General features: G+C 62.6%; 48 protein-coding genes and 1 pseudogene (2 of these 49 only partly in view). 28 read left to right on the top strand and 21 right to left on the bottom strand.

Going from position 1 to position 57671, the window contains the following annotated elements; translation table 11 throughout:
• A protein-coding gene (locus BUS42_RS05240; protein WP_143206249.1) for a hypothetical protein crosses the window boundary here: on the bottom strand, window positions 1–30 show its start. 474 nt of this gene lie to the left of the window's left edge; 30 of the gene's 504 nt are visible here — the first part of the coding sequence; its start codon is at window positions 28–30; its stop codon lies beyond the left edge, outside the window.
• A 221-nt stretch (window positions 31–251) separates the two neighbouring features.
• Here BUS42_RS05240 and BUS42_RS05235 point away from each other — a divergent pair, with 221 nt between their 5' ends.
• Window positions 252–767 carry a hypothetical protein gene (locus tag BUS42_RS05235; protein ID WP_074310720.1) on the top strand — a complete coding sequence of 172 codons (516 nt, stop codon included), beginning with the start codon at window positions 252–254 and terminating at the stop codon, window positions 765–767.
• Here the strand turns inward: BUS42_RS05235 and BUS42_RS05230 are convergent.
• A complete protein-coding gene (locus tag BUS42_RS05230; protein WP_074305850.1) occupies window positions 740–1114 on the bottom strand; it encodes an ATP-dependent Clp protease adaptor ClpS in 375 nt (124 codons plus the stop codon). The two genes, BUS42_RS05235 and BUS42_RS05230, sit on opposite strands and share 28 nt — an antisense overlap.
• Window positions 1115–1229: 115 nt before the next feature.
• On the opposite strand from BUS42_RS05230, the gene BUS42_RS05225 reads away from it, so the two are divergent.
• From BUS42_RS05225 to crcB, 4 genes are all read left to right on the top strand, one after another.
• Window positions 1230–1553, top strand: coding sequence for a hypothetical protein (locus BUS42_RS05225; protein ID WP_074305848.1), 324 nt, complete (start codon window positions 1230–1232; stop codon window positions 1551–1553).
• A gap of 133 nt (window positions 1554–1686) precedes the next feature.
• On the top strand, window positions 1687–2991 hold the full coding sequence (locus BUS42_RS05220) for a class I SAM-dependent rRNA methyltransferase (RefSeq protein WP_074305846.1): 1305 nt from the start codon (window positions 1687–1689) through the stop codon (window positions 2989–2991).
• A 139-nt stretch (window positions 2992–3130) separates the two neighbouring features.
• Window positions 3131–3802 (top strand): metal-dependent transcriptional regulator, encoded by a 672-nt coding sequence (locus tag BUS42_RS05215; protein ID WP_074305844.1) that lies wholly within the window; start codon window positions 3131–3133, stop codon window positions 3800–3802.
• An 81-nt stretch (window positions 3803–3883) separates the two neighbouring features.
• Window positions 3884–4267, top strand: a complete 384-nt coding sequence (gene crcB / locus BUS42_RS05210; RefSeq protein WP_074305842.1) for a fluoride efflux transporter CrcB — start codon at window positions 3884–3886, stop codon at window positions 4265–4267.
• Window positions 4268–4321: 54 nt separating this feature from the next.
• On the opposite strand, the gene BUS42_RS05205 is transcribed toward crcB, so the two are convergent.
• Window positions 4322–5059, bottom strand: a complete 738-nt coding sequence (locus tag BUS42_RS05205; protein ID WP_074305840.1) for a hypothetical protein — start codon at window positions 5057–5059, stop codon at window positions 4322–4324.
• A 98-nt stretch (window positions 5060–5157) separates the two neighbouring features.
• Window positions 5158–6774, bottom strand: a complete 1617-nt coding sequence (locus BUS42_RS05200) for an OprO/OprP family phosphate-selective porin (RefSeq protein ID WP_074305838.1) — start codon at window positions 6772–6774, stop codon at window positions 5158–5160.
• An 853-nt stretch (window positions 6775–7627) separates the two neighbouring features.
• Between BUS42_RS05200 and BUS42_RS05195 the strand changes: the two genes are divergently transcribed.
• Window positions 7628–7813, top strand: a complete 186-nt coding sequence (locus tag BUS42_RS05195) for a hypothetical protein (protein ID WP_074305836.1) — start codon at window positions 7628–7630, stop codon at window positions 7811–7813.
• A gap of 211 nt (window positions 7814–8024) precedes the next feature.
• On the top strand, window positions 8025–9083 hold the full coding sequence (locus BUS42_RS05190) for a DUF1559 domain-containing protein (protein ID WP_074305834.1): 1059 nt from the start codon (window positions 8025–8027) through the stop codon (window positions 9081–9083).
• A 102-nt stretch (window positions 9084–9185) separates the two neighbouring features.
• On the opposite strand, the gene BUS42_RS44765 is transcribed toward BUS42_RS05190, so the two are convergent.
• The gene (locus tag BUS42_RS44765) at window positions 9186–10259 is read right to left on the bottom strand and encodes a carbohydrate kinase family protein (RefSeq protein ID WP_254053320.1); all 1074 of its coding nucleotides are present in this window, start codon (window positions 10257–10259) and stop codon (window positions 9186–9188) included.
• On the bottom strand, window positions 10193–11233 hold the full coding sequence (locus BUS42_RS44760; protein ID WP_254053319.1) for an alpha/beta hydrolase family protein: 1041 nt from the start codon (window positions 11231–11233) through the stop codon (window positions 10193–10195). Before BUS42_RS44760 ends, BUS42_RS44765 begins: the two co-directional genes overlap by 67 nt.
• Before the next feature lie 339 nt (window positions 11234–11572).
• Between BUS42_RS44760 and BUS42_RS05180 the strand changes: the two genes are divergently transcribed.
• The 4 genes from BUS42_RS05180 to BUS42_RS05165 are packed head-to-tail and all read left to right on the top strand — an operon-like array spanning window position 11573 to window position 14168.
• A complete protein-coding gene (locus BUS42_RS05180; protein WP_074305832.1) occupies window positions 11573–12394 on the top strand; it encodes a MotA/TolQ/ExbB proton channel family protein in 822 nt (273 codons plus the stop codon).
• Between the two features lie 36 nt (window positions 12395–12430).
• Window positions 12431–12901 (top strand): ExbD/TolR family protein, encoded by a 471-nt coding sequence (locus BUS42_RS05175; RefSeq protein WP_074305830.1) that lies wholly within the window; start codon window positions 12431–12433, stop codon window positions 12899–12901.
• Window positions 12898–13446, top strand: coding sequence for an ExbD/TolR family protein (locus BUS42_RS05170; RefSeq protein ID WP_074305828.1), 549 nt, complete (start codon window positions 12898–12900; stop codon window positions 13444–13446). The genes BUS42_RS05175 and BUS42_RS05170 overlap by 4 nt, the downstream gene beginning before the upstream one ends.
• A complete protein-coding gene (locus tag BUS42_RS05165) occupies window positions 13443–14168 on the top strand; it encodes a hypothetical protein (protein WP_074305826.1) in 726 nt (241 codons plus the stop codon). The genes BUS42_RS05170 and BUS42_RS05165 overlap by 4 nt, the downstream gene beginning before the upstream one ends.
• On the opposite strand, the gene BUS42_RS05160 is transcribed toward BUS42_RS05165, so the two are convergent.
• The 4 genes from BUS42_RS05160 to BUS42_RS05145 form a co-directional block, all read right to left on the bottom strand.
• The gene (locus BUS42_RS05160; protein WP_074305824.1) at window positions 14169–15392 is read right to left on the bottom strand and encodes a GtrA family protein; all 1224 of its coding nucleotides are present in this window, start codon (window positions 15390–15392) and stop codon (window positions 14169–14171) included.
• 201 nt (window positions 15393–15593) lie between these two features.
• A complete protein-coding gene (locus tag BUS42_RS05155; protein WP_074305822.1) occupies window positions 15594–15902 on the bottom strand; it encodes an antibiotic biosynthesis monooxygenase family protein in 309 nt (102 codons plus the stop codon).
• A 71-nt stretch (window positions 15903–15973) separates the two neighbouring features.
• A complete protein-coding gene (mnmA, locus tag BUS42_RS05150; protein ID WP_074305820.1) occupies window positions 15974–17071 on the bottom strand; it encodes a tRNA 2-thiouridine(34) synthase MnmA in 1098 nt (365 codons plus the stop codon).
• A gap of 107 nt (window positions 17072–17178) precedes the next feature.
• Window positions 17179–17535 carry a phosphoribosyl-ATP diphosphatase gene (locus tag BUS42_RS05145; RefSeq protein ID WP_074305818.1) on the bottom strand — a complete coding sequence of 119 codons (357 nt, stop codon included), beginning with the start codon at window positions 17533–17535 and terminating at the stop codon, window positions 17179–17181.
• Window positions 17536–17805: 270 nt separating this feature from the next.
• Between BUS42_RS05145 and BUS42_RS05140 the strand changes: the two genes are divergently transcribed.
• Together BUS42_RS05140 and BUS42_RS05135 are read left to right on the top strand one after the other, a co-directional pair.
• On the top strand, window positions 17806–19233 hold the full coding sequence (locus tag BUS42_RS05140; protein ID WP_074305816.1) for a DUF7133 domain-containing protein: 1428 nt from the start codon (window positions 17806–17808) through the stop codon (window positions 19231–19233).
• 68 nt (window positions 19234–19301) lie between these two features.
• Entirely contained in the window at window positions 19302–20075 is a 774-nt protein-coding gene (locus BUS42_RS05135) for a tRNA (guanine(46)-N(7))-methyltransferase TrmB (protein ID WP_074305814.1), read from the top strand.
• A gap of 241 nt (window positions 20076–20316) precedes the next feature.
• Here the strand turns inward: BUS42_RS05135 and BUS42_RS05130 are convergent, their stop codons facing one another.
• From BUS42_RS05130 to BUS42_RS05115, 4 genes are all read right to left on the bottom strand, one after another.
• Window positions 20317–21201 (bottom strand): hypothetical protein, encoded by an 885-nt coding sequence (locus BUS42_RS05130; RefSeq protein WP_074305813.1) that lies wholly within the window; start codon window positions 21199–21201, stop codon window positions 20317–20319.
• 73 nt (window positions 21202–21274) lie between these two features.
• Window positions 21275–21784, bottom strand: coding sequence for an ExbD/TolR family protein (locus tag BUS42_RS05125; protein ID WP_074305811.1), 510 nt, complete (start codon window positions 21782–21784; stop codon window positions 21275–21277).
• Between the two features lie 48 nt (window positions 21785–21832).
• The gene (locus BUS42_RS05120; protein WP_074305809.1) at window positions 21833–22294 is read right to left on the bottom strand and encodes an ExbD/TolR family protein; all 462 of its coding nucleotides are present in this window, start codon (window positions 22292–22294) and stop codon (window positions 21833–21835) included.
• 28 nt (window positions 22295–22322) lie between these two features.
• Entirely contained in the window at window positions 22323–23180 is an 858-nt protein-coding gene (locus BUS42_RS05115; protein ID WP_074305807.1) for a MotA/TolQ/ExbB proton channel family protein, read from the bottom strand.
• Between the two features lie 593 nt (window positions 23181–23773).
• On the opposite strand from BUS42_RS05115, the gene BUS42_RS05110 reads away from it, so the two are divergent.
• The 4 genes from BUS42_RS05110 (at window position 23774) to BUS42_RS05090 (ending at window position 31158) form a co-directional block, all read left to right on the top strand.
• A complete protein-coding gene (locus tag BUS42_RS05110) occupies window positions 23774–25246 on the top strand; it encodes a trypsin-like peptidase domain-containing protein (RefSeq protein WP_074305805.1) in 1473 nt (490 codons plus the stop codon).
• Window positions 25247–25425: 179 nt separating this feature from the next.
• A complete protein-coding gene (alaS, locus tag BUS42_RS05105; protein ID WP_074305803.1) occupies window positions 25426–28044 on the top strand; it encodes an alanine--tRNA ligase in 2619 nt (872 codons plus the stop codon).
• Window positions 28045–29030: 986 nt separating this feature from the next.
• On the top strand, window positions 29031–30452 hold the full coding sequence (locus tag BUS42_RS05095) for an enolase C-terminal domain-like protein (protein ID WP_074305799.1): 1422 nt from the start codon (window positions 29031–29033) through the stop codon (window positions 30450–30452).
• Window positions 30453–30966: 514 nt separating this feature from the next.
• Window positions 30967–31158 (top strand): hypothetical protein, encoded by a 192-nt coding sequence (locus BUS42_RS05090; RefSeq protein ID WP_074305797.1) that lies wholly within the window; start codon window positions 30967–30969, stop codon window positions 31156–31158.
• A 155-nt stretch (window positions 31159–31313) separates the two neighbouring features.
• Here BUS42_RS05090 and BUS42_RS05085 read toward each other — a convergent pair whose 3' ends face one another.
• Window positions 31314–32387, bottom strand: a complete 1074-nt coding sequence (locus BUS42_RS05085; RefSeq protein ID WP_074310718.1) for a DUF1559 domain-containing protein — start codon at window positions 32385–32387, stop codon at window positions 31314–31316.
• 1415 nt (window positions 32388–33802) lie between these two features.
• Window positions 33803–34897, bottom strand: a complete 1095-nt coding sequence (locus BUS42_RS05080; RefSeq protein ID WP_074305795.1) for a DUF1559 domain-containing protein — start codon at window positions 34895–34897, stop codon at window positions 33803–33805.
• An 844-nt stretch (window positions 34898–35741) separates the two neighbouring features.
• On the opposite strand from BUS42_RS05080, the gene BUS42_RS05075 reads away from it, so the two are divergent.
• The 3 genes from BUS42_RS05075 to BUS42_RS05065 all read left to right on the top strand — a co-directional run bounded on the left by BUS42_RS05075 (window position 35742) and on the right by BUS42_RS05065 (window position 38337).
• Window positions 35742–37289, top strand: coding sequence for an MFS transporter (locus BUS42_RS05075; protein ID WP_074305793.1), 1548 nt, complete (start codon window positions 35742–35744; stop codon window positions 37287–37289).
• 140 nt (window positions 37290–37429) lie between these two features.
• Entirely contained in the window at window positions 37430–37909 is a 480-nt protein-coding gene (locus BUS42_RS05070) for an EVE domain-containing protein (RefSeq protein ID WP_074305791.1), read from the top strand.
• Between the two features lie 47 nt (window positions 37910–37956).
• Window positions 37957–38337 (top strand): VOC family protein, encoded by a 381-nt coding sequence (locus BUS42_RS05065; RefSeq protein WP_074305790.1) that lies wholly within the window; start codon window positions 37957–37959, stop codon window positions 38335–38337.
• A 105-nt stretch (window positions 38338–38442) separates the two neighbouring features.
• On the opposite strand, the gene BUS42_RS05060 is transcribed toward BUS42_RS05065, so the two are convergent.
• Together BUS42_RS05060 and BUS42_RS05055 are read right to left on the bottom strand one after the other, a co-directional pair.
• On the bottom strand, window positions 38443–38646 hold the full coding sequence (locus tag BUS42_RS05060; protein ID WP_074305788.1) for a hypothetical protein: 204 nt from the start codon (window positions 38644–38646) through the stop codon (window positions 38443–38445).
• Window positions 38647–38758: 112 nt separating this feature from the next.
• Window positions 38759–41620 (bottom strand): ATP-dependent DNA helicase RecQ, encoded by a 2862-nt coding sequence (locus BUS42_RS05055; protein WP_074305786.1) that lies wholly within the window; start codon window positions 41618–41620, stop codon window positions 38759–38761.
• Between the two features lie 359 nt (window positions 41621–41979).
• Here BUS42_RS05055 and BUS42_RS05050 point away from each other — a divergent pair, with 359 nt between their 5' ends.
• Window positions 41980–43122, top strand: a complete 1143-nt coding sequence (locus tag BUS42_RS05050; RefSeq protein WP_143206248.1) for a DUF1574 family protein — start codon at window positions 41980–41982, stop codon at window positions 43120–43122.
• 382 nt (window positions 43123–43504) lie between these two features.
• Here the strand turns inward: BUS42_RS05050 and BUS42_RS05045 are convergent, their stop codons facing one another.
• Together BUS42_RS05045 and uvrA are read right to left on the bottom strand one after the other, a co-directional pair.
• Window positions 43505–44974: an RtcB family protein gene (locus BUS42_RS05045; RefSeq protein WP_074305784.1), complete on the bottom strand. Its 1470-nt coding sequence runs from the start codon at window positions 44972–44974 to the stop codon at window positions 43505–43507.
• Window positions 44967–47785 (bottom strand): annotated as a pseudogene (uvrA, locus tag BUS42_RS46300) (excinuclease ABC subunit UvrA). Before uvrA ends, BUS42_RS05045 begins: the two are co-directional and overlap by 8 nt.
• Before the next feature lie 269 nt (window positions 47786–48054).
• Here uvrA and BUS42_RS05035 point away from each other — a divergent pair.
• The 3 genes from BUS42_RS05035 (at window position 48055) to BUS42_RS05025 (ending at window position 51265) form a co-directional block, all read left to right on the top strand.
• Window positions 48055–49113, top strand: a complete 1059-nt coding sequence (locus tag BUS42_RS05035; RefSeq protein ID WP_074305783.1) for a substrate-binding domain-containing protein — start codon at window positions 48055–48057, stop codon at window positions 49111–49113.
• On the top strand, window positions 49110–50132 hold the full coding sequence (locus BUS42_RS05030; protein WP_254053316.1) for an ABC transporter permease: 1023 nt from the start codon (window positions 49110–49112) through the stop codon (window positions 50130–50132). Before BUS42_RS05035 ends, BUS42_RS05030 begins: the two co-directional genes overlap by 4 nt.
• 86 nt (window positions 50133–50218) lie before the next feature.
• The gene (locus BUS42_RS05025) at window positions 50219–51265 is read left to right on the top strand and encodes a potassium channel family protein (RefSeq protein WP_074305779.1); all 1047 of its coding nucleotides are present in this window, start codon (window positions 50219–50221) and stop codon (window positions 51263–51265) included.
• A gap of 37 nt (window positions 51266–51302) precedes the next feature.
• Here BUS42_RS05025 and BUS42_RS43500 read toward each other — a convergent pair whose 3' ends face one another.
• Window positions 51303–51440, bottom strand: a complete 138-nt coding sequence (locus tag BUS42_RS43500; protein ID WP_159452169.1) for a hypothetical protein — start codon at window positions 51438–51440, stop codon at window positions 51303–51305.
• 464 nt (window positions 51441–51904) lie between these two features.
• Here BUS42_RS43500 and BUS42_RS43495 point away from each other — a divergent pair, with 464 nt between their 5' ends.
• From BUS42_RS43495 to BUS42_RS05005, 4 genes are all read left to right on the top strand, one after another.
• Window positions 51905–52054, top strand: a complete 150-nt coding sequence (locus tag BUS42_RS43495) for a hypothetical protein (RefSeq protein ID WP_159452168.1) — start codon at window positions 51905–51907, stop codon at window positions 52052–52054.
• 145 nt (window positions 52055–52199) lie between these two features.
• Complete coding sequence (locus BUS42_RS05015; RefSeq protein ID WP_074305775.1) at window positions 52200–52769, top strand: TIGR03067 domain-containing protein; 570 nt, start codon at window positions 52200–52202, stop codon at window positions 52767–52769.
• A 599-nt stretch (window positions 52770–53368) separates the two neighbouring features.
• A complete protein-coding gene (locus tag BUS42_RS05010; protein ID WP_083670062.1) occupies window positions 53369–56587 on the top strand; it encodes a DUF1553 domain-containing protein in 3219 nt (1072 codons plus the stop codon).
• A 4-nt stretch (window positions 56588–56591) separates the two neighbouring features.
• Window positions 56592–57671: the 5' portion of a DUF1501 domain-containing protein gene (locus tag BUS42_RS05005; protein ID WP_074305773.1), read on the top strand. The gene runs 366 nt beyond the window's last position; 1080 of the gene's 1446 nt are visible here — the first part of the coding sequence; the start codon lies at window positions 56592–56594; its stop codon lies beyond the right edge, outside the window.

Genomic DNA, 57671 nt, shown 5'->3' with positions numbered 1-57671 from the left:
GTCACCCGTTGAACCAAGTTCGCTCATCATGAACCCTCGCAATGCGCGCAAATCAATCAAGCGTAGGTAAACTCGGTATCAGATCAGGTTTCGACAAGTGTCCGAGACAGAAACCTCCGAGAATTTCGGCCGACGGCCTACCGCTTGCATGTCGAGCCTTATCAATCGTCGGAGTGCGAGACGATGACCAGGTTCATCGGCCGTCGCGCAATCGGCTTGGGTCTTTCGGGTCGAATTGGGAGGAAGCCATCATGACGGCCTCGTTTGAGAAGGCGATGAAGTTGGCGGTGCTGAGCGGACTGAAGGCGGCGCTTGGGCCCGCTCTTTTGAAGACGGCTCAACGCAAGCCGGACGCCAGCCAATGGGTCGCCGCGGCCATGGGTGAGATGGTATTCGACAAGCTCGGGTTCGTTCCGAGCCGGAGAAGCCTTCCCTTGTTGATCCCGCATGCCGTATCGGGGGCCTGGGTCGCGATGGAGAGTATGCGCGAGGATGGCGTCGACGATCCGTGGGCCGCGCCCATGGGCGCGGTCGTGGCCGCCGGGGTGGCCACCCTCGCCCCGATGCTCCGGGTCTCGGCGTCCACCGTCCTCAGAATTCCCGACGCGGTGCTCGGGGTCGCTGAAGATTACTTTGCCCTCAAGTTGGGTACCGAGGCGCTTGGCCTGACGATGAACGAGGTCAGCGACGCGGCCAAGCAGTCCGTTGAGGAGATGAAGGAACGGGTGATGCCCGCCGTTCAATCGATTGGCGCGGGCTCGATGTAGCAGCCGAGCGGCCCTTTGGAGATGGCCATCCTCGGATCGGCGCCGGAGCCGAGGACCTGTTCGCACTTGAGTTCGGCCTTCTCCCGATGCGTGGTATAAACGATGGCCCGACCCGAGTTGTGGATTTGCCAGGTCAGCTCATTCGCCGTTTTCAGAGGATGGGCAAAGAGCCTCATCAGCAGCTCGATGACGTACTCGAAGCTATGCTCCTCGTCGTTCAAAATGATCACGTGATACGGGGGCTGACGACGCGTCTTGGTCGTCGTGTCCGTTTTTGACTTGGGTGCGGTCTCCGTCGTGACGACCGGTTCTTCGAAGTTCATGTCGTTTTCTTGGGTGTCGCTCATCGGGCGGCTCCCGGACTGTGATTGAAGCGAAGGGGACGATCTGACTACTATATCCTGAGCGCCGTCTACTTCGTATGGCAACGCTTTATCGTCTGGCGGCGTTTGAGGAGAATCGATGTCCGAGATGAGTGCTGGTACGGCCCTGCGGCAACTTCACCAAGCCCAGGCCGGTTTGAAGAAAGCCCGACACGCGCTCCGCATGGTCCGAGGCAATCCCGACAAAGCGCCGAGCGTCCTCAAAATCGGCTGGGAAAGTTTGGTCCAGTGCCATCGGCTGGTGGGCGCCATTCCGCTCGCGGCGGCCGACGATGCGGTGATGACCAAGCAGCTTGCAGTCCAACGCTACGCCACAGCCCTGCTGGTCCGGCTCAGGCGGGTGGCCCGCAACGACTTCACGGGCACGGATGATGACGACGCTGGCGACGACGACGAGTCGTGAATCCTTTGCCTTGAGCCTCACCTCCCTCGCCCGGGCCTCGCGTCTCCACGCGAACGAAGAGGCCCGGCGATGATTATTGAAGCCCATTCTTGACGATTTGATCGCAGCGCCCTTTTCCCTTGAGCCTTTGAGAATGATCCGTCCGCAACGCCCGCCTGCCGAGGCCCCGACTCTCGTTCCGATGCCCGACCGGAGCCTGGACACCTCGGGGGATCTCCCCGTCGTGGCGGTTCGGTCCCCGGGATACCATCCGTTCGTCTATCGAAAAATGGTGATCGGGCCCGTCGGTGGCAGCCGTCCCATGGACGGCGACATCGTCCGCGTCGTCGATCGCGAAAACTTGCCCTTGGGTTTCGGCCTCTGGAACGGTCGCTCGCAGATCAGCCTCCGACTGCTCTCCCAAGGGGTCGACCCACCGACCCTCGAGTTCTGGACCCACCGGATCGACCGTGCGATTGCGTTACGGCGCGAAACCCTCGGCCTTGATGCGGTGACCAATGCGTACCGGGTGCTTCATGCCGAGGGAGACGGCCTTTCCGGCCTGATCGTCGACCGGTTCGATGACGTGCTCTCGGCCGAAATCTTCAGCCTCGGCATGTACCAGCGCATCGGGCCCATCCTCGCGCTGATCGCCGAACGGCTCGGAACGAAACACGTTCGGGTCAACGTCGACGAGCGGATTGCCATGGCCGAGGACTTCTCGGGCCGGCCCGTCGTCAGCCCGAAACTGCCGCCCCGCGTGACGATCCAGGAGAACGGAGTCCGATACCGGGTCGTCTTCGAGGGGAGTCACAAGACCGGCTTCTTCTGCGACCAGCGCGACAACCGCCAAGCCCTGCTCCGCTACACTCCCGGGCGGTCGATGCTCGACGTCTGCTGCTACACGGGTGGGTTTGGCATCTCCGCCCTCACCAAAGGGGGGGCCACCGAGGTCACCGGGGTCGACCTTGATGAGAAGGCGATCGCGCGGGCCCGGGACAACGGCAACCTCAACCAGGTGCGCCCCACGTACGTCCATGCCGATGCGTTTGGCTACCTGAGGCAGATGCGAGTCAATGAGCGCGCGTTCGGCGTCGTGGTCCTCGACCCGCCCAAGCTCATTCCAGGACGACTCGACATCGCGACAGGCAAGCAGAAGTACTTCGACATGAACTTCCTGGCGATGAGCGTGGTCGAGCCCGGCGGCTTCCTGCTGACCTGCTCGTGCTCCGGCTTGCTCTCTCCCGAAGAATTCCTCCACCTGCTCCGGGCCGCGGCCCGCAAGGCCGGTCGCTCCGCGCAAGTCCTGGCCGTCACAGGCGCCTCACCGGACCACCCGGTCGGGCTCGACGCCCTCGAAGGCGCCTACCTCAAGGGGGTCTGGCTGCGGATGGGTGAGAAAACCGGGGTTGTCGGATCGTCGACCTTCGAAGACGATGACCGAATCGAAGAGGATTGACGGACGCCAGGATTCGGAAGGGGCCAACATCCCTTCCGGATCTCGGCCTGCCTGGCGTAGGATAGAAGTCCCCAACGATTGGGGATGTTCCGATTCGGAGAGTTTACGTGTCGCTCCGCGCTGTGAACGAGGGCTCGTCGTGCCCAGCTTGACCGTCGAGAATTACGTCAAGGCGATCGCCCAGATTTCCGCCCGCGACCGCGCCGACGCCGCCGTCGCGACCGGTGAGCTGGCCCATGCCCTGAGCGTCTCGCCAGGGACGGTGACGGGGATGCTGAAAACCCTCTCCGAGGCGAGCCTGGCCACATACACGCCCTACGAAGGGGCGCGGCTCACACCGGCGGGGCAGCGGCTCGCGATGAAGGTCATCCGCCGCCATCGCCTGCTCGAACTGTTCCTCGTCGAAACCTTGAAAATGCCCTGGGACGAGGTTCACGAGGAGGCCGAGCATATGGAGCACGCCGCCTCCGAACGCCTCATCGACCGCATCGACGCCTTCCTCGGGCACCCGAGCGTCGACCCCCACGGCGACCCGATTCCGAGCGCCGATGGCTCGCTCAAGGAACCGGAGGGGATCCCATTGGCCCGTCTCCCCCGCGGCCAGCAGTTCCGGGTCGTCCGGGTCGTCGATCAGGATCCCGCCTTCCTCCGCTACCTGACCGAGTGTGGCCTGGACCTGCACGCCCTCGGCGAGTTGGCCGAGAACCGGCCCGAGGCGGGTGCTTTGGTCATTCGCCTCGAGAATCGCTCGGTGGCCCTGGGCCACGACGCCGCCGCGAAGGTCCTGGTCGCCCCCCAAGCCGCCCTTTAAGTGGTGAGTCACGCACGCGATCGCCGGACTCCACCGAGCCAAGCAAAAGCAAGCCGCGTATTGAATAAAGGAGCGTGCCTGTTGGAACGCTGGGCGACCATTCTGGTCCTGACGGTGGGGGGCGCCCTCGGGGTCAATGCCCGTCATTTTGTCGGAATCTGGGTCCGGAATTGGGCCGGCCACCACTTCCCTTGGGGGACATTCGTGATCAACGTCAGCGGTTCGTTCGCCATCGGCTTCCTGGCGATGGCGCTCGAACGCTGGCTCCCCTCCCCTCGCCTCCGTCTCCTCATCGTGACCGGATTCCTCGGCGGTTACACAACCTTTTCCTCATACATGATGGAATCGATGCTCCTCTGGGAGCGGGGGGAACTGCTCCGTGCCTGCTCCTACTTCTTAGGGAGCGCCGTGGCCGGCCTCGTGGCCGTGATCGCAGGCATGGCCCTGGGCCGAAGCGTCGGCTGAACGGGTCGTTCTAACGGCCGTAGGAAAATGAACCAGGCGAGCCACCACTCGACCTCATTCCTCGACGTTATCCTTGCGGATTTCCGCAATGACGGGGGCGAGCAACGTCAGGAGTGCCGTGACGATCCCCTCGGTCAAGCCGGTCCGGATCTCCTCGGGAGGCCGAGCGATCAAGGCGCCGACGCACTCCGGGTTTTCCGGATCGATCGGCATCAACTGGCGACACTCCGTCTCCGTCAGACTGTAATTGCGCCGCAACAGAAGCGTGCCCGCAGTCATCAGGTGGGAGAGTACCGTGCTCGGGTCGGAGATCCCGTGGTCGATCCAGATCAACTCGGTGAGGAGATCGATGCCGTCCGGGTCCTGGATCCAGGGATATTGAAGGTCGATGCTGCCATCGGCCAGGATTCGCGGCGCCTTCTCGAGGTCGAGCCGGGGGAAGGTCCAGGCTTCACCATCGGCCAGCAGGATCGGCTCGCCCTCAACGCGATCGGTGATCCGGCGAAGCGGCTCCGCAAAGTCATCCGGCCAGGGTTCGGCCAGAGCGTCCTCAAGCGCCCGCTCAATCCAGGAAATCAGCCGCTCCCGATCGCGCTCGAATGCGCTGATCCCGGATGCCCGATCGAGGGCGAAAGCCAGGACAGCACTCTGAATCGCCTCGTCGTCGAGGCCCTCTGATCGAAGCTGTCGCACCTTGGCCACGACCAGGGAGCCCACCATCCGGCGAAGGAACTCTTCGGCCTCTTGGCGATTGTCCCCGTCGGGCCCGGGAATGCCCGGCCGGTCTGTCATGTCGTCCTCTTCGATTTGTGATGTCCGCGACGATGGGCTCAGCTTCAATTCCTCACGCGAACCGCGGTCGCACGATCTTTGGTCGTATCGACTTTTCCTCAGAAGTAGACCTGTCCGCGAAGCCAGAACAGGTCCATATCACTCCCAAAGGTATTCTTCGCTTCGTTGATCAGAACGGGTGACCCGAACATCGCGTGCTGCCAGGTGAGGTAGAACTTAACCCAGCGGTTCGGATACCAGTTCATCCCCAGGTCGATCATGCCCGCGTCGTTGGACCAGAGGTTGCCCTCGGCCAGTCCCTCGGTGAAGAGGTTCGCGCCCAGGTTCAAGTGACTGTAGCGAAGAAACGGCTCGAAAGCACCAAGCCCCCACTCGCCCTTGAGGGGCTGAAACGGCCTGAGCGGTTGAACGGCCGACCGCCGTTCGATCTGCTCGCCGGTCAGAAAATAGGAGACGGCCGCGTGAAAGCCGCCGACCGGGATCTCCGGCTTACTCCCCAGGCCAGGTCGAGTCATCTGGAACCGGCCGATATTCCACTCCGACTCGAACGAGAGACTGCGGTAGTAATAAGCCAGGTGGATGGCCGCGAATTGGCGGGCTCCCTGGTAGACGGCCCCCTCGTTGAAAACGAGGAAGACGGCCGTGGCGTCTTCGGCCGCCTCGTCGTTATCGGACGACTGCACGGAGGTCCTCATTGGCAGAGGGGTCTCGCTTCGTGTGATCTCGCCGATCGAGCCCGATGCGCCGACGTTCAGGTGGTGGAGGGCGGGGAACCGTTCCGAGTTCAGGAATGGCCGGAAGTTCAGGTAGCCGACCCCCTCGAGATTCGGGTTGTTGTCGGCCAGCCCGGTGAGGTGCCCATTGAACACGCCAAGGGCCCAATCGAGCTTCCCTTCCCGAGCATGTCCCCAGCCCATCAAGCCGGCCTGACGCGAGAGGCCGAAGTTGAGTGGAAAGAGCGCGCGCTCGGGTGTGATGAAGTATTGCTCGAGGTGGTCAAACCAGTCGTAGCTGTACGGGACCAGTTGTCGGCCAAACTTCACCTGAAACGCGTCCGACGGGTGGAAGTTCAGGTTGCCGTCGAGGAGGTCCCAAGACCCCTCGAGGCTACGCTGGAGCGAGACCTCGTAGTCCCAGAGCCGGGTCAGCCGGCCCTCGAGATAAAGCCGGACCCGAGGAATGTACAGCCCGCTCTTGCCGAACGTGCGGTCATTGGGAGCGAAAATCTCGGAGTCGGTCTGGTTGAGGACGTGGAACCGGAGGTCGAATTCCTCGTCCTTCGACGCGAGCTGGAACCCATCGGCAAATCGTGCTTTCAAGGGGAGTTCGCGGCCTTCCGAAGCCTTGCCCAACTCACCGGGCCGGCCAAGGTGCGACCGCCGGGCCGTCGCTTCGCCCACCGCCGCCGGAACGCCAGCCTCGGGGCTGGGAGTAGGAGTGGGGAGTGGCTCCCCCATCCTGCGTTGGAGCTCAAGGTAGCGGTTCTCCAGCGCACGATACCGTTGGGCCGACTCATCGCGGTCGCGGTCGAGCCGCTCGAGCAGGCGGGCGTTGACCTCCTCGAGTCGTCGGAGTCGCTCCTCAACCGCGGATGTCGGGGAGCCCGGTGCGGGGGACGCGGGCAGTTCGGCGCGAACCGAGCCCCCGACCCATTGCGTCCCTCCCAGAACGGTGAGCCAAAAGCCTATCGAGCAGCGGGCGAGCATCCGACGCATCCGGAACCGTCCTCGGAGAACCGGGCGCCTCGCGTCCCAAGTACAGATCCGTCTGTCATCTCCAGGATCGGCACACCGACGTTCCGTTCATGACGAATTTCAGGAAGACTTCCGGTGTCGATCGATGTGTGGAGCCTCGCTGCGTGTCACAGCGAGGCCGTCCTTAAGCCCGGCTCTGGGATTTTGCCACGTGCCCAGGTCGCTCCACAACGGTGTGACACAGGGTGGTCTCGAACTTCGACCCCGCTCAGGTGGACGCACCTAGTGCTTTAGGAGTGAGCATCGGATCCCGGCTCACCAACAATTCCGGATTCGATTTTGAGTACGCCACGACCACCGCCCTTTCTCGGCACGCCCCATGTTGAGGCCAGTGGCACCCGACCTTCCGGCCACGTCGTCGCCCGAACGCGTGGGGAAACGCGCGATGGAACGCGTCGGGCCGCTCGCAACAATTACGGTCCGGCATTGCATTTGCTTTCTCCCCATTCCACTTGCCCACCCCCCCCCACTGCAAGTTAAATCATCGATTCGACACAAATTCATTAATCGCAATGCAATTAAATTCATTCATTTCTCAATAAATTTACTGATAATTCAAAATTAGTCCACAGAATTATTAACATCAATCGCCCCCACAAACCCAACTTAAGCAAAAATACGTGTAGCAGAATTTCCGACTGCGATCGACTCATTCTTCCTTGCCTTCCAGGACTTTCCGGGGGGATTCCGAACGCCCCTCGCAACGCAATCGAGCTGAACCGATCGAGGACGGAGTGTCTTTGCATCGGATGATTTCGGTTCGATGAAGTGATAACGGCCGCAGTGCTACGCACGCATCAGAGGAATCAAATTCATGCATCACCGCTCGTTCGTTCCCGTGCTGCTCCTGTCGATGCTGGTACTGAGCACGTTCGTGGGATGCGATTCGGCACCCGCGACGACCATGGCGCCCAAAGGCCACGACGGGAACGCCCACGGCAAAATCGACACCCCCGTCGGCCGCTCCCCCACACCACCATATACCGGCCCCAGGCGTTAGGGTTTGCAGCGGCCGGTAACGCCCTGAGGCCCCCCACCTGCCCACCGACCTTCATTCACCATGACTTATACCTTCTCCGCTTCTTGAGTGAGATCAACGGTCCCACTACGCCGTAGCACGACGCTCTCGAATTCCAAAGTCATACGGACCGTGATCAAGCTCCTCGCGACCTCACGTCTGACTCATCCCTAGTAATCTGAGGAAATCGTCGATGCGTCTCAAGCAACCTCGTGGATTCACTTTGATCGAATTGCTGGTGGTGATCGCAATCATCGCCGTGCTGATCGCGTTGTTGTTGCCGGCGGTTCAAGCCGCTCGCGAGGCCGCCCGGCGGTCGCAGTGCACGAACAACCTGAAACAGATCGGGCTGGCCTTTCACAATTACGAAAGCACCCACAGCGCCTTCCCGCCGAGCGTCATGTATCCGTCCCCCGTGGACAATTGGGGATGGGGTCCCAGCGGCCACCTCAGCCTCTTGCCGTTCATCGAGCAGGTGTCCTTGTGGAACGCCTACAATGTTGGCCCGGTCCAGTGCAATGGCAGTGGTTGTGGCCAATACAACATGAACACAACGGTGTTCAATACCCAGGTCGGCTCGTGGCTCTGTCCGAGCGACGCCCCCATGCGCATGGTCTCCATGAGCAGCTACGTCGGAAATATGGGGGGTCCGTACCATTTCACGGGCTATTCCGGAACCTTCGTCCCTGCCACGGGCGTGACCGGGGCAGCCCTCCCCTCGGGAACCCCGGCAAGCGTCGTGAAACTTGCGTCGATCGTTGATGGAACGAGCAACACGGCTCTCTTCAGCGAGGTGGTCACCGGCCACTCCAATGCCGCCACAGTCACGGCTGGAAGCTCCAACCCGAACGGATGGAAGCGAGTGATGTTCCAGACGACGTCGGCGGCGAATAGCCCGACCATGGCCTCGGCCCAGGCGATGATCGCCAATTGCGCCTCGCTGCCCCCCACCACGGCAGGGCTGTCCACCAGCCGAGGCGACTGGTTTTACGGCTACCCAAGCTACGTCAGCTACGGCATGTACAACCACCTCTCGGGTCCGAACACACGGTCCTGCACCAACGCCGGCTGGAACACCTATTCGGTCGACCAATTCGGCACGGCTCCTCCCTCGAGCATGCACTCGGGCGGCGTGAACATGACCATGGCGGACGGCTCGGTTCGATTCATGAAGGATTCGGTGAATCAGCAAGCATGGTGGGCGGTTGGCACCCGCAACGGCGGCGAAGTCGTGAGCTCCGACGCACTCTGAGCCAGGGCATCTCCGGGTCGCTGGATCTCGCCTTCAAGATCCAGCGACTCAAGGTCCCAGGGACGACGGGCCTCCCAGGCTTCCGAATCGGACACTCTCCCGTCAATGAACCGGTTCCCAGTCCGCTCCCCAGGTTTTGTACCACGCTCCGAGCCCCCCCAGTTCCGTCCTGGCGCGCTCGTTCGGTTCACGGATCGTCAGCTTCCGAGGGACGATGAGGGCGGCGAGCTGGGCCACGTCAAACTCCTCGAGCAGCCCAAAGCAGAAGAGCTCGGGAGAAAGTCGGTATTCCTGCTTCGTCTCGATCAGCTCCTTGAGACTTCCCAACGGAGCGCGGAGCTCGACGGCATCGATCGCGGCCTCTTCCAGGCCCGCGACAACCAGGGCCATCATGCCGGTTCGTGGGCCCGACGCGGCCAGCGACAATGACTCGGCCGGACGTTCGGATTTCGCCCAGCGGGCAATCGCCGCGATCTGGCCAGCCTGTACGCCCAACGGGCGATGGCCCACGGCCGAGAGCATGAGGGCGAACAGATCGTCGCGCTCGGCGACCCGCGCTTCCCCGACAGCGAACGGGTCGACCGCAAGCACACGATAGCCCGCGTGCAGCCATTTTCTTGCCTCAGCCGCCGACGCCTTACGGCCGTCATCGGCGAGCAGAACGACGGTCTTGCCGGGATCGCCCTTCGTCAGCTCAACGACCGGTACCGACCATTCACCGACCTCGACGCGCCAGGAGGTCGCCTTGAACCCATCGCCTTGCTCACGCGCGATCGACCACGCTTTCGTTTCGTATCGCCGCGCTCGAACGACGTCGCGAAGCCGGTTTCGGCCCTCATCACGCCACGCGCGGGCCACCCCTTGAGCGTCTGTCACGGGAAGCTCAGCCCGGTTGGGGAGGGGCTTGCTCAGACGAAGAGCCAGGCTCTGCAAACTCAAATTACCGTCCGGCAGCGGCACGTTGAGGGTCTCGGCCGACTTGACTTCCGCGTCGGAGGGGATCTCTTTGGCGCGGAAAGTAGGGTCCCCCTTGAAGAAAGTATCCCCCACCATCCCGTAGAAGGCCTCACGATTCTCGCGCAGGTAGTTGTGCGTGCCCGGATCGGTGTTTATGTGAGAACGAAGTTTCGACTCCTGCCCGTAGAGTCGGAAGATCGGGGTGGCGGCATCCAACAAGGGGGGAGCGCATGCCCCGAGGCGAAGCAGCAGTTATCCATGGCATTGAACGTGAGCAGGGTGGCGCGCGGGGCCATCATCGCCGTCATCTGGGCGTAGTCGGTCACGGTGGCCAGGTCGCAGGGTGTCTGCTCCGAGTCGCCCAGATCGGAGAAGTGCTCGGTTCTCGTGAGGAAGCTCGAATAACCGGCCACCGGGTTGGTCAACGTGACGCGTTTGTCAAAGGCGCTGATGAAAATCGTCTGCCAGCCCCCGCCCGACAGGCCAGTGACGGCGACCCGTTGCGGATCTGCGTGCTCGAGCGAAAGCAGGAGGTCGATCCCTCGGCTCATGGCCAGGTAGTGAGTGGCGATCCCCCCTGCCCCGCACAGGTCGATGTGGTTGATCAGGTCGTGACGATAGTTGCCGTCACGAAACTGGCCCATTCCGAACCATTCGAGGTTCAAGGCGAGCATCCCCCGCTTGGCCAGGTTGATGCAGCGGACCTGCTTGTAGTCGGCCGCCTTCCCCTGAGCGTCGTGGCCATTGACGTTGAGGACCACCGGGACCTTCCCCGCCAGGTTTTCGGGCTCATAGAGCAAACCGGGGATCCAGAGTCCCGGGACTGCTTCGTAACGAACTTTCTTGATCCGATAACCAGGGCCGCCTTCGATGGTGCCGAGCCACTCCACCTTCGCTTTGGCCTTACGCCAGGCCGCGGCCTCGCCCCGGAAGATGACATGCGCCAGGGCATCCGACCGCATCCGCTCGGCGGCTTTTTCCCACTCGCCCACGCTCTTGACCGCAGGCATCCGCGGAATCGCCGACTCGCATTCGCGGATCGTTTCGACCAGCGTCTGGCGCGGGCCGATGATCTCACGAGCGAGCGCCTTGGACACAAAATCCGTTATCGGTGGCTTCGGCTCGTCAGCCAACACCGCGACCGCGGTACAGAGCAGACCCGCAAGGATGAGAGCGCCAAGCGATCGTGACATCGGGGTTCTCGATGAGGGCGGGGTGAGAATGAGGGTGGAGAGCTGTCCCGGATTAGATCAGGGCCACTTCCCCGTCGCAAGGGTGGGGAACCGTACCGGCGACCACCGCCGCGTTCATGCCCAACGGCCGGACTGGCCAGGGTGATCCCGCGGATGCGGGCCTCCCTTGTGGACTCGTATGCGAAGGGTCGCCGGTCCGAAATGGGCCGAGCTCTACGAGTCGCGGAGTTGTCCGATCTCGCTCGATCGGCTAAGCTTGGGTCAAGCCTGGATGATTCCGGCCGAGGCTCGAGTGCCAAGGGAAGGCCGGTGCGAGACGGGCGGGGAGATCCGCGTTCTATGTCAACGCCCTGCCGTCGCTGGGTCACCGCCCTCGTTCTTGCTTGTCTACTGGTTTTCACGTCCCCCCTGATCGCCTGGGCTCAAGAGGCCGGGGCGGTTGATGGAGCCGTGGCACAACCGGCCGACGGCAGCGAATCCTTCCTCTCCTGGATGGTCCGGGCCTCGGGGCCGATCGGCCTCGTGATCATGGTCATGTCGTTTTATATGATCGCCCTGATCGCCTGGATGGCGAAACAGTATCGTCGACCCGTCGCCTTGCCCGACCGCCTGATCCGCGAGGTCGGCGACCTGCTCGCCCAGAAGCAGTACACCGAGGCCTATCAGAGGCTCGCGGTCGATGCCTCGTTCCTGGCTCGAGTGCTCGCCGCCGGGGTTCGCAAGCTTCCCGCGGGCCTCGCCCCCGCGCAAAAGGCCATGGAAATGGCCAACGACGACGTCACGATGGAGATGGAGCATCGCACCACCTACCTGGCGACCGTCGGCACACTCGGGCCGATGATCGGCCTGGTCGGTACGGTTTACGGCATGATCATCAGCTTCCAGGTCATCGCCACGGCCGGGTCGTCTCCGCAGGCCAGCGCTTTGGCCGCCGGAATCTCGACCGCCCTGTTCGCGACCCTCGAAGGGATTGCCCTCTCGATTCCGGCGATCTACTTTTACGCGATCTTTCGGAACCGGATCGCTCGACTCTCGCTTGAGGTGGCGATGGCGGCCGACTCGTTGCTCGAACAATTCTCGCCAGGCATCCGGGCGCCGCACCCGTTGGCCACCGCGGTCATGCCCGTCACCCGCTCGGCCCTCCCTGTTGCGGACAAGTAAGTCGCCCGTCGAGCTCGAGCGCCCAAGGAGGCCTCCATGTCGTACAAGATCCGGCACCGAGGCGGGGACATGTTCAATTTGAACCTGACCCCGCTGCTCGACGTGGTCCTCCAGCTCATCACCTTCTTCATGATGCTGATTCACTTCGGCACCAAGCTCGAAGGCACGACCAAGTTGATCCGACTACCGGTCGCCCCCGCGGCGCTGCCGGGTGCGGATCTCGGCATCGATCGACTCGTGGTCGGGCTCGACCGGAACGGCCAACTGTTGGTTGAAGGCGAACCGTTGGCGGGAAACGCCAGCCAACACTGGTGGGCCGACCAGGCCAAACGACGGATCGAGGGTCAAGAGACGCTGGGGGGCCCCGCCCAAGACCTGGCCACCAACGTCGTGATCAGGGCCGACAAAGACGCAAGCTACGGCATGGTGCGGCGGACCTTGGCCGAGGCCCAGGAACGCGGATTCGCCCATTTTAGCCTGGTCGTCCTCCGGAGCAAGGAACGATGAGCGCGACCGCAACCGGGAGGAACCGCTCGAAATCGCGTCGCCCGCAACCCCCCGAGGAAGTGGCCTTCCCGGTCACGCCGATGCTCGACATGGCGTTCCAGCTCCTTGCCTTCTTCGTGCTCACCTTCCAGGTCCCCTCGGCGGAGACCCACCTCGATCTCGACCTCCCCGCCTCCCCCCTGGCACTCCCCAGCGAGTCGAAGGGAAGAGGGCAAGCCCCCGCCTCGCGGCGGGTCGACACCGACCTCGAGAACGACCTCTGGATCCGCGCGGAAACCGACGACCTGGGAGACTTGAAGTCACTTCGACTCGGGGAATCAGTCCTGCCCGACCTGACCACTCTCGGTGAACGCCTCGGTCGCTACGTCCAGCTCATGGAGAACCGGCCGCTGCGAGTCCGGCTCGTCGCTGACGATGCGCTGCGATATGAAGAGGCCGCTCGGATCATCGCAGTCTGCGGCGCCGCCGGAGTGGCCACGGTTCGGCTCACCGATCCCGCGATCCAGCCCTCCCCCGCGTCCTCAACGCCTCGGGGCATTCCATGACGCGTCCGATCGCTCGTCGCCCCGACCCGCAACGTCGACGATGGTTCGGGACGCCACGTCAAGCACGGCTCGTAACCGGGCTCTTGCTCGGTTCCGTAATTCCCTGGGCTCGGGCCGACGATGCGCCGCTCGCGGTGGCCGATCTTGCGGCCTATCGCCGCGCCCTCATCGCCCGCGACGCGGAACCCGCTCCGGCATTGATCCGCTTCCGGGAACTCTGGGACCATCCCGCAAGATATGAAGGGGCTCGCGTCCAGGTCGAGGGGCGGATCGTCCGTCGATTCCGCCAGGGAGCGTTCGGCACGTTTCCCCCGCTGGTGGAAGCGTGGGCCGTCACGGCCTCGGGGGATCCCTTCTGCTGGGTCTACCCCGCGCCGAACCCCAAGGCCGAATCCCCGACGGTTCGAGAGAACGTCCGGTTCGTCGGGACATTCCTGAAACGGATTCGCTACCAAGGGGCCGATGTGGAACGGCTGGCCCCGTTGATCGTCGGCCCACGGCCCCCGGCTTCGCCTCCCCGAACGGCGCGGCCACCCGTCCTGCGATCCGGCAACGCCGTCAACGACTGGATTCTCGGGATCGCCGGCGCGGCGGTCGTCATCGCCGTCCTCGCGTGGCAACACCTCAGGAAACCCGTTTCTAGAACGACGAGTTTCGAACCGGGACCGGCCCCTCAGTTCGACTCGCCACTCTCCGAGGCTCCCGTTCCCGACCGGGATTAATTAGGACGGATCGAACGACGAGACGTGCGCCGGCCCGGCATGTTGAGACAGTTCGCTGCCCACCCCGTCGACGGCGACGACGACGAGCGCCACCTCGTCAAGGCTCTCGCCGTCCTCGAGTTGCGGCTCAGCGGAACCCGCAGGACGCCGGCCGAAGACGAACCAGCGTGCCATCGTAAAGCTGATCCCGGTGGCCGCCACGATTCCCACCAGGGCCGCCGCGAGCCGGTGGCGGTTGAAAAAGGTGAACTGCCTCGGCAGGATCAGTCGGAGCGAGAAGCTCAAGGCAACGCCGAGAGCATTGCTCAGGACATAGCCCACGAACTGATGAAGGAGCGAGCCACGCCGGGCGTAGCTGAACGTCAGCCGGCGGTTGAGCGAAAAATTCCAGATCAGAGCCAACGCGATCGAACCGGCTCCGGCCACCGCCAGGGCCAGCGATCCCCCGACCACCGGCGCGGTCATGGCCGCCAGGCCCGTTCGAGAGAGGAGCCACTGGAATAAGGCGTAACAGGACAGGTCGACGACCATGCCCGACGCGCCCACCACGCAAAATTGGATCAGTCGAGAAATATTCCCGAACTTATGATCACCCAGGCGTTTGAGGTGTCGGAGATCGTCGAGTTGAACCCGCCGGCTCGTCGCCCTCCGCCCTTGGCCTCGGGCCACCGCCAGGTCCTGGCGCTGGCCCCCCGCCCGCGCGAGCAATTCCAGCGTGAAGTGGGATCCTAGCGGTTCCAAATTGGCGGATCGAGCCAGTTCGCGCGTCAGTGCCACCAGTCCCGAGAACGGGTCGGTCGACCCGATGACCCGCCGCGCCGCCAGACCGGCCCAAGCGGCGACTCGACCGGGCCGGACCTCCGCTCCACGCGATGCATTTCGGCTCGCGACGACCAGGTCGGCGTCACGACGCTCGATCGGCTCGATCATGCCCGCCAGCTCTTCGAGCGAGTAGCCCCGGTCGTGGTCGAGCACCACGAGGACGTCCCCCTTGGCACGGCGGAGTCCGGCAACCGAGGCGGAAGCCAACCCAGGCTCAGGTGCGACGAACGAGCGCCACCAGGAGCCGGCCACAAGCGGGAGATAGGGAGAGCTCGGGTCGGCAATGCCGAGAACCTCCACCGTGTGTCCCGCATCCTCGAGACACACGCGGAATTTCTCGATCACTTCGGCGGACAGCAAAGAGCCGGGGGCCAGAGGCAGGATCAGGCTGACGCTCGCCATAGAATCTCAAAACTCCGTTTGTGATTCAAACATACCGGCGTTTGGCGGGTCAGGGCCAGGCTGGAGATCGCCGGGGGATGCAACGCACCGAGGTGCAGATCAGACCGAGGGGAGCCGTCGACGCATCATGCGCGGACGCTCCCTCCGGGCGAGGGAGTCGAGAAAATCGTAGTGTATCCCGGTATCGAAGGCAATCCGAGTTCAGGAGGGACGGCCGAGATCTTCCGACCGCGGATAAATCTTGTGCTTGGGCATCGACCGGAGGATTTGCTCACGGCCCCAGGTCGTGACCTGGCGAAACGTGTCGGAGCGAATGAAGTCGAGAAACGCTTGCTGATCGCTCCACTCGCTGAGAACCGCGAAGGAATGGGGATCATCGACGCGCTGATAGAGGAAACTCGACTTATGCCCTTCAATCGTCTTCATGAGCTCGATGACTTCTTGAAACTTGGCGGTAAAGAGCGTCGTCTTCTCAGGGATGACGTCGTAGTACATGCCCACGGTGACCATTAGCGCAGACTCCTAGCGATCGTTCGAAACGAAGAGGAACGTGTCAAGCCGCGGGAACGCGATCCATCCCGTCAGGATTCTTCTTCGGAAGGGAGGTCGAAACTCTGATCGATCCAGCCGCCACCCAGCACCAGTTCGTCCTGGTAGACCGTCACCACCTGCCCCGGTGTGATGGCCAGTTGCGGCGTCTCGAACACCACCCGGGCGCGATCGCCGGGAAGCAACTCGACCGTGGCGGGGACGGCCGTATGATGGGCCCGGATCTGGGCAAGGCAGGGCGCGGGGGCTTGCGGGACTTCGCCCTGCCAGTTGAACCGGGTCGCGATCAGCCCCTGCTTCTCGAGCGACTCGCGACGCCCCACCGTCACGGTCTTCGATGTCGGCTCGATCTGCACGACATATCGTGGCGATCCGACGGCCACCCCAAGGCCTCGTCTCTGGCCGATCGTAAACGCCTCGATGCCGGAATGGCGGGCGAGCTCGTTCCCCGCTTCATCCACGATGGCGCCCGCCGTATCGAGACCCGGGCGACGGGCGCGGACGAACTCGAGATAGTCGTCCTGCGGGACGAAGCAGATTTCCTGGCTGTCCGGCTTGTCGTGAACCGGCAGGCCCAAATCGCGCGCGATCGAACGAACCTCCGACTTGGGATACTCCCCGATCGGCAGCAAGACGTTCGCGAGAAGTTCCCGCCGCAGACCGAAGAGGACGTAGGACTGGTCCTTCGTCCCATCAACCCCGCGCGCCACCCGCAACGAGCCGTCAGGCGCGGACTTGATCCGTGCATAGTGCCCCGTGGCCACAAAATCGGCGCCGACCTGCTTGCCGTACGACCAGAGCTTGCCGAACTTGAGCCAGATATTGCACATCACGCACGGGTTTGGGGTCCGTCCGGCGACATACTCGTCCGCGAACTGATCCATGATCCGCTTGAAGTCGGGCTCGAAATCGAGCGAATAGAACGGAATGTCGAGCCGGTCGGCCACGTTCCGAGCGTCGACGGCATCCGTCGCGCTACAGCAGGTCTTCGATCGGCGTTCGGCGTCCTCGGCATGGGCGCCGGTGCGCATGAAGAGACCGATGACCTCATGCCCCTGCTCCTTGAGCAGGTGCGCGGCCACCGAGCTATCCACTCCTCCGCTCATCGCCAGAACAACGCGGCTAGCCATGCAAACCCAGACTCCCAGGAATCTTCACCAAAAAGGAAACCTGCTCCTCATCGTAAACCAGAGCAGGAGTCAGCGACAATGGTTCGTGCCGCGATCGAAGGAGTCAATCAGCCTTCGCGTCCTTCGCTCCGGCTGGGTCGGGACTCTTTCTCGACGATCCCGCTGATGCCGAACCGACGGCCGAGTTCGGCCTCAACGGCCGGCCACGAGACGTCGTGGCTGCCGAGCAACACCAAGGCATGGAAAATCAGGTCGGCCGCCTCGCGGACCAGGTGGTCGCGGCCTTCGTCGCCAGGTTCGCCGGCGGCTGCCACCACTTCCGCGGCCTCCTCGGCGATCTTCCCGAGGATCTTGGGGTCCCCGGCCTGAAGGAGTGAGACCACATACGACCGGTCGGTGGGCGGGCGGGACTTACGCTCGGCGATCACGGCCATCAGTGCGGAGACGACGGACGATTCGGACATAGCTCAGGCTCGGGGTCCAGCGCAAAGGTTCCAGGTCGATTCGAGCCGACAAGGGCTCGGACCTCTTCCTGAAGCGAAGCAATGATCGACGACCGCTCCAGAATACCGTCAAGGGGGACGCGGTGAACATCGCATTCGACCTCGATCCGAGTCCAAACGAACCGAACAGGACACCCCGTTCCCGCGCACGGCCCGCTTGCCCGGCGAGTGACCCCTCTGTCAAAATAGAAAAGACGATCACCCGCAAGGGCCGGACGGGACCTCACTCTCATGATACGTTTCGCTGCTTCCATCGCTGCCTCGACGATCGTTCTCGCGGTCCTCTCCGCGCCCGCCGCCGAGCCCTTGGCAACCTCCGGCGGCTACGTCGCCAAAAAACTCCCGCTCCCCAACGACGTCTTGCCGAGTTGCATGACGGTCCGCGCGGATGGATCGCTGGTGGTCGGGTCGATGGACGGCAACGTCCTGGTTGCCACCGACTCCAACGGCGACGGACTGCTCGACCGCTACGACCGCTGGGCCGGAACGCTGCCACATTGGCCCCTCGGCTTGAAAGCGGAAGGCGACGACCTGCTGATCGCCACCCGAAGCGCCTTCCTGCGCCTGTCGGACCGCGACCGCGACGGCTGGGCGGAGCGCTGGCTGACCCTCTCTGATGATTGGGACGTCACCAAAGATCACCACGACTGGACGACCGGGATCGCGCGATGGCCGGGCGGGGGTTGGATCATCTGCCCGGTCACCGATGACGTCCGGGAACGCCCGCTCAAGGGTCGTCATTACCTCCGCGGCAAAGCGATCAACGTGAAACCGGACGGCAAGGTCACGATCGTGGCGGACGGCCTTCGCTACCCGACGGGCTGGACCACCCGAGGTCGCGATGGCAAGGTCTTCTTTACCGACAACCAAGGTCAGCAGAAGACCACCTGTGAGATCGATCAACTCGTGCCCGGCGGGTGGTACGGTTACGCCAGTCAGGCCGACTCGCCCACCGGCTCAGGACGGCCCGTCGTCCCCCCCGCCGTCCGGATTCCGTACCCCTGGGCACGCTCGGTCAACGGACTCGAATTCGCCGATACCGGCGGCAAGTTCGGCCCGCTCGAAGGACAACTCATCCTCTGCGAATACAATAATCGGTTCATCCTTCGCGCCAGCCTCGAGGAAGTCGACGGCCAGACCCAGGGGGCCTGTTATCCCTTCCTCGAGAACCTGCTCGGGCCGATCTGCGTAGCCTTCTCACCTCAAGGCGAGCTCTACGTCGGCAGCTTGCGGGAACCCGCCTGGGGAGGTGAACCCGAGCAAGGGGCCGTCTTCCGGGTCACCGATTCCGGCCAGCGATCGTTCGGAATCCAGGAGGTGAAGGCCGCCCACGACGGGTTCACACTCACCTACTTCACCGCACCGGCGAATGCCGCCGCAGCCATCGACCCGAACCGCTACCTGGTCAGACGCTATCACCACGTCTTCCAAGGAGCGTACCACTCCCCGCCCGTCGACGAAGAGTCGCTGCACGTCGCCTCGGTCACGCTCGGGCCCGATGGCCGAACGGTTCGGCTGAGTCTCAAGGAACCGCTCCTCGCCGACCGAATCTACGAAGTCCGGACCACGTTGCCCGACGCGAACCCCAGCACCTGCCACTACACGATGAACCGCATCCCTCGGGAAGAACGGATTTCTCCCCGATCCGATTTGCCGTGAGCGGACGGGTGTCCTAGGGTTCTTGTTCCTTTTTCTCTGCAAATTGAGTGGGCCTCTTGAGGAAACCAATGCCGAGTCCTGGCGATATCGAGATGGAGTTCGGAGTCACGATCCCAGGGCAGATCCTCCCCGAGGCGGAATGGGCACGGACGGCGATCAAGCGGTTGCCTCCGCCCGGCCCGCTCGACTGGTCCGCGATCTTCGGTCGCTCCGCGCCCACGATTCTGGAACTGGGCTGCGGGAACGGTCGCTATACGCTCTTGAGTGCGTTGGCTCGTCCCGAAGCCAACCATATCGCCACCGACATCCTTCCCGTCGTGATTCGTTACGCCACCCGCCGCGCCAATCAGCGCGGACTGCACAACGTTCGGTTCGCAGTCAGAGACGCACAAACGTTTATGGCCTCGTACGTGAGCGAGGCCAGTCTCGCCGAGGTCCATCTCTATCACCCCCAGCCCTACCACAACCCGCGTCAGGCGCACCTGCGGCTGGTGACCCCCCGGTTCCTGGCCGACGTTCACCGTGGCCTTCAACCCGGTGGCTTGTTCGTGATCCAGACCGACAACCCCGACTATTGGGCCTACTTCGAGAAGGTCATCCCCGTCTTCTTCGACTTCGAAGAACAGGTGGGCCCGTGGCCCGACGCTCCCGCGGGCCGCTCGCGGCGCGAGATCCTGGCGCGCGGCCGGGGCCTCCGGATTTTCCGAGGCACGGGCCGCCGCCGCGACGACATCACGCGCGACACCGCGCTCGCCCTCGCCGAGACCTTACCCGCCCCCCGGTTCAAGAGCCGCGGCCCCTGGTGCGACCTCGACGCCTGGGAAGAGGGACGACCGTCGTAGACGAGAAAACCGCCTCTCGCACGCATATTTGCAGCCCCGGAGGGGCGACCGTTCCTAGCCAGGGGTGAAACCCCTGGAATCAAGAACAACGCAAATCAATACATTTTGCAGCCCGGAAGGGGCGACCGTCAAAATAAGCCCTCGGCTATTGACGGTCGCCCCTTCCGGGCTGCAAAACATAAATACATCGGTTTTCCCAGGGGCATACGCCCCCTGGCTATGGACGGTCGCCCCTTCGGGGCTACACGAGTTTCTCGGGCTCGCCAGCTTGATCGTCGTCGGCCACGTTCTCGAGCCAGGCGGTCAGTTCCTCGGGGGCGATCTCTTCGCTGGGATGCTCGCGATGGAATGCAGCCCGCGAGAGGGGAGAGAGCGACCGGCGCAGGCCGGTCATCCAGCGGTAGAAGGAGACGATGAACATCAGGCCGACCGCCACGGCCATCCAGATTGCGGGGGACGGAGCTCCCCCCCCTGCTCCGCCGACGGCGACAGGCTCGGACCAGCCGATTCGGCCGACCAGGACCGGCGAGACGTAAAAGCCGAGATCCTTGCCCGACTGATACTTCATCAGTTTGAAAAAGTAACCGTTGAAGACGATCCGTTCCGAGAGGTTGTCACCGACCGGGAATCCCTTGGGGGGATCCTCGAACACGCAGACGTAGAAGTTGCGCTGGCTGTCGGACGTGACCATCCAGGCTTCGTAAAGCCGCCCGGTGCGGCTGAGCTTGCTCTCGTAGGTCATCACCCGAAGCACGGTGCCGACGATCTGGATCGGGACACCGCGATAGTGCTCGGGATGCTCCCAGATCTGGATCGAGAGGACGTCCCGCCGACTGATCTTGGAGAGCGCGGCGGGACTGAGCGTTTCCACCTGGGTCAGGAGCTTCTTGTACGCCGCCATGTCGCGCAGCTGGATCTCGGTCTTGTCCCGCACCGTGTCGAACTCGGGCGACTTATCCGGGACAATCGGCGTCAGCGGCACCCGGGCCACCGGGTTGGCCTCGAGGGGAACCCTCTTGAAATAAATATATTTCCACAACAGAACCATGCCCCCGATCAGAATGACCAGGAGCAGGAGCAGCCGTGGCAGTTCCGACCCTCGGAAGAGCGAGTTGGGTTTGCTCACGGCTTAGTCCTGAGCGTCGAGAGTAAAATTATACGAAGGCGGGCGGGCGGAACACGATCGGCCACGGGGCCGCCTAATCTTCGCCAGTGAGTTCGGCGAAGCTGAGCTTCGGCTCCTTCTTCGCCTCGTTGAAGGCCCGTGAGAACACGTCGATGACCTGCATCAGCGCCGAGTATTTCAGGTTGGGGTCAACCTTGATCATGGTCTGATCGAACGGGAGCGTGGGATCGCGAAAGATCTCGTCGAGCTGCTGTTTGAGCTCGTCCATCCCCCCCTGGATGTCGTTCTCGCCCAGGATGATCTGGCCGAGATTTCCCCCTTCACCAGCGCGAAGCGTCGTCGGGAGAGTGCGCAGGGCGGCCGGCACGTCGGGGTTGGCCTGCGTCGTCTCAGGACTCTGGGCGTTGATATCGGTGGCCGGGGCGGCGGGCATGATGTTCATGACGAACTGGCCCTCCGCCGGCATCGGCTGATAGGTCAGGATGAAAAACGTCAGAAGCTGGAACGCCATGTCGAGCATCGGCGTGACCGGAATTTCCAGACTCTGTTCCGACCTCTTGCGACGGCCTTGATTTCGACTCAAGGGAATCCCCTCGGAAACGAACCTCGTGCCTGGGAAGGCGAAACGGCATCAACCGGCGTTCATCGCCTTGAGGGCGAACTTCCGAAACCCATTGGCCTGGCAGGCCGTGATCAGACGATAGAGCGACGAGAAATCCGTATCACGGTCGGCCCGGAGAATGATCGTGGTTGGCAGATCCTTCGTGGCATTGAGCTTGATCCCAGCCGATTCCAGGTTCAATTTCACCAGCTTGGCCTGGTGTTTGATTTCCTCGACCGCCTTCTGCTGCGTGAGGACCACACCGGTCATAATCAGATGCCCTTGCCGGTCGACATTCAACACCAGTCGATCTTCGTTGATCGTCTGAGAGTTGGCATCGAGCGGCTGAGCCGAGCCTGCGATCGGCAGGCGAACGCGCTGGTCGTAGTTTTGGTCACCGAAGTTGATCACGAGCATGAAGAACGTGATCAACTGGAACACGACGTCGAGCAACGGCGTCAGGTTCGGTTCGGCGGACATCTCGGAGCTCATCGGCCACGCCCTCCGTCTTCGATGGGTGTCAGCCGGACTTGGCCTGCTTGGCCGCCTGAACCAGCGATGCGATCGTCCGGTCGGCGACTCGGGTCGCCTCCATCGTGATCACGGCGATTCGGTTGCGGAAGAGCGAGAAGAAGAAGATCGCCGGCACGGCCAGGGCGACACCTTCCAAGGTAATGAACAAGGCGGTGGAAATCCCTTCGGCCACCTTCTCCGGCTTGGGCTGAGAGCCGGCCGCGGTGGCGATTTCCTGGAAGCTCATGATCATACCCCAGATCGTACCGACCAGCCCGATCATCGGTCCGAGCTGGCCGATGATCGCCAGGTAGCTGATCCTCGCCTCCATGCCGATGACGATCTCGTCGCTCACCTGGTTCATCGCCTCCTTGGCCTCGGGGCGACCGTTGGGCAGGTTGGCCACCCCGGTCCTCACCAGGCGGGCAAGGAACGTGTCGTTATCCTTGCAGGCGTCGTAGAGCTCTTGGAACTTCTTGTCCCGAATCGCCGCTTCCAACTTCTCGACCAGGGCGGGAGGCACCGCCTCGCTCAAACGCATTTCCATGAACAGGCGGATCACCACCGCCGTGAAATAGACCGAGAGGCAGAGCAGGAAAACCCCGATCGGTCCCGAGGCTTCCAACGCCCACCGCAGTAACGACTTGGTTTTCGGCGCCGCCGACTCATTCGAACTCGCCGGAGCGGCGGCCGGAGCCGCCGCGGCCTCCTCCTTCGCCGCGGGTGCCGCCTCTTTCGCGGGTTCCTGAGCCGCCACGGGGGGGGCCGGAGCGAGCGAGAGCAGAAACAAAGAGCCCAGGACGAACAGAGCCCATGTCCAGGCCCGTCCCTTGCACATGCTGGTTGACCGGAGCAACGTCGGCATCGCCAGTCTCTCCCTCATCAGTAGTTATCCAGCCGAGATGGTCGGGGCGATCCCCATGCTTGTGGATTTTGGGGGGATCGAAAGATCGCTCTCCGGTCGCAACCCCCTCGAAGGTTCGCACCCGAAGGGAATGGGGCACTCACGACCTCAGTCAATGGAGGGGATGAGATCGTGTTAACACCTGCTTCGGGGAAACGCGCTTCCAGATGCATCCACTATCCGATGCAGTCGTGCCCCTGTCAACTCACTCGGCCCGCAATTCCCTGGAGCGTGCAAAACCCATCTACCCCACCAAAACACCACGGAATCACCCCATCGAACCGCCATCCCGACCCGGGCATTGGTATAGCGATCGGGAGTCGAATCATTTCACTCTAGCTCGAAATGGGGTTCCGTGAAAACAGCCTGCGCCGGAACCCGCGCTCGAAATGAATCAAGAAACGCCGGTCGCTCGCGCCTTCCCCGGGCTTACGGGTTGCCCTGCTCGGGAGAAGTGGAAAAAATAGAAAGGAGAGTCACGAGACAGATCGGGACGGACGGGCTGGTCGTACCGGTCGCATCCGGCGTCTGGAACGCGGGCGGGGTGATCGCCGATGCACAACCTCGGTTCTTTGCTGTGTCTTCTCCTGGCCCTGGCGGATCCTCCGCCGAGCAGCGGTCCCACGGCCGGTTCACCGCTCGAGGTCGTCGCCGCGCTCGAGTCGGCTTTGGCCGACGCGATCGCCAAGGCGGAACCCTCGGTGGTCGCGATCGCGCGCGAGAAAGGCGAGGATGACGTGACGACGGCCGTACGGGGCCGCGGCCAAGAGGCTGAGGGTGCGGCGGGCCTGCTCGGCGGCCCGGACCGGGCCTTGGTCATGCGGGGCCGGATCGATGTCATGCCTAATGAGGGGTTCGGCCCGGATCAAATCTCGTTCGACTTCGGCTCCGGCGTGGTCGTCGGCACTCGGGGTGAGATCCTGACCGCCTTTCACGTCGTCCGAGGCGCCAAGCGACTTCACGTCCGCGCCATGGGCAAGCAGAGCTTCGACGCCGAGATCATCGCGGCCGACCCCCGCAGCGACCTCGCGGTCATCGTGCCCAAGGCAGGGACGGGGATCACGCCCCCTCGGCTCACGCCGATGCCGATCGGCAACGCCACCAAGCTCCGCAAGGGCTCATTCCTCCTCGCCCTGGGTAACCCGTTCAACGCGGCCGGACAGGATGGACGCCCCTCCGCGACCTGGGGGATCCTGTCGAACGTCGCTCGACGGCTCGAGGTCACCCAGGAGGAACCGCGGTCCTTGAAGAATTACCCGACCTTACTTCAGCTCGACGCCAAGCTCAACCTGGGCATGAGCGGCGGAGCGGTCATCAACCTCCACGGGGAACTCGTCGGACTCACCTCCAACAGCGCCAATGCCGCCGGCTTCGACTCCCAGGCGGGCTACGCAATCCCGATGGATGCGATGGGCCGGCGCGCCTTGGAGACGCTCAAGCAGGGGAAAGAGGTCGAATACGGATTTCTCGGGGTCTCACTCGATACGGAAACCCTCTCGAACCGCGTGAAATCCGCGCAAGCGGGCACCCCTGCCGCCGAGGGCGAGGTGCACGCCAATGACGCCATCCTCTCGGTCGGCGATATCCCGATCAACGACGTCGACAGCCTCTACCTGGCGATCAATTACTTCACACCGGGGTCGAACGTCATTCTCAAGCTGTTGCGCCAGGATGAGACGCTCGAGCGAACCGTCCAGCTCGCCAAGGCCCCCGTCGACGGCGAAGTCATCGCCACCAATCGCCCGTCACCGTGGCGCGGGCTTCATATCGACTATACGAGCACCATGCCTCAGACCAATTTCGGTCCTGGGGTGCTCGACGCCATGGCGCGCGGCGGGGTGAGGATCACTGAAGTCGAGGCCAGCTCGCCCGGCGAGAAGGCAGGGCTCAAAAAAGGGCAAATCATCAAGTCGGTCGGCGGCCGAAGCGTCCGCAATCCCCGTGAATTCGTGAAAGCCGTCGCCAACCTCGCCGGCCCCGTTAAATTGGACACCGACCATGGGCCGTTCAGCGTGAACGTGAATTGAATTTAAGGAGGATTCCACTCACGAACCGGGCGTTCTCCGAGGCCCACGTTTCATCGCTCTCCTCCTATCTGCTATGATTTCTCCTCGTTACGGACTGAAGTGTCTTCGTCGCCGTCGTCGACGGCCGCCGAGCGTTCTTCTGACGATCCCTTAGCCACCAGCCCCTGGCCACAGACGACATGACCACAGACGAACTCCGCGACGCCTATCTCGATTTCTTCGTTTCCAAGGGATGCGTTCGCCGGCCCAGCGACGTGCTCGTTCCCAACGACTCGACCGTCCTGTTCACGCCGGCCGGAATGAATCAGTTCAAGCGGGAGTTCATGGGCCTGGGCGACCCTGCCTTCACCCGCGCCACCACCTGCCAGAAGTGCCTGCGCACCGGAGATATCGATAACGTCGGTAAAACGGCGTTCCACGAAACCTTCTTCGAGATGATGGGCAACTTCAGCTTCGGCGACTACTTCAAGCGCGAGGCGATCCACTGGGCCTGGGAATTCTTGATCCAAGTCCTCAAGCTGGACCCCGAGCGACTGACGATCACGGTCTACCTCGATGACGACGAGGCGTACGACATCTGGCGCAAGGAGGTCAAGGTTCCGGCCAACCGGATCTCCCGCCTGGGCGAAGATGACAACTTCTGGCCCGCCGGCGCTCCGACCCACGGACCGAACGGCGTCTGCGGCCCCTGCTCGGAAATCTTCTACCACGGCAACGGACCGAAAGAAGTCGAGATCTGGAACCTGGTCTTCACCCAGTTCAACCGGCTGGGTCCCGGCGAGCTCGAACCGCTCCCCAAGAAGAACATCGACACCGGCATGGGCCTGGAGCGCGCGGCGGCCTGCCTCCAAGGCGTACCCACCGTGTTCGCCACCGATATCTTCAAGCCGATCGTCGCCGCCGTCGCCCAGCAGCTCGGGGTCGACTACGTCGCCGACGGTCCCAACGGGACACGGATCAGGCGGATGGCCGACCACGCCCGCGCCTTGACCTTCTGCATCCACGAGAACGTGAAGCCGTCGAACGAGAAGCAGGGGTCGGTGCTCCGCCGCCTGCTGCGCCGGGCCGTGATCGACGCCTACCAGATGGGCCAGCGCGAACCGTTCCTGCACGCGTTGCCGACCGTGGTGGCCGAAGTGATGGGACGCCCCTACCCTGAGCTCAAGGAAAGCGTGCCCCGGATCCGGAACGTGATCCGCGAGGAAGAGGAGCAGTTCCTCCGCACCCTCGACAACGGCCTCAAGCGGCTCGACGACCTGTTCCGGAAGACCAAGGCCGCGGGTTCGGACACGATCTCGGGCAAGGAGGTGTTCGACCTCCACCAGACCTACGGCATCTGGGTCGATATCACCGAGAGCCTCGCCACCGAGCACAACCTGCGAATCGACCGCGGTGGCTTCGACAAGTCGATGGAAGCGCACGGGGAAATCTCACGCCCGATGAAGGGGGCCGCGGCCGTCTTCGCCACGGGCCCGCTCGATACGCTCAAATCGTCGTATCACCATGGCAGTGAGTTCCTCGGCTACACGACCACCGAGGCCGAAGGCAAGGTCATCGGGATCCTCGAGCAAGGCAAGCTGGCCGACTCGGCCTCGGCCGCGACCGATGGAGACCCGCTGGTCGTCCTGATCCTCGACAGCACACCGTTCTACGGCGAGAGCGGCGGTCAGGTCGGCGACATCGGCGAGATCAAGGGGGAGCATTTCCTCTTCCGGGTCACCGACACGAAGAAGGACAATGACTTCACCCTCCACATCGGCCAGGTGGTCGAAGGGACGGTCACGCTCGAGGAAGCGGTCCAGGCCCGGGTCGATCCCGAGCGCCGCGAGGCGATCCGCCGCGCCCACTCGGCGACCCACGTCCTGCACCATGCCCTGCACATTCACCTGGGCAAGCACGCCCAGCAGGCCGGGAGCAAGGTCGAACCGGACCGCCTGCGGTTCGACTTCGCCAATCCCGAAGCCGTCGGCCGCGAACGACTCCGGGCCATTGAAGAAACGGTCAACCATCGGATCCTCCAGGCCGAGCCGGTCTCCTGGAGCACGATGCCGATCAGCGAGGCCAAGTCCTTGGGCGCCATGGCCCTCTTCGGCGAGAAGTACCCCGAGGTGGTTCGCGTCGTTCAGATGGGGGATTTCTCCCGGGAGCTCTGCGGCGGCACCCACCTCGACAACGTGGGCCAGGCCGGCCTCTTCAAGCTCATCGGCGAAGAGTCGGTCGCGGCCGGCACGCGGCGGATCACCGCACTCACGGGTAAGGCCGCCCTGGAGTTCGTGCGTCAGGAGGAGGACCTGCTCGCCGACGTCGCGTCGACCTTGAAGGTTCCGACCAACCTCGTGGGCGAGCGCGTCTCGGCGCTCCTCGAAGAGATCAAGACCCTCAAGAAGCAGGCCTCGCAGCGCCGGACCGAAACGACCCCGCGCACCTCGGCCGACGACCTGCTGGCCGCCGCCACGGTGCTCGGCGACGTGAAAGTCGTCGCCCAGCTCGTCGAGGGCGCCTCGCCTGACGAGCTCCGCCAACTGATCGACGTGCTCCGTCGCAAGGCGGAGACCGGCTTGGCCGTGCTCCTGCTCACGGTCGCCGACGGCAAGGTCAGCCTGGCCGCCGGCTTGACCGCCGACCTGATCGCCCGCGGCCTGCACGCCGGCCTCTGGTTGAAAGACGTCGCCCCGGTCGTCGGTGGCGGTGGCGGCGGCCGCCCCGACCTCGCCCAGGCCGGCGGCAAAAACCCCGAGCAAGTCCCCGCCGCGCTCGACAAAGCCCTCGAGTCCATCAAGGCGAAGCTCGCGGGCTGAAGAATGGCCGACGCGAACGCCCCCCCGGCGCGACGAGCCGCCGGTGGGGGCGAACACCTGCCACCGCATCCAGCGGCTTGCCCCTCGAATCGCCCACGTCGGGATTGCACACACGCCCGCGTACTTAATCAACGACCTAATCCAGGGCCAGGAAAGGAAGCCTCTCGCGACTCGTTCCCACGGCCCCCGTGGGAATGCAGTCTGGGATGCTCTGCGTCCTCGGCTTGCGAGGGCCAGACGACGCGGAGCGTCGGGGACAGCATTCCCACGGAGGACCGCTATGCCTTACCCACAAGTGGGGGTCTGGCCCGGTGTCCAGCGAGGGTGATCGGCGCAAGTGCCTGAGAGTCCTCCAGTTGTGGCATCCAGCTCGGGCCACAGCCCCCTTCCGTAACCTCCGGATTGCTAACAACTTACGACTTGTGGGTAAGGCATAGCGGAGGACCGTGGGAACGAGGGGGGATTCTTAGCTCGATGGCGGGTCGTTGTATTTCATTGCAAATCAGAAAAGTCGTGAAGACTGCAACAAGGAGACCGGGATCTCGTTTCCACGCGGTGCGTGGGAACGAGTTTCTCCCACGAATTTAAGCCTCCGGGGCTGACAGACGGCCCGGTTTCCTTGCGACAGACTCAAGGAGTGCACACATTTTGCAGTCCCGAAGGGCTGCAATCAACCCGCGAAACATATTGTCGCGTTCGCGGCTCTCTGCTCTGTTCTGGATAAACCTGGAGCGACCGCGTCCGACGTTATAGGTTAGAGGCTTCAGCACGAAGCGCCTCGAGATCGTGGCGACAAGTGAGCTCGACCCACCAGGGATTGCTCCCAAATCAGGGGGGGAGTCGTCAGTAACAACAAACGACTTCCCAATCAAAAAGGCCTGATGGCCGTCATCCGCTTTGAGGTGGCGTTCGCGCCCACGGTTGATGACGCCCCTCGTGTTCTCGTCTGATTTCATGCGAATTTGAACCAATGAAGAGGGTTAGCCATGCCTCCGACTCACGAACTCGACGTCCGACCGGTCGCCGCATCGCTTTATTTCCTACCGATCAAAACGCGGGTTCCCCTGAAGTTCGGTCCCGAGATCACGACCGAAGTCACCTGCGCTCGCGTTCGCCTGACGGTCCGCGACGCGCAGGGCCGCGAGGCCGTTGGCTGGGGAGAGACGCCGCTCAGCGTCCAGTGGGTTTGGCCCAGTACGCTTTCCTACGAGGTCAGGCATGCGGCCTTGAAGCGGTTCACCGTATTGCTGGTCGATGCCTGGATCTGCTTCGAGAAGGCGGGCCACCCGGTCGAAGTCGGCCATGCGTTCCAGGAGCAGGTGTTGCCGGGCCTGCTCGAGGCGATCAACGCGGAACGGGGAGTGGACGCCGAGCCGATGCCCTGGCTGGCGGCCCTGGTCTGCTGCTCGGCGTTCGACCTGGCGCTTCATGACGCCTACGGCGTCCTGCATGGCGTGCCGACTTACCAGACCTACAATCCGTCGTTCATGAATCACGACCTCGCGCACTACCTGACTCCCGCCCAGGGGACTGACGTTTCCTTCGTGGGGAAATATCCCGAGGACTTCTTCGCGTCCCCCCCGGCGAAGACGCTGCCGGCGTGGCACCTCGTCGGCGGAAAAGACCCGTTGGACCCGTCGGAGTTGACCGGCGAGGAGCCCGACGACGGCTATCCCGTGCTCTTGCGCGACTGGATCGAGCGCGACGGTCTGAATTGCCTCAAGGTCAAGCTGCGGGGCGACGACTACGCGTGGGACTATGACCGGCTGGTCAAGGTCGGCCAGATCGCGGTCAACGAAGCGGTGGATTGGCTCACCGCCGACTTCAATTGTACCGTTCATGATCCGAGTTACGTGAACCGGATTCTCGACCAATTGGTTCAGGAACATCCGCGACTTTACGGGATGATCCTCTATGTCGAGCAGCCATTTCCCTACGAGCTCGAAACCCATCGGATCGACGTGCACAGCGTCTCGGCGCGGAAACCGTTGTTCATGGACGAGAGCGCACATGACTGGCATCTGATCCGGCTCGGCCGAGCCCTGGGCTGGACCGGGGTCGCCCTGAAGACCTGCAAGACGCAGACCGGCGCTTTGCTCAGCCTCTGCTGGGCGCGTGCCCACGGAATGACCTTGATGGTCCAAGACCTGAGCAATCCGATGCTGGCTCAAGTGCCCCACGTCCTGCTCGCGGCTCACGCCGGGACGATCATGGGCGTCGAGACGAACGGCATGCAGTACTACCCCGAGGCCTCTCTGCCCGAGTCCGAAGTTCATCCCGGCCTCTATCGACGTCGCAGTGGGCTGCTCGACCTCTCGACCTTGGGCGGTCCCGGATTCGGCTATCGGCTCGAGTCGATTCCTCGAGAATTGCCCGCCCCAGCCGCGGAGAGCCGTTGGATTGGGTAGCTTTCGGAAATCTCCAGAATCATCGGCATATCATTTCTCTTACAGAGTGGGAAAGTTCCACCAACTTCGTCTTGATTTACCGGGTGGGCTTCAGCCGTGCCACCTCGAGCAACGACAGGCTGAAGCCGTCCCCCTTGACAAATCATCAATAAAATCGCCTGCACACTTCACTGATATCAGCGATATTTTCGCAGAATCAAGTCATGTCGCTTCTCAAGTTCAACGCAATGAAAAGTCCAACCGCGAACGGCGTTGCGGCAGGCATGAGGCCTACGTAGAATGTTGCTTGGGATGGACTGCGTAGGGGAATCGCCGGACTTCATTCAGTCGTCCCGCCTCCTCTTCCAGTCCGGCTCATTTTTTCAGAGCCCAGCGCGAGCGTCAGCGGATTTCGATACCGTTGAATTCTGCCAAAACGCTCAAGGCTTTCGCTCTTCTCTTTGAGGCCCGCACGATCTCGGCTTGGCGAGCGAAGTGCTGAACTCAAAACAATTCTTTCAACGAGGACGTGTCCATGAAGGTTCGAGACATTTTGCGGCTCTGTTTCGTTCTGACGGCCGTGGTCAGCTTGACCTCAGGCATTGGTTGCAGTGGCACGCCGCCCGAGGGAAATCTCCCGCCCGAAAAGCCCGCCACGGCGGAGGATTTGAAGAAGGCTGACGACCAGCTCAAAGAAGCCATGAAGAACATGGGGAAGCCCAAATAACTCACGGCCTCGTCGCGACAGGTCTGAGGAGAGGTTTTCCGCCAACACTTCTCCTCAAAACAATCATGGCCGGCGACTCGCGTCAATCGCGAGCCGTCGGCCATGGGTTTGCGCTTCGGAATCGCGGGAGGTTGCCCCCGATTCGCAATGCTCAATCAGAAACTGTCGGAACTGATCACTTCGCCACCGCCCCGGGTCCCAAGCGCATACCAGGTCACGGGCGCGATCGAATCCTTGATGAACCGGACCGAACCGTCGGCCAGGCAGACCTGAACGCCGCCGGAATGGTAGCTCCGCGGAGTCATGAAACCGTAGCCACCCGCATATCCCGCCCAAGGCGAACAGTCGGGAGTCTTGCTGTTGGGAGTGAGCACGAAGTTGAACGTCGACTGATTGTAGTTGCCGGACGCCCAGAAATACCCCCCGTAGTTCCAGCTGCTGGTGGGCGCGGAATTGGCACTGCTCGTGCAGGTCGGAATGGCCGTACCCGTGAGATAGGCCTGGTCACCTGGCAGTTGGAGAACATAGTTCGGGAATCCAGTGATCGATACTGGAGTATAGATATCGCTCGGGCTCTTCATGTTCTTGTCGCCGTCCCCTCGGCTCCGTTCGGCGAAGGCGATGGTGTTCGAGGTGCCGTCGGTGATTCCGGAAAGCCTTCCCTGAAAGCCAGTACCCGCGGCATTTCCGTTGTCATCGTCAGGCCGACCGAACACACCGGCTCCCGAGGCCCGCGAATGCCAATCGTAGTTCGTCCCGTTCGAGGCCATGTAGTTGTTGCGGCCTAAACCCTTGCCATCGCTCGGGCAAATCAGCGAAGCAATCGTTGATTTGATCGCCGTGAACTGGATCGGGTCGAGTGGCGGGGCCGTATTGGAATCGCCACCGAAGGCAAGCCCAAAGCTGAAATTGAGCGAATTGGAGACCGCCATTTGCTCCATATAGGGAAGCATCAACGCCAAGGCACCAAAGCCATTGACAGGTGATCCCGCCCCCGTCGCCGTGGGGTACACACGACCGCAAGCCTGATTCCAAGGCAAGCCACTCTGAGTGGATTCGTAGTTGTGCATCGCCAACCCAATTTGCTTGAGGTTGTTGGTGCACTGGGAACGACGGGCTGCCTCGCGGGCCGCCTGGACCGCGGGGAGGAGCAAGGCAATCAGCACTGCGATGATGGCAATCACCACCAGCAGCTCAATCAATGTGAAACCGGATCGACGGGTTCGCATGAGCGCCTCTTCTCCGAAACGTGCATAAGGAATGAAAACAAGAAAGGGGGGACTGACTTTAAACTTACGCAACGCGAACCCGTCGTGCAAGTCGCGAAGTGAATAATCACTCCAAAAATCACCAAATTCGCCCAAGGCCGGTCATCCTGCCTCGACATCGAGGGGAAACCCTCAAAACACCGAAATGATTAGGATTTCAAAATCACATTGAAGCAGCATTCACTGCGTCTTTGCACGCATGGCTTCACACTCGCGGAGGATCGCTCACCACGGCTCTGGAGCTCAGATCGACTAAAAAAACCTAGAAAAAGCCAAATTCTTCTCGACCACAGTGCGCCGCGCGGAGCTAACGCCCAACCTTGGCTTGGCTCACCCGCCTGATGGCCCCAAGCCGCCGACCTTTGGGTTGCCCACATTCCAGATGGCGAAGGCCGTCCTCGACACCCGGTTGTCTGGCGTTCGCAGAGGTCCGAATCACGGTCACGAACCGCTCGCCTCACGCGTTCACGGGGTTCACCCCGTAAGAAAATCGCTCATTCCTGAAAGGTTCTGATCGTTATTGAAAGATTTTCCGCCAACCACACGGCTCATGCGAAGCGGATCGAACTCCGCGTGGTCGTGATCCGTCGAGCCAGGACGGGAGGAGCACCCGCGTGAAGTCCTCGCCGAACTTGGCGGGCAGGAGGAATGCACTCTACAAATTATTGCAAACTCTACTGATAAATCGATAAGCAAATGCTTGCCACGGTCTACTGTGGGGTTGGACACACGGTCGCTTCGCCTGGCGTAGTCAACCCGCCCACGGGAATTTCGTGTCTGCAAACAATTTTTTATTGATATCAACAAAACTCCTAGCCGCTTTCACGATAATAAGTCTTGACTTTATTAAATCCACACAGCCTGAAAAGCTCATCCTTGAACGGTTTTGTATTGGCATAATGTTATGCGCAGAATATTACTTGAAATGGTCTGAGTCGGGGAACAGTCGGGTTAGATTGATTCGGTCCCACTTTCTCCCCTTCCTTTAGTCCGGCTCATTTTTTGAGAGTCCAGCGAGCGCGTCAACGGAGTTCGAGACCATCAAGTTCCGCCCAATCGCTCGAGGCTTCCGCGGCCTGCCTCGACCAATCGGAGGAGCCGTTTCCGTCAAGGGCTCTTCTCAAAACAACAAGGGCCGGCGTCTCGCGGAGAATGCGAGACGCCGGCCCTTGTGAGTCGTTTCCGAATCCAAATTGCGGGAGGTTCCCCTCCCCGGTTAATCGAGAGCGATTGACCCTCGACTTACTCACTTCGAGACGGTTGGTAGTTGGACTCGGAGCCCGGTGTGAGGACGAGAAGGCTGGCGGCGAGTACGGCCCCAGCCATCGCAGATTGCTTCGTCGGCGATCCACCCGTACGACAATCGCGCTCGTTGTTCAGAAACTATCGGAGCTAACGATTTCGCCCCCACCCCGGGTCCCGAGGGAGTACCAAGTCGTCGGTGAGATCGAGTCCTTCACGAATCGGACCGAACCGTCAGCCATGGCGACCTGCACACCACCGGAATGGTAGCTTCGCGGGGTGATGAAACCGTAAGCCACCCCAGACCCCGCATAAGGTGAGCAGTCAGGTGTCTTGCTGTTGGGTGTGAGCACAAAGTTGAATGTCGACTGATTGTAGTTACCCGACGCCCAAAGATAACCGCCATAGTTCCAACTGCTGGAGGGTGAGGACTGCGCGGCGGCCACACAGGCCGGAATCGCCGTACCGGTGAGATACGCCTGATCCTCGGGAGTTTGGAGAACGTAGTTCTTGAAACCGGTGATCGACACGGGGGTATAAATGTCGCTCGGGCTCTTCATAAGATTATCCCCGTCTCCACGACTCCGTTCGGCGAAGGCGATGGTGTTCGAGGTGCCGTCGGTGATCCCGGCAAGTGTCCCCTTGAAGCCGAAACCGGACGGTCCACCATAGTCGTCGTCAGGACGTCCGAAGACCCCCGCGCCCGACGCCCGCGAGTGCCAGTCGTAGTTTGTGCCGTTCGAGGCCATGTAGTTGTTGCGGCCCATCCCCTTACCGTCGCTCGGACAGACGAACGAGGAGATTGTTGTGGTGATCGCCGTGAACTGGCACGGGTCGAGGGGAGGAGGACTGGTGGGACCACCACCAAAGGCAAGCCCAAAGCTGAAGTTGATCGCATTGGCGGCCGCCTGTTGCTCCATAAACGGGAGCATCAAGGCAAGGGCACCAAAACCATTGGCGGGCGTCGCGGAATTGGGATAGCTCGGTCCTGGGATCGCGATCTTGGGGAACGGCGCACCGCACGCCTGATTCCACGGCAGCCCGCCCTGGGCCGACTCGTAGTTGTGCATCGCCAGCCCAATCTGCTTGAGATTGTTCGTGCACTGAGAACGACGAGCTGCCTCGCGGGCCGCCTGGACCGCGGGGAGGAGCAAGGCAATCAGCACCGCAATGATGGCAATCACCACCAGCAGCTCAATCAATGTGAAACCGGATCGACGGATTCGCATAAACGCCTATTCTCCAAATCGTGTGTAAGAATGAAAACGAGAAGGGGGGAACTGACTATAAACTTACGCAACGCGAACCGGTCGTGCAAGTCGCGAAGCGGCGATTCACTCCGTAAATCAGCAGATTCTCCCAATGCCAGTCACCCGCGTCGTCATCCACGCGAAACGATCGGATAAAATGAGTACTTCAAAACCGCATTGAAGGAGCATTTACTGCGTCTTTGCACGCACGGCTTCACTCTTGAGTAGAATTGTTCACGGCAGCCCTGGATCTTCGATCGACAAAAAAGCTTATGGGAGCCCCCAAACCCTCCCCCTAACTTGGCTACTCGCAGATATGATGCCTAACTTTCGTTCTATCCTCTCGAATCATCGCTCCCCGCGATCGCCCTTGAGATTTGCCCACGTCCGGAACTGGCGAAAACCGTCCTTGAGGCGGCGTCAACGGGCCGCAATCGGGTCTCGTACCACCCGGCTTCCTGGTTGACGGGGTTCGCCCTGACAGCCCCCAAGACCGACTGGAAGGTTTTGATCGTTATGGAAAGGTTTCACGTCAGCCACGCCGTTCGCGGAATGAGGATTCAGCGAGCCCGCTGGCCACTCTCCCAGCCCAGCGATCGAAAACAAAATGGGGGTTTTGCCCCAGGGATGGGGGGTTCGCAAATCGGCTTCGTGGCCGCCGCGCGATCACTCGGATCGAACTCCGCGCAGTCGGGATGTGTCGGGTCAGGACTGGGAGCACCCGCTCAAAGACAGCCGAGAGCTTGGCGGGCTCGATAGAATAGTCGGTATCCGCCCTGCTGGGCCGATTTTACCGATTTCAACATCAACGGGGAGCGGATCAATGTCGGTGGAGGAAAACGAGGCCACGATGCCCGGTCGGGCCATGGTCACGCTGGCGCTCTTGCTGGCGATGGCGGTCGCGGCCCTGGAGCAGACCGTGGTCTCGACCGCGATGCCGAGCATCATCGCGCAGTTGAAAGGACTCGACATCTATCCTTGGGTCTTCTCGGCCTACTTGCTTGCCGCCACCGTCTCGACCCCGATCTATGGGAAGCTGGCCGATATCTTCGGACGCAAACGCATTCTCCTGTTTGGCTTGGGATTATTTGCACTCGGTTCGATGCTCTCCGGAATGGCCCAGAGCATGCCCGGCCTGATCGCGATGCGGGTGATTCAAGGACTGGGCGCCGGTGCGCTCGGCCCCATCGTCCTGACCATGCTCGGTGACCTGTTCACGCTCCAGGAGCGGGCCAAGGTTCAAGGACTGTTCAGCGCCGTCTGGGGAGGGTCGAGCCTGATCGGCCCGGCTTTGGGGGGGATTCTGACCGACCAGCTCTCGTGGCGATGGGTTTTCTTCGTGACCGTGCCCTTCGGGCTGATCTCGGCCTGGATCCTGATGCGCTACGTCCATGAAACCGTCGAGCGCAAGAGCGTCGCCCCGATCGACTGGGGAGGAGCGACCTTGCTGGCGATCGGCTCGTTCCTGCTCCTGATGGGAGTGTTGGGGGGGAGCGAGATCTCTCGGAGCGGAACGATCGGCTTGCTGGCCATGTCAGCCGTCATGCTGGCGCTCTTCGTGCGACAAGAGCGGGTGGCGGTCGACCCGGTCCTGCCGCTCGACCTGGTGCTCTCCCCGCATATCGGCTCCGCGATCGTCGGGAGCTTCCTGATCGGCGCCTTGCTGTTCGGGATCGACACCTACATCCCCTTGTTCATGCAGGGGGTTCGCGGCGGCTCGGCGACTTCGGCCGGGAAGATGATCACGCCGCTCTTCCTCTCGTGGTCGATCAGCGTGGCGGTCGCGGCGAAAGTCGTGGTGCGGCTCGGGTTCCGGCGGACGGCAGTGGTCGGCTCGCTCCTGATTGCCACCGGGGTCCTCGGCCTGGTGGTGGGCGCGGCCCGGCCCGCCGATTCCGGCCCTTTTTTCCTGGCCGGGATGGTCATCATTGGGATGGGGATGGGGCCCGCCTCGTTGAGCTACATCTTGAGTGTGCAGAGCGAGGTCAAATGGGGCCGGCGCGGGGTAGCCACCGGCGCCGTGACGTTCTTCCGAACGATGGGGGGAGCGCTTGGGGTCGGGGTGTTGGGAGCAACGCTCGGCTTGATGCTGGCCCACCGGCTGGCGGCCTCCAACGCGGTCGGGATCGACATCGCCGCCGCGCTTCGGCCGGAGACCCACAAGCTCCTCACCGCTCCGCAACTGGCGGCCGTCCAGGACGCACTCGGGCGGTCGCTGCGCGACGTCTTTCTCCAGATGTTCGCCATGGCCGTGCTCGCCTGCCTCTGTTCGTTCGGTCTCCGGGGCGGGCGTGCCGTCGCTCAGGGGAACAAATCGTCGGATGAGTCGAACCTTGAGAACGTCGAGTTGGCGGTCGGCATCGAGCACTGATCGGCGCGAAAATCGGCCTCGGCAGGGCGCAACGATTTGGTATGCTTTGGCCCTGCCGTCCTCCGTTCCGCGCCCGCGGGCGCGGGGGACCTTATTGGTTTCTTGCCACGATCCCCCTCCGACAGGGTCGTCAAACCGTTATGGCAAACTGGCTGTTCAAGTCCGAGCCCAACTGTTTCTCATTCGCCGACCTTGAAGCCAAGCCTGACCGGACCACCGGCTGGGACGGCGTCCGAAACTTCCAGGCGCGAAACATGCTTCGCGATGCGGTCGAGGTTGGCGATCGCGTGCTGTTCTACCATTCGAACGCGAACCCACCGGCCATCGCCGGGATCGCCGAAGTCGTTCGCGCGGGGCACGCCGATCCGACGGCCTTCGAACCCGATGCGCAACACTACGATCCCAAGAGCGACCCGGAGAAACCGACCTGGTTTCAGGTCTCGATCCGCGCGGTGAAACCGATCGACCCGCCGCTCGGCTTGCCCGAGCTCCGCACAGTGAGTGCCCTCAGTGGCATGGAGCTGCTCCGAAAGGGGAGCCGGCTCTCGATCCAGCCGGTCAGCGACGCCGAGTGGGACGCCGTCGTCGCCTTGGCCGCCAAGTCCAAGACAAAGTCGTAGAAACGAAATCCCGCGGACCGCCCACTTCGGATTCGGAGTCACTTCGCATGGCCAAGATTGAGCATTTCGCGATCTACGGGAAGGACACCCAGGCGCTCAAGGACTTTTATGTCGACGCCCTGGGACTGCGCGTGGTGCTCGACGGCGGTGGCAGCCCTCCCGGTTACTTCCTGGCCGACGATGGCGGAATGGCCATCGAAATCATTGGCCGACCCCCTGGAGAATCGGGCGTCAACCAGCGCTGGGTTTGCCACCTCGCCTTCTGGGTTGACGACTTCGCCGCGGCCCGTTCCGCCCTGGAGGGGCGCGGGATCGTTTTCGAGACGGATACGCTCGCGGATAACGACTCGATCCGCACCGGTTTTTTCAACGATCCCGAGGGAAACCGCGTTCAGATCGTCTGGCGCGGCCGAAAGCTCGACGCGTGAGCCGACGCCGCGGTCGTTTGGTCATGGCCGGGCCAGGTGAAAATGTTTTCGCTCGCCCTTCCAAGGCGAGCGAAGACGAAAAGAGACGGCTCGACGGGACGAACTTCAGGCCGACTGGCTCTGCACGGGGATTTCGCCACGCCACTCGATCCGGAAATGATTCTCGGCGGCGAATTTTTCGATCTCGGCTCGCGACTGGGGAACCTCGGTCCGGGAGATCTCGCGGTAGAAGCCGCTGCCCGAGCGTTTCCAGGAGACTTCCTCACCGTACCAGAGACCATCAAGATAGTAGACGATCAAGCATTTCATAACCGCGAATCCCGATGGTTCCGGGATTGGACCATGAGTGGCCCTCATCCCTGTTGAGGCGTGACCGAAGACCAAGGACATGATAAGAGACGGCCAGAGACCTGCCAAGTCTTTATCTTGATCCCTGGACCCGGCAGGCCAGATAGAGGTTCCAGATCGCTTCTGACGCGTCCGGGTGAGCGGGAGGAGTCGCGCTCCCCTTCCCTTGTTCAGTACACCACTCGTCCCACCGTCGCAGGACTTCAAGCTCGAGGAACGTCTCCAGAGCGACCTTCCGCCCCTGGCGCGCCGCCAGGGTCAAGTGGCGAAGGATCGCCGAGAGGTCGAGTCCTCGAATCGACGCAGCCTCCTCGAGCGTGAAGCCGCGATCGATCAGGCGGCAGCTCCACTCCTCGGTCGGGACATAAGAGGAAGACGGTGGCGGGTCGGTCCGGACCTCGGCCTTCGTTGGCGTGGTCTTCGATTTCGACGGCCGGTCCACGGCAGGCGAAGGCTCCGCCTTGATCGCGGCCGGGGAGGCGGGTGTGGCCGAGCGTTGGTCGGCGTGCTGGGCGATCGCGGCGAGGATCGACGCTCCATGGCGCTCGAGACGCGCGGGGCCCAACCCCTTGATTCCGGCGAGTTCCTTCGGGTTCGACGGCCGCTCTCGGACCAGTGCCTCCAGCGTCTGATTGGTGAAAATACAGTAGGAGGGCTGTTTCGCCTCCCGAGCCCATTCGGTTCGAAGCGCCTTCAAGTGACCCCAGAGGGGGTCGCCCGCCAGGGCCGAGGTCTCGGAATCGGCCGGCTCCTCGTCATGGGCTGCGGCCGGAGCAGAGGCGGCCGAGCGGGACGCGGGGAGGCGTTCCAACCCGCCGTTGGTGAGTTTGGCGGCGATCGCATCGGGGAGGGTCAAGACGAGCGGGTGGGGGACTTGGCCCTTGAGCAATTCCCAACCTCGCGCGGTCAGGTTGGCCACCGGTCGGAACCGGTCCACTTCCTGGTACTCGACGAATCCGGAAGAGGCCAGCGCATCAAGGATCTGGACCACTTCGGGTTGGCGGAACTCGGCCAAGATCCCATAAGTGCTCAGACTCTTCAGACCCCAGCGGTCCATCTTTTCGGAACCGGAACCGGTGAGCATCTGCGCGATGATCGTCTTGCCGAAGCGTCCCTTGGCGCGGGCGACTCCGGAGAGGACCTTGAGCACCACCTCCCGCCCCGCCGCCGAATCGATCGGGATCCCGGCATGAGGGGCGGCCAGGCCATCGCTCAGGCCGCAATTGTCGCAGTGACCGCAGTGGACCCGCGAGGCAGACGCATCGCCGAAATAGCTCAGAATGTAGGAGCGGCGGCACTGGCGGGTCTGGGCATAACGGATCATCCGCTCGAGCTTGTCGTACTCGCGCTGCTTGCGTTTCTCGAGCGCGGCGAAGTCGATTTCAAGGTCGCGGGCCTTGCGGCTCCGGTCGATCACGCGGATCGCGTTACCCCGGAACGGTGGGATGTAGTCGATCGGCAGTTCCGAGGCCAAGGTTCGAATCGCCCGGTTGAGTGCGGGGCGGTCGAGCCCGAGCGTGGTGGCGAAGTCGTCGGGATGGAAATAGACGGTCTCACCGAATCGGCGGTTCACGAGTCCTTCCAGACCGAGGAGCACGATCCGCTGGACGTGGGCTTGCGAACCGAGGCGTCGGGTCAGGCTGGGCTCGTCGGCCTCGGCGTTGATCCGGACGATGGCCATGTTCTCGCGCGGGAGAAACTTCTCGAGAGCCCCCGCGGCCTCGAGAATCTTGATCGCCGTGCCGACGGCCGATTCGTTCAGCTCGATCCCGGACGACTCCTTGATCTCGGCGTGGGTGAGCTCGATCGGATCCGACTCGAGCGCACGGAGAAAGTTGAACACCTTGTAAACGGTTTCCGCAGGCGGATATTCATTATCAATGAACATCTCCTGGAGAAATCGATCCCCTAGGGCGAAGAGGAGCACGCAGCGTGCGGACCCTCCATCGCGTCCCGCGCGTCCGGCCTCCTGGTAGTAGGCCTCAAGCGTTCCCGGCATGTTGAAGTGGATGACCGAGCGAATGTTGGCTTTATCGACCCCCATGCCGAACGCGTTGGTTGCCACGACGATCTCGGCCTCGCCCGACATGAAGCGATCTTGCGCGGCGTTCCGCTCCTCGCGGCTCAACCCCGCGTGGTAGATCGCCACCGAGCGATTGAGATGATTTTCGAGGAACTGGCCGACCGACTCGCACCGGGCGCGGCTCGACGCGTAGATGATCGCCGGCCCTCGGTTCTGCTCGAGCGACTCGGCGAGCGCCACCAGCTTATCGGCGTCGCGCCGAGCCTCGACGACCGCATAGCCGAGGTTGGGGCGATCGAAGCCGGTGACGAACTGCGCCGGGTCCTGGAGATCGAGCTGGTCGGCGATATCCCGGCGCACCAGGTCGGTGGCGGTGGCCGTGAGTGCGATGCAGGGCGGAGAGCCGATCCGCCGCCGCGCCAGGCCGATTTTGGCGTAGTCGGGGCGAAAGTCGTGTCCCCACTCGCTGATACAGTGGGCCTCGTCGACCGCCAGCAGCGAGGGACGGACCTTCGCCATCGCCTCCACGAACCGAGGGCTACGGAACCGTTCGGGAGCGACATAGACGAGGTCGTACTGTCCCGCTTCGATTTCCTGAAGCCGCGTACGTTGTTCGGCTGGGTCGAGCGAGCTGTTCAGCAGGGTGGCGCGCACCCCGCGCTGAATCAAGACATCCACCTGATCTTTCATCAGGGCGATGAGCGGGCTGACGACCAGAGTCATCCTGGGGAGCAGGAGGGCGGGCAACTGGTAGCAGAGGCTCTTACCACCGCCTGTCGGCATCACGCAGAGGACGTCGCGACCTTGAACAACGTTCTCGATCACCTCGCGTTGGCCAGGCCGAAATCGCTCCAGGTCGAACCGCTCGCGGAGCGTCCGTTCGAGGTCGATCGCGCTTTCCGCCACGCTCATGAACGTCGATCCTTCAGGAAGGACTGTAAGGGTTTCTAGTATAGAGGAAAAAGCAGTCGACCGCGAGCGAGGATAGCAGGTTGGTTGCCCCTCGGGTTAGAGCCTGCTCGACGGATCTTGCCGATTCGAGCGCGTTGCAAAGAATTCATGCGGTCCGGAGCCTCCCACGGCCGAAGAACGGAAACGGAGCGTCGGCACCCATCTGTTTTTTTTCGAATCCGCGCCTCCGACGGAATCGAGGATCAATTTCGTCGCCGCCAGGCCTCGGCTCCCCCTCGAGATTCACTCCCTCGATCGACCTCGCACCGGGAGCTCAGACCAACGCCTGGGCGTTCAGGAACAAAGGAGTGGACGTCGAAATGATGCCGCCCGCACCGGCGATGAACCGCGGCCCCGCGCCTTGGGGTCTGCTCGGGATGATCGCTCTGGTCCTCGCGATCGAGGGGTACGTGTCGCGGCACGAATTCGACTTCACCCGCCCCGAAGGCGTCGAATGGCGGTTAAGCGGTCAGGCGGCACGCCGCCCGGATCTGCGTGGGACGATCCTCTGCTTCGGGTCGAGCATGGTCAAACAGGGCCTGCTTCCCCGCGTCGTCGGCAGGGAGCTTGGCCAACCGGTCTATAACCTCGCGATGTGCGGCGGTCCGGCTCCCGCCAACTACTTCCTCTTGCGGCGAGCGCTCGAGTCAGGAGCCAAGCCGGCCGCGATCCTGGTCGAATACCATCCGGGCGGCCTCGCGGTCGATCAGGCCCACTTCGCCAGCTACTGGCCCAGCCTGCTGGAAGTTCGCGAGTTGGCGAGCCTGGGGCAAGCCGCGGGGGATCCGCTTTTCTTCGCGGAATCGGTGGTGGCGAAACTGCTCCACACCGTTCGGAATCGCCATGAGCTTCGCGAGCACGTCCAAGGGGCGTTACAAGGCGAAGCTCGGTCGTTCCGGCGACACAACCTTCCGCTCCAACGCAACGTCCAGGCCAACCGCGGAGCGAAGGTCATCCCCAAGAACCCCGCCTTTCAGGGGGAGATCGCCCCCCACCTGAGACAGACCCTGCTCGACGCCTCCTGGTCATGCAACCGCATCAATGCCGTTTATATTCAGCGCTTCCTCGAACTTGCCAAGCAACGACAAATCCCCGTCTTCTGGATCATCCCTCCGTTCAGCCCCGACCTCCAGCGCGAACGTGAGCAGACGGGCCTCGACGCACGCTACCGACAGTTCGTCGCCGGCTGGCAAGCTCGGTTCCCGAACCTGACCGTCCTTGACGGCCTCCGTTCCGGCTATCAAAACTCGACATTTACCGATGCGATGCATTTCGACTGGCAAGGCGCGTACAGCTTCAGCGCCGACGTGGCGGCCGTCGTCGGAAAACGCCTCGTCGCTCCCGACGACGGAAGGCGCTGGCTCGCGTTACCGACCTATCGTGACCGTGCCGCCGAAGTCCTGCTGGAAGACTTCGCCCAATCAGTGGCAATCGTCAATCAGCCAAAATCGACGCGGCGATGACCGCCTCGGCGTTCTCGACATCGTTGGCCCAACTCCTTGAAAAACCAAAACCATTAACCATAAATGACATGAGCCATTAAAATGTTTATCAAATTCTGCAATTCAAATTACACTCATTCGTGCCCCCCCCCCCCCCATGTTATTCGTGGTTAAAATCTTTAAACTTTTGAGTCTGTCGCAAGGAAACCGGGCCGTCAGTCTGTCCCGGAGGCCGAAATTCGCGGGAGAATCTCGTTCCCACGCAGAGCGTGGGAATGCGATCCCGGCATCCAATACTGCCGTCTCAAATTTTTGCTTTTATTTTAGCTCCGTCATAGTAAGGATATCGTGATGGTGGGCCAAGCCCACCCCATGTATCGACGGCAATCACACAAGACAACAATCACCCTTTGATGACACCGACGGGTCGGAGACGGGCCACTTTTTTGGAAATGCCCGCCTTATCGACGACTTCGACGACCTGGTCGACGTCTTTGTAGGCCGCCGGCTGTTCCTCGGCCAATCCCTTGTGGCCTCGGGCGCGGGCGATGATGCCGATCGCGTCGAGTTCCTTATCGATTCTGCGATCGCCCGCGAGTTTGACGGCGGCCGTTCGGCTCATCATTCGCCCGGCGCCGTGGCAGGTGGTGCCGAAGGTTTGCTCCATGCTTCCCGGCAGGCCGGCGAGGACCCAGCTCGCGGTCCCCATGCTCCCCGGGATGATCACCGGTTGACCGATCTTTTGGTACTCCGCGGGGATCTCCGGATGGCCGGGAGGGAATGCGCGGGTGGCCCCTTTGCGGTGGACGCAGACTTGCTTGGAGACGCCTCCGCCGACCTCGTGGTGTTCGAACTTGGCGATGTTATGCGCCACGTCGTAGACAAGGTCCATGCCGAGCGATTCCCAAGGAGTGCCGAGGACCCGAGCGAAGACCTCACGCGCCTGATGCGTGAGCAACTGTCGATTGCACCAGGCGTAGTTCGCCGCCGCGCGCATGGCACCGAGGTACGACTGCCCTTCGGGACTGCGGACCGGAGCGCAGGCGAGTTGTGGGTCGGGGAGCGTGAATCCGTACCGCATGGGGGCGCCCTTGAAGACCCCGAGGTAGTCGTCACAGACCTGGTAGCCGAGTCCGCGCGAGCCGGAGTGGATCAGGACGGTGACCTGCCCCTCGCGCAGACCCATGACGTCGGCCCCCTCCTGGTCATGGATCCGGTCCACGACCTGGACTTCGAGGAAGTGGTTCCCCGAACCGAGTGTACCGCACTGGTCATAACCGCGGGTGAACGCCCGGTCGCTGACCCGATCGGGATCGGCCCCGTCGAGTCGCCCCTCCGCCTCGGTGAACCCGAGGTCGCGCACCGTTCCCCAGCCTTGCTCGACGACGTAGGCCGAGCCTTGCTCCATCAACCGACTGAGCTTCGGCTTATCGAACAGGAACCGGCCCCTCTGGCCGACCCCGGTGGGGATTTCACGGAAAAGCTCGTCGACGAGCTGGCGAATCCGTGGTTTGACCTCTTCCCAGCTTAAGTTGGTGCGGAGCAGCCGGACGCCGCAATTGATGTCGTAGCCGACTCCACCGGGGGAGATCACCCCCCCTTCCTCCGGGTCGGTCGCGGCCACGCCGCCGATCGCGAAGCCATACCCCCAGTGGATGTCGGGCATCGCCAGGCTGGCTTTCTGAATTCCAGGGAGCGTCGCCACGTTCACGACCTGCTCCGGCCCTTGATCTTTCTTGATCTGGGCGATCAACGACTCGTCAGCGAAGATCAGGCCGTCGACGCGCATATCTTGTCGATAGGTCTTGGGGATCCGCCACTGGCACGCCCCGACCTGTTCTAACGGACCGGTGTAACCGCTATTCTTAGCCATTGATAGGTCCCGAATTTCCATTCTTTGCTTCGAGCCAATGGGCCAGCACGCGGCCCGTGGCCGTGTCCATGCGAGCCACCTCTTCCGGCGTTCCCTCGGCCACGATCCGGCCCCCTTCGTCCCCGGCGCCCGGGCCGAGGTCAATGATCCAATCCGCGCAGGCCATGACGTCCGGGCTGTGTTCGATCACGATCAACGATTGTCCCAGGTCGAGCAACGAGTTCAGGGCGTCGAGCAATTTGAGCGTATCGGCCGGATGAAGCCCGGTCGTTGGCTCGTCGAGCACGAAGAGGGTTTTCGACCGGCTCGCCGACCGGGTCATTGCGCTGGGCGAGGTGGCCAGGTAGCTCGCGAGCTTGAGCCGCTGCGCCTCGCCTCCGGAGAGGGTCGAGGCGGGCTGGCCGAGGCGCAAGTAATCGAGTCCGACATCCAGGAGTGGCCGGAGCCGCGCCTGGACCTTGGGACGATGTCGGAAGAAGGCGAACGCCTCGCGGGCGGTGAGCTCGAGCACCTCGGCAATGTTCCGGCCTCGGTAGGTAATCTCGAGCGTTTCCGGGCGATAACGAGTCCCTCGGCATTCGGGACAACGCATCATCACATCCGGTAAAAACTGCATGTCGATCGCGAGGAACCCGTTCCCTTCGCACGAATTGCACCGGCCTCCTTCCACGTTGAAGCTGAACTGGCCGGCCCCGTAGTTGCGGAGCTTGGCATCGTGGGTGGCGGCGAACGTCTTGCGGATCTCGTCGAACGCTTTCAGATAGGTCACCGGGTTGGACCGGCCGGACCGGCCGATCGGCGTCTGATCGACGAGCACAGCCTCGTTGAGCTCACTGGTGCCGGAGAGCGTGGCGTGAGGGGCCGCCTGGAGCGCCTCGTTGCCGAGTCGGCGGCGCAGCGCGGGATAGAGCGTCTCCTCGACGAGCGTGCTCTTGCCCGAGCCGCTGACCCCGGTCACGACACAGAAAACGCCGAGTGGGAACGAGACGTCGATCCCCTTGAGGTTGTGGCCGCGTGCTCCGGTGAGCTTCAGGTAGCCGCGATCGCGGGGCCGTCGGCGTTCGGGAACCAGGATTCGCCGCCGGCCGCTCAGGAAGTCGGCCGTGGCCGACTGAGGCGTCCCCACGATCCCCTCGGGCGGGCCGTTGTAGAGCAATTGCCCCCCTGCCTCACCGGCGCCTGGGCCGATATCGACCAGCTGGTCGGCCGCGCGGATGATCGCCTGGTCATGCTCGACAACCACCACCGAGTTGCCGGCGTCGCGCAACGACCTCAGGATCGCGATCAGGCGATCGCTGTCTTGCGGATGCAGGCCGATCGAGGGCTCGTCGAGCACGTAGAGCGTATTGACCAGGCCTGAGCCCAGCGCAGTGGTGAGCGTCACCCGTTGGGCCTCTCCCCCGAGAGCGTTCGGGCCTGTCGATCGAGGGTCAGGTAGCCGAGTCCGATCCGCTCCAGATAGTCGAGCCGGGCTTCGATTTGCCTGACGACCCGCTGGATCACAGGGTTCGGTTCCGACTCGGCCAGACCCGCGAGGAAGCGCGATACGTCGCTGATCTTGAGGGCCGAGACCTCGGCGATGTTGCGTTCGCCGACCCGGACGGCCAGCGACTCGGGGCGCAATCGCGCTCCGCCGCACGCCGGGCAAGGGGAGTAGCCGCGCCATCGGCTGAGGAAGACCCGCACGTGCATCTTGTACGACTTCTTCTCCAGCCCGCGAAAGAATCCACGTAAGCCTGGGAAATCGTGGCCTGGAGCCCCCTCGACGATGGTCTGCTTCTGGGCTTCCGTCAGCCGCTTGAACGGAACGTCGGTGGGGATTCCCAGCTCAAGGGCCACATCGAGCAGGTCGGCGAGCTGACCGCGGTAGGCTGGGGTCGTCCAAGGAACGATCGCGCCCCCGCGGAGGGTCTTCGAGGAGTCCGGCACGATCCGATCCATGTCGAGGTCGATCACCCGGCCGAACCCTTCGCACGTCGGACAGGCCCCGAGCGGGCTGTTGTACCGAAAGAGCCGAGGGTCGGGCTCGAGAGAATCGATCCCGCAATGCCCGCAGCGCCAGCCTTGGTAAAAGCTGAGTGCGTCGGTATCGGTCAGGATCCGGCAACGTCCGAGCCCCTTGGCGAACGCGGTCTCGATCGAGTCGAGCCGCCGCTCGGGTGCGTCGGATCCGCGCACCAGGCGATCGACAATTACGTCGATCGCCCCATCGAAGGGCATCGGGAACGTGCCCGACTCCAAGAGGACAGTCTCCCCATCGACTCTGACCCGCGCGAATCCGTCCTCACGGAGCAGACCGGCGAGGACTCCGCGGTCGGAGTCGGGCCGGATTTCCATCGGGAACGCGATCTGGTAGCGCGTCTTCTCCGGCAAGGCGTCGATCGTTCGCGCCACGATTGCCGGATTCGCGGGCTCAACCCTCTGCCCGCAGCCCGGGCAGACGACTTGACCGGTGCGGGCGAAGAGCAGGCCGAGGTAGTCATGCACCTCGGTCACCGTACCGACCGTGCTCCGGCTCGATCGTCTTCCTCCGGACCGTTGGGCCACGGCGATGGCCGGGGGAATCCCGTCGATCCGGTCGGCATCCGGCTTGTCGAGCTTCTCGAGGAACTGCCGGGTATACGCCGAGAAGGTCTCGATGTACCGCCGCTGGCCCTCGGCATAGAGTGTGTCGAAGGCCAGCGAGCTCTTGCCCGAGCCGCTGACCCCGGTCATCACGACCAGCCGATTCAGCGGGAGGTCGAGGTCAAGCCCCTTCAGGTTATGAACCCGCACTCCACGGAGCCGGATGCAACGCGAGTCGTCGGCCATCAATTTTGGCCCTTCTTGCCACATTTCTTCAGAGGAAATCGTCATCGTACTCGCGAAAGTCGCCACGTGGATAGGGACTGAAGCAGCCTCGTGCTCCCCGCTCGCCCGGAAAAGGTTCGCTCGCCTTCAGACCTGAGACAGCGCGGTCGCGATCCATGTTCGCCCGGGCGATTTCGATCTCTCGAAAGCGATGCGTTTCGTTTCGCTATCGGCGCAGGTAAGATAATCGCTCTCAACGATTCTGGGCGTATCGCCTGAAGGGGAACAACGTGCACTCGACCTGGACTCTACGCAAGGGCCGTTGGCTCTGCGTCCTTGCGTTGCTCATTTCGACCGGCTGCGGTGAATCCAAGGATGCGTCACTCCCGAAGGCGGGATCAGACGCTTCGAAGGGTCCCAAGATCCTGTTCATCACGAACGGCAACTCGGATTGGTGGAGTGCCGTCGAAAAAGGGATGCACGACGGCGCCGCGAAGTTCGGCGCCCAGGTCGAGATGCGTCGCAATGACGGTCAGCGCGAGGGGCAAATCCGCCTGCTCGAAGACGCCCTGAGCCGCTCCGACGTGCAAGGGGTGGCCGTCTCCGTCCTGGATGCGGCAACGCCCGGCATTGCCGACAAGATGCGTGAGCTCCAGGCCCAGGGCAAGGTGGTCATCACCATCGATTCGGACGGTCAGCCCGATACCCGCAAGGCGTACATCGGCACGAACAACCGGAAAGCGGGCGAAGTGGCCGGCAAGGTCACGGCGATGCTCCGGCCCCAGGGGGGCACGGTCGCGATGTTCGTCGGGGTGCCGTCGGCGGCCAACGCAATCGAACGACACGACGGTTTCTTCGCGGGGGCCGGCAAGGCGTTTACCGAGGCCGAGGTCTTCTCCGACGACAACGACCTGGCGCGTGCCCTGACCAACGTCCAAACCGCGATCGAAAAGTACCCGGCCATCGGCGTGCTCGTGGGGATCTGGTCGTATAACGCGCCTCGGATCGCCGAGGAAGTCGGCAAATTTCCCGACCTCCGCAAGCGAGTCACGGTCGTCACGTTCGACCTCGACGAACAGGCTGTCGAGCATGTCGAGAAGGGTCGAATTGACGCGGCGGTCTGCCAGAACCCCTACGAAATGGGCTACCAAGGGGTTCAGTTGGTCAAGGCCTTGGTCGAAAAGGACCAGTCGACGATCGAGTCGATGCTCCCGGGCGGGTCTTCGGTCATTGACACGGGGGTTCGTGTGATCGTTCCCACCAAGGAGTCGCCCGTGAAGGGGGACAATGTGATCGACATCAAATCCATGAAGGAATGGTTGACCAGCAAGGGCCTGAAATCGTCATGACGAACGACTCAGCAACTCGGTTGGCCGCCAAGGAGGGCCGGTCCTGGGCGTCGATCTTCCGCGCACCGGAATGGGGGCTGGTGGCCGGCATCGTTGTGGTGCTGGCCCTGATCTACGTCTTCAACCCCTCCCATAGCTTCTTCTCGGCGTACACCCAGCAGGCGCTCTTTCATCAGGTCGCCCTCTTCGGGGTGCTCTCGATCGGCGCGGCGTTGGTGATCATCACCGGGGGGATCGACCTCTCGGTCGGTTCGGTGGTCGCGCTGGCCTCGATCGTGAGCGCGAAACTCTTGACCGACTGGCTGCGTGGGGGCGAGCCGACGGCGCTTCCCCCCTCCGACGCACTGGTCGCGTTGGCCATCGCATTGACCTTGCTCATGGGACTCGGAATTGGCCTGGGTCATGCCTTCATGATCAACTGGCTCGGTCTGCCGCCGTTCATCGCGACCTTGGCGACGATGGCCGGTCTGAGGAGCGTGGCGATGCTCCTCTGCAAGAACCAGTCGATCAACATTCCCTTCGACTCTTATCGGATCTTGGGAAAAGAACCGAAGTGGACCCTGGCGATCTTCACCGTGGTCGCAATCACGGCCAGCATCATGATGGGCAAGACCGTTCTGGGACGGCACCTCTATGCGTTGGGGGGCAACGAGACGGCCGCGCGGCTGAGCGGCCTGCCGACGCGACGGCTCAAGGCGGTGGCTTACGGCCTTTCCGGCATGCTCGCGGCCCTGGGGGGAATCCTGTTCACCGGCCGGAGCGGACAGGCCGACCCTCGGCTCGGTGTCTCGTACGAACTCTATGCGATCACGGCCGCGGTCGTGGGTGGTTGTAGCCTCTCGGGAGGACTCGGGTCGATCCGAGGCACCGTGCTCGGCCTCTTCCTGATCCAGATCGTGATCAAGGGGACCGCGATCGTGGTGAAGGGGGTCGACCCGTCCCAGATTGAAGGCTTGGTGCTGGGCACCGTGGTCGTGCTTGCCGTGGCGTTCAACCAGCGGTTCCGGGGACGCGCCTGATCGATCGCGCGGGGGCGTCGGTTACTGGTCACTGGAGTGGCTGGACTCAGTCTTGTTCATGACTTCGGGCCGAGTCCGAGCCACGTATGGCCATCTCCCAAACCGCGACTCGCGCGATCCCGAGCTTCTGGCAACGTCGGTCGATCCGGCGAATGCTCCAAGGCGTGATCGGCGTGCTGTTGGTGATGATTTTCGGGGTGATCGGCTATGTGGCGAACGGGTGGACCCTGTTCGACTCCGTCTACATGGTCGTGATCACGATGTCGACGGTCGGTTACGGCGAGGTCCATCCGGTGATCACGACCGCGGCGCGGGTCCACACGATGATCATCATCGCGCTGGGGTCGGTCGCGGTCGCCTATATGCTGGGCGGTTTCGTCCAGTTCCTGGCGGAAGGAGAGATCCGAACCCTCCTGGGGCACCAGCGCATGCGTCGTCAGATCGAGCAGCTCAGCGGGCACACGATTGTCGCCGGCTTCGGCCGGGTTGGCAGGCTCGTCACCGACGATCTCATCGCGGCGGGCCTTTCGCTCGTGATCATCGAGCCCGCTGACGAGCGAATCGCCGAGATCGAGCGGCAAGGCCTCCTCTACGTCCAAGGGGACGCCACCGAGGAGCAAGTGCTCGGCGAGGCGGGCCTGCTACGGGCCAAAACCCTGGTGACGGCCCTGCCCTCCGACGCCGAGACCGTCTTCATCACCCTGACCGCGCGCCAGATGGCACCCAACGTCATGATCGTGGCCCGCGCCGAGCAGCCGACGACGCTCAAAAAGCTCCGCCAAGCGGGCGCGGACCACGTGGTGCTGCCGTCGGCGATCGGGGCGAGGCGGATTGTCTCGCTCCTGATCAACCCCTCGGCCGTCGAGTTCACCGAACTGGTGACGCAAAGCTCCCACCTGGCCATCGAGATGGACGACCTGCCGATCAAAGAAGGAAGTACCCTCCACCGAATGACGCTCCGCGACGCTGATATCGGCCGCCGCACCGGCGTCATCGTCATCGCGATCAAGCGGGCCGACGGCCGCGTCGAGTTCCCTCCCTCGGGCGACGAACCGTTTGGCGTCGACGACAAGATCGTCATCCTCGGCCGCCGCGAAAACCTCGTCCAGTTCCGTGAACAGTTTGGAATTTGATCATACACCCGCGTTCGCTCGTCGCGGCGACCCAGGCTCAGGCGATGACCTCGGTGACCGGCTTCGCCCCCTTGTCCACGATCCGGATCGGTCGGCCGATCGGGGTGGCATTTTCCTTCCCGGCGTAAAACTTTGAAGGGACAGAAAGTGTCTGGGGTGGCGAGAACCAAGTCATCCCCAACTCGACGCTTTCGGAAACATCGAGAGACGTCTTCGTCAGATCCGTACTGTGGGGCAGACAGGAACGGGAGGCTTCGGCCTCCAAACGCTCAGGGAGTGGGTGTAAGACCTTCGCAGAGATCGCTGACACGTTGCTCCAGTTCAAGGACCCGTCCGTTGACGGAGTCCAAGAGGTCCAGGATGGCGATCTGGGCTTCCTGTGGGACGGTGTTCCAGAGCGGCTCAGGGATAGGAGGCATGGGGATCATGGTAGAAGTATTACGGCACGAAAGGTTCGGGCCGTGAACGGATACGCTTGAAAGTCCCAAGTGTGAATTTTCAATAATGTTCTAATTAATTACAATGCCATGTCTTGCTTTTTATAGCCATGCATACGAATATACAACAGATCAAACGCTTACAGGCTGACTTGTAGAATGTTGAATCGCGGTGCTTCTCTCCATTCAACAGAGAGGCATCATGTCACTGACTCGTCTCCGATCGTCGGCGATCGAACTGTCGGTTTACCTGGCGACGTTCCACCAGGGAGAGGCTGAGCGGCTCCAGAATGACCTGCTGACCATCATCCACGAACAAAACGACCGGATCCTCAATCCGCGATCACGGTGATTTGGCCGACAAGCCGGCCATTCTGCCCACGGGGCAGAGCCGGATGCGATCAGTCCAAGGTTGTGGGACGTGGCCCGCAAAGTCAATCGATCGGGCTACCGTCCCCGTTCATGCCGGCACAAAGTCATGTAGGGAGGTGCTTCTGATGAGTGATAATCCGATGAAATTCAGCACTCTGAGTGTCAGGTTCGGGTTCGCGATTGTCCTGGTCGCAAGTCTCTCCCTGGCTGTTCCAGGGGACAACAATTCTCTCGCCGACGATGCAACGAAGGCAATCGGTCCCGGCGAGGAGGGAGCGAGGCGAGAACTCGCCGCGTTCCAAGGGAGCTGGACGTGCTATTCGTCGGAAATTAGTGGTAAGAAACAGCCAATCGGTGTCGAAGGTGACGAATTTGACGCGCTGTACTCGCCGATCTTCATGGGCGATTCGTGGTTTCGTGCTCAACCGAACGGCAAGCCTCGAAAGCTTTTCTACAAAGTGCGACTCAATTCGTCAACGAGCCCGAAAACGATCGACCTTGTCCGGGACGATATCGGGGAATCGCTTCTCGGAATCTACATGATCGATCGGGGCACGCTGGTGATTTGTCTGAACGCAGAGAAGAAGAATACTCAACGCCCGACCCGATTCGCCTCCCAGGAAGGCACGCCGCTCACAGTGATGTTCTTCGAGCGGAAGTCAACGCCCGCGAATGCCGTCGCCCCGGCCCCGTGATAAACCAGGCTCTGACAAGAAATCTGGGTAATTCAGGAAGCATGGATTGTTCTCTGAGTTTTGTCAAAATAAACCCGGTGTCAGTTCAGGTTTCGACAAGCGGCTAACGACTAAACATGAACTACTATCTGTATTCTATAGAGGAACCCCCGAGATTCTAGGGAGCCTCGGCGCCGCTCGCTCCGGTCTCAACCGTGGGGCAACTCGCCCGCTCGCCCCGCGCGGCCACTCGTTCCCAAGGGATTGACCGATTGGGCTCAAGCTCCAGGGGGACAGGGAGCTTTCTCAAAACCGGTCCGAACGGGTATCGTGGACGCTGAGGACTTCCGAGTCTCCAGGACCTGTGAGATCCGGTAGGCCAAGGTCTCCCTCCAACCGCCGGTACGCATGCTGTAAGTCTTGCTTTCAAGACGAGTTGAATCATCGCAGAATTCTCCCGGGATTGGCGATCAGCGGCGGGTTAGCCGTGGTCCTTCGATGGTGAGTTGGAGGAGGGAAGCGGGATCCGCGCGACCGGACGACCGTCGATCGGACCGTAGGATTGTCATCCCGTCTCGACGGGACTGGAATCGCTGGTGGGATTATCGAGGTCAACGAGAATGACGGGTAGAGACGTCCAGCCATTCCAACACACCCTTGCCCGCGGGGGTCGACGACGGTTGTGGGTCGGTCAGCTCGGATTCACGATTGCCGTGCTCTTCACGGACGGTATCGCCATGGCGGAGGAGTCCCCCGTCACGAAGCCGGTGGACTTCGCCCGCGAAATTCGGCCGATTCTCGCGGAACATTGCTGGACGTGTCACGGGCCCGACGAGGCAGCCCGCAAGGCGAAGCTCCGGCTCGACCGCCGAGAGTCCGCCGTCGCACTCGAGGCGATTGTTCCGGGGGACGTCGAGGCCAGTGCGCTGATCGAACGGATCGAGTCGGAAGACGACGCCGACCGGATGCCTCCGCCTGCGGCGAAGAAAGACCTCAATCCCAGCCAGAAACGCCTGCTCCGCAACTGGGTTGCCCAAGGGGCCGAGTACAGCCAACACTGGGCTTTCGTTCCACCGAAGCGCCCGGAGATCCCCGCACTTCGAGGTGCGACCGGCGTGAAGAACCCGATCGATCACTTCATCCGCCACCGGCTCGAGCACGAGGGGCTAAAACCAGCGCCGGAAGCGGATCGACTGACCTTGCTCCGCCGCGTGACGCTCGACCTCACGGGCCTACCGCCGACCTTGGACGAACAGAACGCCTTTCTCGCGGACAGTGCGAGCGACGCCTACGAACGCGTCGTGGACCGCCTCCTCGCATCTCCCCGATACGCCGAGCGGATGGCGATGACTTGGCTCGACGCGGCGCGGTACGCGGACACCAATGGCTACAATAACGACGAAGACCGAACCATGTGGCCCTGGCGTGACTGGGTCATCCACGCATTTCAGCGCAATCAACCGTACGATCAGTTCATCACCGAACAACTCGCCGGCGACTTGCTGCCGACTCCCACCCTGGAACAAAAGGTCGCGTCCGGATTTCACCGCAACCAAGGCCACAATACGGAAGGCGGGATCATCCCTGAGGAATACCGCGTGGAATATGTGGCGGATCGAGTGCACGCCACCGCCACCGTCTTCCTTGGCCTTTCGTTGCAGTGTGCGCGCTGCCACGACCACAAGTACGACCCCTTCTCTCAGAAGGAGTACTACCAATTCTACGGCTTCTTCAATAGCCTCGACGAGAAGCAGGGAGGCTATGGTGGAGCCGTCGCCATCGAGCCTTACTTGCAGGTTCCCTCCGACTCGCAGAGCAAACGCCTGGCCGAGATCAAGGACCAACGGCAAGCCCTCCTCAGTCAGATCGCTCGGCAGGAGTCCGAGGCGGAACTTGGCCGCGAGCGATGGGAACGGGACGCATCTCCCACCGAGCGGGACGAGATCAAGCAAGCGGGGCTCAAGTTCCACTTCGCACTCGATGAAACCGAGGGGGAACTCGTCGGAGATGCGGTGAATTCCAGGCAGCCTGGCTCCCTCCGAGGAATGCCCCGGAGGACGACCGGGAAACTTGCCGGAGCGCTCGAGTTCGCCGACCAGACCTATGTCGACCTCGGCGAGCGAGGAACCACCGACGGCCAAGCGGGGTTCTCCGTCGGATGCTGGATTCGTCCCGACTCGTCCGGGCCGATGGCGATCCTCTCGAAAATGGATGAGGAGGCCGGATACCGCGGATACGACATCCTCTGGGAGAACGGGAGGGTGGCCTGCCACTTGATTCACCACTGGCCGGACAACGGCCTGAAGGTGGTCACCAAGGACTCGGTAAAACCGAAGGAATGGCGGCACGTTCTGGTCACCTACGACGGCTCGCGGAAGGCGGCAGGGATCAAGATCTACCTCGACGGCAAGTTGAGCCCGGTTGAGGTGGCGAACGACAACCTGACCGGGACGATCGCGACCGAGCAGCCATTGCGCCTTGGCTTACGCCAAAAGTCGCTCCCCTTCAATGGGGGCCTGGACGACCTCCGCGGATTCGGTGTGGCCCTCGATCGCGATCAGGCCACCACGCTTGCCACGGGAAAAGCCCTCGAGTTCGCGGGCGACATCCTGGCCGTACCAGGCCCGAAGCGCACTCCCGAGCAGCGTGCCCAACTCCGTCGCTTCTTCCTCGACCGAATCGATCGCGACTATGCCCGACTCAAGTCGGAACTGGCTGACCTCGATCGGAGCAAGGACGAGTTCGAGAAAACCCTGCCGATCGCGATGGTGATGCGCGATCTCTCCAAGCCCCGTGAGACATTCATCCTCAAGCGCGGGCAGTACGACCTGGTGGGGGACCCCGTCGAGCCCAACGTCCCGTCCGTTTTTCAACCGATGGCCGCGGAGGCACCCCGCAACCGTCTGGGACTCGCCCGCTGGATGACGGATCCGGCTCATCCCCTGACGGCACGAGTCGCGGTCAATCGGTGGTGGGAGATGTATTTCGGGACCGGGCTGGTAAAAACGGTCGAAGACTTCGGCGCCATGGGCGAACTTCCCAGCCACCCCGACCTCCTCGACTACCTGGCCACCGAATTCATCCGGACCGGCTGGAACGTCAAGGCCATGCAACAGTTGATCGTGACCTCGGCCGCCTACCGCCAGGCATCGCGGGCCACCCCTGAAATCCTCGAACGCGACCCCGAGAACCGTCTGATCGCGCGCGGGCCCCGGTTCCGGCTCCCGGCGGAGACGGTCCGGGACAACGCGCTCGCGATCAGTGGACTCTTGAGAGGCAAAGTCGGCGGTCCGAGCGTCAAGCCGTATCAGCCGGAAGGTCTCTGGGAGGAAGTCTCCGTGGAGCGGAAAGCCAAGTACGTTCCCGACGACGCCGACGGGCTCTATCGGCGCAGCATGTACACGTTTTGGAAACGCACTTGCCCACCCCCGGCGTTGATGAATTTCGACGCGACGAACCGCGAGGTCTGTGTCGTGCGTCGGGGACGAACGAACACGCCGCTCCAGGCGCTGATCTTGCTGAATGATCCCACCTACCTGGAGGCGGCACGCAAGTTGGCTGAGCGCATGCTCGAGGCGGGATCAAGCTTCCAGGAACGCTTGGAGCTTGGCTATCGGCTCGCTGCGTCCCGATCGCCGCGCGCTGAGGAGCGAGCCATCCTTACGGAGATCTATCACCAAGCGTTCGATCGGTTCCGCAACGACAGGACCGCGGCGGAAACGCTGCTTACTGTCGGCAAATCGCCGCGGAACCCGGCGATCGAACCGGCGGAGCTTGCTGCCTGGACCGTCACCTGTAGCACGATTCTGAACCTGGACGAAGTCATTAGCAAAAGGTGAGTGGATGCGTCCGCTACAGAATTTCGCAGCCGGCGCCGGAATCACGCGACGGCACTTCTTTCGAGGAAGCTCGGGAGCCCTCGGCGCAACGGCACTCGCCGCGCTGCTCCAGAGGGAGAGCCTGGGAGCGCTCGATCAAGCCACTGGATTGCCGCACTTCGCACCCAGGGCAAAGCGGGTCATCTACCTGTTCCAGTCGGGTGGCCCATCCCAACTGGAAATGCTCGATTACAAGCCGGAGCTCGCCCGGCTCCATGGGACTGAGCTCCCGGACTCGATCCGCCACGGCCAGCGTCTGACCGGAATGACCTCCAGCCAGAAGAGCTTTCCCGTAATCGCTCCCAAGTTCAAGTTCGCTCAACACGGAGCCTCAGGCGCCTGGATGAGCGAGCTTTTACCCCATACCGCCAAAATCGTTGACGATCTCTGCATCGTCCGCTCCATGCATACCGAAGCCATCAATCATGATCCGGCGATCACTTTCATCCAGACCGGCGCACAGCAACCGGGTCGCCCCTCGATGGGGTCGTGGTTGAGCTACGGTTTGGGGAGCGAAACCGAAGACCTGCCTGCATTCGTCGTAATGATTTCACACGGCAGCGGCAAGGACTCCAACCAGGGGCTACTCGACCGCCTTTGGGGGAGCGGCTTCCTCCCGACGAATCATCAAGGTGTCAAGCTCCGGAGCGGCCGTGATGCGGTCCTGTACCTCTCCGACCCCCCCGGTATCGATCGCAAGCTGCGCCGATCGATGCTGGATGGGATCGCCCGCTTGAATCGTCAAGGGTTCGAGGAAGACGGCGACCCCGAGATCGAAACGAGGACGGCGCAGTACGAGATGGCCTTCCGGATGCAGGCCTCGGTCCCCGAGCTGACGGACCTCTCTCAGGAAACGCAGTCGACCTTCGACTTCTACGGCCCGGAATCTCGGACCCCGGGCACATTCGCCGCAAATTGCCTGCTCGCGCGGCGGCTCGTGGAACGCGGCGTAAGATTTGTTCAACTCTACCACCGAGGTTGGGACAACCACGGCGGCTTGCCCACCAACATCCCGAAGCAATGCCACGACATCGACCAGCCCCAA

The organism is Singulisphaera sp. GP187, assembly GCF_900129635.1.
Taxonomy (GTDB): Bacteria; Planctomycetota; Planctomycetia; order Isosphaerales; family Isosphaeraceae; genus Singulisphaera.
This window is presented reverse-complemented; position numbering and strand designations above follow the sequence as displayed.

Coding starts and splice junctions, on each gene's coding strand:
- BUS42_RS05235 (WP_074310720.1), top strand. CDS start 252: ATGACGGCCTCGTTTGAGAAGGCGATGAAGTTGGCGGTGCTGAGCGGA.
- BUS42_RS05230 (WP_074305850.1), bottom strand. CDS start 1,114: ATGAGCGACACCCAAGAAAACGACATGAACTTCGAAGAACCGGTCGTC.
- BUS42_RS05225 (WP_074305848.1), top strand. CDS start 1,230: ATGTCCGAGATGAGTGCTGGTACGGCCCTGCGGCAACTTCACCAAGCC.
- BUS42_RS05220 (WP_074305846.1), top strand. CDS start 1,687: ATGATCCGTCCGCAACGCCCGCCTGCCGAGGCCCCGACTCTCGTTCCG.
- BUS42_RS05205 (WP_074305840.1), bottom strand. CDS start 5,059: ATGACAGACCGGCCGGGCATTCCCGGGCCCGACGGGGACAATCGCCAA.
- BUS42_RS05200 (WP_074305838.1), bottom strand. CDS start 6,774: ATGCGTCGGATGCTCGCCCGCTGCTCGATAGGCTTTTGGCTCACCGTT.
- BUS42_RS05195 (WP_074305836.1), top strand. CDS start 7,628: ATGCATCACCGCTCGTTCGTTCCCGTGCTGCTCCTGTCGATGCTGGTA.
- BUS42_RS05190 (WP_074305834.1), top strand. CDS start 8,025: ATGCGTCTCAAGCAACCTCGTGGATTCACTTTGATCGAATTGCTGGTG.
- BUS42_RS44760 (WP_254053319.1), bottom strand. CDS start 11,233: ATGTCACGATCGCTTGGCGCTCTCATCCTTGCGGGTCTGCTCTGTACC.
- BUS42_RS05180 (WP_074305832.1), top strand. CDS start 11,573: ATGTCAACGCCCTGCCGTCGCTGGGTCACCGCCCTCGTTCTTGCTTGT.
- BUS42_RS05175 (WP_074305830.1), top strand. CDS start 12,431: ATGTCGTACAAGATCCGGCACCGAGGCGGGGACATGTTCAATTTGAAC.
- BUS42_RS05170 (WP_074305828.1), top strand. CDS start 12,898: ATGAGCGCGACCGCAACCGGGAGGAACCGCTCGAAATCGCGTCGCCCG.
- BUS42_RS05165 (WP_074305826.1), top strand. CDS start 13,443: ATGACGCGTCCGATCGCTCGTCGCCCCGACCCGCAACGTCGACGATGG.
- BUS42_RS05160 (WP_074305824.1), bottom strand. CDS start 15,392: ATGGCGAGCGTCAGCCTGATCCTGCCTCTGGCCCCCGGCTCTTTGCTG.
- BUS42_RS05155 (WP_074305822.1), bottom strand. CDS start 15,902: ATGGTCACCGTGGGCATGTACTACGACGTCATCCCTGAGAAGACGACG.
- mnmA (WP_074305820.1), bottom strand. CDS start 17,071: ATGGCTAGCCGCGTTGTTCTGGCGATGAGCGGAGGAGTGGATAGCTCG.
- BUS42_RS05145 (WP_074305818.1), bottom strand. CDS start 17,535: ATGTCCGAATCGTCCGTCGTCTCCGCACTGATGGCCGTGATCGCCGAG.
- BUS42_RS05140 (WP_074305816.1), top strand. CDS start 17,806: ATGATACGTTTCGCTGCTTCCATCGCTGCCTCGACGATCGTTCTCGCG.
- BUS42_RS05135 (WP_074305814.1), top strand. CDS start 19,302: ATGCCGAGTCCTGGCGATATCGAGATGGAGTTCGGAGTCACGATCCCA.
- BUS42_RS05120 (WP_074305809.1), bottom strand. CDS start 22,294: ATGAGCTCCGAGATGTCCGCCGAACCGAACCTGACGCCGTTGCTCGAC.
- BUS42_RS05115 (WP_074305807.1), bottom strand. CDS start 23,180: ATGCCGACGTTGCTCCGGTCAACCAGCATGTGCAAGGGACGGGCCTGG.
- BUS42_RS05110 (WP_074305805.1), top strand. CDS start 23,774: ATGCACAACCTCGGTTCTTTGCTGTGTCTTCTCCTGGCCCTGGCGGAT.
- alaS (WP_074305803.1), top strand. CDS start 25,426: ATGACCACAGACGAACTCCGCGACGCCTATCTCGATTTCTTCGTTTCC.
- BUS42_RS05095 (WP_074305799.1), top strand. CDS start 29,031: ATGCCTCCGACTCACGAACTCGACGTCCGACCGGTCGCCGCATCGCTT.
- BUS42_RS05090 (WP_074305797.1), top strand. CDS start 30,967: ATGAAGGTTCGAGACATTTTGCGGCTCTGTTTCGTTCTGACGGCCGTG.
- BUS42_RS05085 (WP_074310718.1), bottom strand. CDS start 32,387: ATGCGAACCCGTCGATCCGGTTTCACATTGATTGAGCTGCTGGTGGTG.
- BUS42_RS05080 (WP_074305795.1), bottom strand. CDS start 34,897: ATGCGAATCCGTCGATCCGGTTTCACATTGATTGAGCTGCTGGTGGTG.
- BUS42_RS05075 (WP_074305793.1), top strand. CDS start 35,742: ATGTCGGTGGAGGAAAACGAGGCCACGATGCCCGGTCGGGCCATGGTC.
- BUS42_RS05070 (WP_074305791.1), top strand. CDS start 37,430: ATGGCAAACTGGCTGTTCAAGTCCGAGCCCAACTGTTTCTCATTCGCC.
- BUS42_RS05065 (WP_074305790.1), top strand. CDS start 37,957: ATGGCCAAGATTGAGCATTTCGCGATCTACGGGAAGGACACCCAGGCG.
- BUS42_RS05060 (WP_074305788.1), bottom strand. CDS start 38,646: ATGAAATGCTTGATCGTCTACTATCTTGATGGTCTCTGGTACGGTGAG.
- BUS42_RS05055 (WP_074305786.1), bottom strand. CDS start 41,620: ATGAGCGTGGCGGAAAGCGCGATCGACCTCGAACGGACGCTCCGCGAG.
- BUS42_RS05050 (WP_143206248.1), top strand. CDS start 41,980: ATGATGCCGCCCGCACCGGCGATGAACCGCGGCCCCGCGCCTTGGGGT.
- BUS42_RS05045 (WP_074305784.1), bottom strand. CDS start 44,974: ATGGCTAAGAATAGCGGTTACACCGGTCCGTTAGAACAGGTCGGGGCG.
- BUS42_RS05030 (WP_254053316.1), top strand. CDS start 49,110: ATGACGAACGACTCAGCAACTCGGTTGGCCGCCAAGGAGGGCCGGTCC.
- BUS42_RS05025 (WP_074305779.1), top strand. CDS start 50,219: ATGGCCATCTCCCAAACCGCGACTCGCGCGATCCCGAGCTTCTGGCAA.
- BUS42_RS43500 (WP_159452169.1), bottom strand. CDS start 51,440: ATGACTTGGTTCTCGCCACCCCAGACACTTTCTGTCCCTTCAAAGTTT.
- BUS42_RS43495 (WP_159452168.1), top strand. CDS start 51,905: ATGTCACTGACTCGTCTCCGATCGTCGGCGATCGAACTGTCGGTTTAC.
- BUS42_RS05015 (WP_074305775.1), top strand. CDS start 52,200: ATGAGTGATAATCCGATGAAATTCAGCACTCTGAGTGTCAGGTTCGGG.
- BUS42_RS05010 (WP_083670062.1), top strand. CDS start 53,369: ATGACGGGTAGAGACGTCCAGCCATTCCAACACACCCTTGCCCGCGGG.